We start from the raw sequence: 55,998 nt of genomic DNA on the forward strand, positions 1-55,998 counted from the left end.
TGATTCTGGACATGGTGGGTGGCGACTATATTCCGCGCAACGTGCGTGCGCTCGCGGATGATGGCCGCATGGTCCACATCGCGTTTCTGTCGGGTCCGAAGGTGGAGTTGAACTTTGCTCAGATCATGGCGCGGCGGTTGACGCTGACCGGTTCAACCCTGCGCCCGCAGAGCGATCTGGCCAAAGCGCAGATTGCCCAGGATCTGCGCGAAGTCGTCTGGCCACTTATCGAGGCGGGGAAGTTTGCGCCGGTGATGGACCAGACCTTTGCCCTGGAAGAGGCGGCGGCGGCCCATGCACGGATGGAAAGCTCCGCTCATATCGGCAAGATTGTTCTGGAGGTTGGCGGCGAGGGGTAGGCACCGCCGCGCGGGCTGATCGTGCCGGCGCGGTTGTCGCTGGCACGTGTCATGCAACGGCACGACGATAGAGATGCCAGGTGGCGTGTCCCAAGACCGGAACGACCACGATCATGCCCGCAAACATCGGCATCGCACCAATAATCAGCAAGGCGGTGACGATGACGCCCCAAAGCAGCGAGACGACAAGATTCTGGCGCACGACTCGCAGGGATATGGCGACTGCGATGGGAAGGCCGACATGGCGGTCCAACAACAGCGGAAAAGACACGAGGCTGACGGCCAGCGCGGCAAACGCGAAGGCGGCGCCCACTGCGCTGCCGATCACCAGCATTGCCCATCCGGGGGCGGTGGTGAAAATATCCTCTATGAAGCGCATTGCCGACTGCGGCGCCTCAGGGCCAAGGGTGCGGTTGTAGATTGCCGCAGCCATCGTCAGCCACAGGATGCAGAGTGCCGCGAGATACAAGCCCAGCATCAGGATCGACAGGAACGCGGGAGACCGCAGCACCGCAAAGGCGTCCATCCAGTGTGGTGTGAACCCGGCCTCGCGGCGCGATGACATTTCATATAGCCCGACAGCGGCCACCGGTCCGATTAGCGCAAAGCCCAGAACCAGCGGGAACACCAATGGCAACAGGTTCATCGACAGGCTGAGAACCACCAGGGCAACGCCAATCAGCGGATAAAGAAAGACGAGCGCCATGGCATCGGAACGGCAGGCGGTGAAATCCTGCCAGCCCGCCCGCAAGGCAGCGCCCAGATCCGCGATGTCCAGTTGCAGCACGCGCGGCATGTCGCCAGTCTTGTCGCTGCCCAGATGATCCACCGATGCAGAGACGTGAGAGCCGGTCAGGCCAAGGGATTTGGCCAGCCAGCTGATGGGATTTCCGATCGTACGTTCCATGATCCTTCCTCTCGGATTAGCGTAGGGCGCACCGAGGGGGCAGGTGGAGGCGGGCGTGACAAGTCCGGATCAGTGACGCCCCAAGCCGGTGCGTATCCGCAGGGTATCACAAAAGCAGCGCAAAACGGGTCACTATGGCGCGAGGGGCATCCGGGACTGGTCGGTGGGCCGAGGCTGTCGCCAGGTGCCGGGGGTGATCTTTACCGGATCGGCTCAAATACTGCATTTTTCTGCGTGCAATCACGGATCACGTCGCGGCCACAGGGGACCGGTTTCAGGTCGCGGGACAAACAGACACGCGCCTCCTGAATGTGACCGTCGCGGCAGGTGATGGTCAGCGTGTTGGGGGCCAAGTCAGGATTGTCCTGCAAAAAAGCCTGCTCGACCAAACTGGCAGGCAGGGTCACCGACTGCTGCAGTTTACGGAAGGCGACGGGACGTTTGATCTGCGCATAGGCCTGCCGGGAGAGTGCGAAATATGCCTGCGCGGAGAGGCCAGAGCAGGTGCCGTGTTTTTTCCACTGGTGCCAAGCGAGGCCGGCGCTGCCCATAATGTCCGTCATTTCCCGGCTCATGGCCCGGCTGGGTGGGGCCTCGGCGGTGCGGCAGTAGCTCGGCCAGCCGCGGTGGAACTGAGGCCACAGACCATGCAATGTCCAGCCGTGATCATGTCGGGCGTCGCATTGCTCGGACCGTTTGGCATCCCCCTCCAGCACGCACCAGTTTGGCGACCAGCTGAGGCTGAGCACATAGTAGTCGAATTCACCTGCAATCTCGCCTTCGGCACGGACCTTGCCCGGTAGGGCCACGCCGACGCCCGTTACTGCAATAAGGGCCGCCATCAGGGCCTGTCTGATCCCGCGCATTCGCCTCTTTCCTTATAGAAACATCGCGACTATATAGAATTGAAGTTCCCCGACAACGGAAACCGCCCCAAATCGGGGAAGCCTCTTTCAGGCGACGGGAAAGATGTATCTGGGACAACCGTGTTATTAAGGAGATGAGCGCATGGCAAAACCGTTGATGGCCAAGGCGACCGCCGTGTGGCTGGTGGACAATACCACGATCAGCTTCAAACAGATCGCCGATTTTGTCGGCATGCACGAGCTGGAAATCCAGGGCATTGCAGATGGCGATGTGGCTGCGGGCGTCAAGGGGTTCGACCCGGTCGCCAATAACCAGCTGACGCAGGAAGAGGTCGATAAGGCCGAGAAAAATCCGCTGCATAAGCTGAAGCTGAAGTTCAATCCGGCTGCTGCTGGTGAAGAAAAACGCCGTGGCCCGCGCTATACCCCGCTGTCGAAGCGCCAGGACCGCCCGGCCTCGATCTACTGGCTGGTGAAGTTTCACCCTGAGTTGTCGGACGGTCAGGTGTCGAAACTGGTGGGCACCACCAAACCGACCATTCAGGCGATCCGTGAGCGGACCCATTGGAATATTGCCAATATCCAGCCGATTGACCCGGTTGCTCTGGGCCTCTGCAAACAGTCCGAGCTGGATGCCGCCGTCCAGAAAGCTGCTGCCAAGAAGGCTGCCGAAGGTGGCGTGATGAGCGATGATGAGCGTCGCAAGCTGGTGTCGACTGAACAATCGCTGGAAATGGACGCGGAGCCACGCATGCCGTCTGCGATCGAAGGTCTCGAAACCTTCACCCTGGGTGGCAACGACAAGCCCGAAGCGGCCGAGGAAGAGACTGTTGTGGATGCCGACAGCTTCTTCAACCTGCCTGCCGGTGGTGACGATGAGGATGATGACGAGGATAACATCGATCCCCGTTTCTAAGATCCACAGGCCGCCGGAGTGGCGGCATGTCAGATAGCAAAGACCACGGTGCGTGCTGCGTTCCGTGGTCTTTTTGCGTCTGGAAGTCACAGAAGTCGGCGATGCTGCCCCGGTGACTTTACGAGGCAGGATGAGGTGCGGGGAGGTCTATTAATTGACCGTCACAAAAAATTCGCCTTTCGATGCCGATCCCTGCATTTTTCTGACTTTTCCGCCTTGACGTGCGGGCGTGGCTGGCGTACCTCGCACCCCGACGGCGCGGTAGCTCAGTTGGTTAGAGCGAACGACTCATAATCGTTAGGTCGGGAGTTCGAGTCTCCCCCACGCCACCATTCTTCTCTTGAAAATATAGACTCGACCACTGGCGGATTGCCGGGAAAACTGCTGCCCGAACATCTGAATTTCTGTGCGCTATCGATGCTGCAACAGGGCTTTGTTCAGGCCTGATATTGCCTGTTTGTTGGGTGCTGTGGAGAAGGCCGAGCAGACCTTGCCTCTACCAGATGTCGTGACAGTCAGATGTCCTTGCGGGCACGCAGGGCGGCTGTGATGGTGCCCTCGTCGAGGTAGTCGAGCTCTCCGCCAATAGGCACCCCCTGCGCCAGCGACGTCAGGCGGACTTGTCCGCTGAGCTGATCCGCGATGTAATGTGCCGTCGTCTGGCCGTCGATTGTGGCGTTGAGCGCCAGTATGACCTCGCTGACCTGTTCGGCCTGCACCCGGTCCACCAGACGGGGAATGCGCAGATCCTCCGGACCGACCGCGTCCAAGGCGGAGAGCGTTCCGCCCAACACGTGGTAGCGCCCCTTGAAGACGGCCGCACGTTCCATGGCCCAGAGGTCGGAAACATCCTCCACCACGCAGAGTTCGCCGTTCGCACGGGTCATATCCTCGCAGATGGTGCAGAGATCACCGGTGCCGACATTGCCACAGTTAAGGCATTCCCGCGCGGTGGCGGCTACCTCGCTCATGGTCTCGGCTAATGGGGTCAGCAGCAGGGCGCGTTTGCGGATCAGGTGCAGCACCGCCCGGCGGGCAGAGCGCGGCCCCAGCCCCGGCAGTTTGGCCATCAGGGCAATCAGGTCTTCGATATCGGTGGTTGAGTTCTTGATCATGCCTAAAACGCCCTTCTTTGCTCCGCTATATAGGCTGATTGCGACCTCCGAGTACAAGGGGGGCAGGGCAGCTGTTCAGGTTTTGTTTTACACCGCAGCTGGGCACGAGATGGGTAAAAGAAAAGGCGGCACCGAGGCCGCCTTATCCTGTCCGTGAGGCCGGGCGTATCAGAACGGCAGTTTAATGTCCTTGGGCAGGCCCATGCTTTCGGTCAGGCTGGCCATTTCTTCCTGCGCCTTTTCGGCGGCTTTGGCCTGGGCATCCTTGATCGCGGCGAGGATCAGATCTTCGACCACTTCCTTGTCGTCGCCGTTGAAGATCGACGGGTCGATATCCAGCGCCTTCAGATCGCCCTTGGCCGAGGCGGTTGCCTTCACCAGACCTGCGCCTGCTTCGCCGGTGACCATGACATTGTGCAGGTCTTCCTGCATCTGCGCCATCTTGGTTTGCAGTTCCTGTGCCGATTTCATCATCTTGGCCATATCGCCAAGACCGCCGAGGCCTTTGAGCATCTGTTTTCTCCTAAGTGCGAGGGCGCAGGGCGCCGTAAGTCATCACTGCACATATCGCAACTGCGAGGCCGATGAACAAGTGGGGTGGTCCCAGACAGCCTTCAGCAAGGGCGTAGGCTTCCACATAATCAAGCGCGTTTTCGTATCGGTCAACCGAAACGACAAAGGCGATCCCGGCCCAGAGTACGGCGGCGATTGCGAAGGTCGCGCGGTTTCTTGTGGTCAGAGCGATGCCCGCAAGGGCAAGCAACGCGAGGGACACGGGCAGGGTGGAGAGGCCAATCAACTCATCCCAGGCGGTGGCCGGACCATCACCCGGTTTCCAAAAAGTTTGTTCCTTATCACAGACTTCTGCAATTGCTGCGGCGGGAAACAGCGTCATGAAACCTGCAAAGCAAGTCACTCTTCTTCGAAGGGATCCCATTCGTCCTCGACCTCTGGCAGGGCTTCCGCCTCGACTTCGGCGGCGAGATCTTCTGCTGTACGGATGTGTCTGATCTTTGCCTTGGGGAAGCTCTCAAGGACCGCCTGTACCATCGGGTGGGTGCTGGCTTCCGCTCGCAGGGCGTTCTCTGCGGCGTTTTCACGCTCAGTGATGGTTTCGCCGCCGCCCTCATTGGCGAGGGAAATCACCCAACGGGCATGGGTCCAGGTCTGCAACTGCTGGCCCAGACGGGCAGCGAGATCCTTGGGCGCGTCATCCGTTGGCTGGATGGTGATTCGGCCCGGCTGATAGGACACCAGGCGCAGATAGGTTTTTACATATTCCAGCAGCAGACCGTCGCGTTTTACCCGGATCAGTTCAATTACATGCTCAAAGCTGGGATAGCGCGCAAGCGCGCTGTCCGCCTGCGGGGCGAGGGCGGTGGCCTGTCCATTGCCTGCTGACATCGTTGGCCCGCCTTGGGGACCGCCCGGCATGCCGCCCTGTGGCCCGGCCTGCTGAGGGACGTAACCGCCTGCGCTGCCGGGGCCAGATGGTCCGCCAGAGCTCCCCATCGGCGCATTCATATGCCCGCCAGGTGGCGGAGGCGGAGGTGTATCCTGCAGGGTGCGCATCAGTTGTTCCGGCGTCGGCAGGTCGGCCACATGTGTCAGACGGATCACCGCCATCTCGGCCGCCATCATAGCGTTGGGCGCGGCGGCGACCTCTTCCAACGCTTTCAGCAGCATCTGCCACATCCGCGTCAGCACCCGCATCGGCAATGCCTCGGCCATCTGGCTGCCACGGGCGCGCTCATCGGGGCTGACGGTGGGGTCTTCGGCGGCATCGGGGGTAATCTTCACCACCGACACCCAATGGGTGATTTCAGCAAGATCGCGTAGCACTGCCAGCGGATCGGCGCCCTCGGCATATTGCGCGCTGAGTTCGGTCAGCGCCGAAGCCGCGTCGCCACGCAGAATCATGTCGATGAGATCAAGGACCCGCCCGCGATCCGCCAGTCCCAACATGGCGCGGACCTGATCAGCTGTTGTTTCGCCTGCGCCATGAGAAATCGCCTGATCTAGGAGCGAGGTGGCATCACGGGCCGACCCCTCGGCGGCGCGGGTGATGAGGGCCAGCGCATCCTCGGCGATTTGGGCATTCTCAGCGCCTGCGATCTTTTGCAACAGGGCAATCATTACCTCCGGCTCAATCCGGCGCAAATCGAACCGCTGGCAGCGCGACAGCACCGTCACTGGTACCTTGCGGATCTCCGTGGTGGCGAAGATGAATTTCACATGTGCGGGCGGTTCCTCCAGCGTCTTCAGCAGCGCGTTGAAGGCGGAGGTCGACAGCATGTGGACCTCATCGATGATGTAGATCTTGTAGCGGGCAGAGGCGGCGCGGTACTGCACCGAATCGATGATTTCGCGGATGTCACCCACCCCGGTGCGCGAGGCGGCGTCCATCTCCATTACATCGACATGCCGACCTTCCATGATCGCCGTGCAATGTTCGCATTTGCCGCAGGGCTCGGTAGTCGGGCCACCCTGACCATCCTCACCGATGCAGTTCATGCCCTTGGCGATGATCCGTGCGGTGGTCGTCTTACCGGTGCCGCGAATGCCGGTCATGATGAAGGCCTGTGCAATCCGATCGGCGGCAAAGGCGTTTTTCAGCGTCCGCACCATGGCGTCCTGACCCACCAGATCGGCGAAAGTTTCAGGCCGGTATTTGCGGGCCAGAACCTGATATTGGCCAGACCCTTGGTCCGGTGCTTGGCCTGCTGTGTCGCCTGCTGTGTCGCTCATGATGTCTCGTGCCAGATTCGGGGGTCGGTCGTTTGTATTCGGGTAAAGTAGGCAAGCGCGCGCGTGGCGTCCACCGCTGATGCAGATCCAAGCGGAGCAGGTGTTCATCACCGGTGTGGATCAAGAAACCATTAGGTGCCCGGCGGGCGGACCGCTACATTGAAGGATGTGATCATCCGGGGGGATCGTAACGCAGGATTTGCGACGCACTTGGCAGTGGGGGCTGACAATGGAGCATGTATCTGAGGGTGGCGATACCAAAAGTGCGGAAAAAGGCGGACCGCTGGTGTTGCACGCGCTGTCGGTGGCGGATGGCATTTTGGCGCTGTGTCCGCTGCCGGGGGCAAGCGGGGATTACTACGCCGACATAGAGCATATTCGGGAGTGGCAGCCCGGACTGGTGATCTCCATGACCACGGATGAGGAACACGCCGCCGTTGGCGCAGAGAGCCTCGGCAGCGATCTGCAGAGCCTTGGCAGCCGATGGATCCACCTGCCGGTTCCTGATTTCAGCACGCCGCCTCCGGACATTCTGAGCCGCTGGCCTGAGGCGAGCCATATGGCCCGCAAGGCGCTTGTCGGAGGTGGTCGGGTACTGGTGCATTGTCGAGGCGGCTGTGGCCGGTCGGGAATGGTTGTGCTGCGACTGATGACGGAATGTGGTGAGCGGCCGGATCTGGCGCTGGCGCGACTGCGCGCGGTGCGGCCCTGTGCCATTGAAACCGACGCCCAGATGATTTGGGCCTACGGCCCGAGACGGATTCCCGGCAACGCACGCTGAATTAATGCAGCTGCGGAACGCGCCACAGCAAGTTGCCAACCGTCGTCTGTGCCGCTTCATCGTGATGCGGCGCCGCGCAAGCGCGGCGCTTAAGGCAATTTCGACAGGTTGCTTGTGCCTGTCAGGCAGGTACGGATTGCAGCGGCGTTGGCGCGGGCCCGGGCTGCGGTCTCAGGGGTAGAGCCTGAGCCAAGCCACAGGGGTATTCCGGCAGACGGGTGATGGGGCGGCTGTCCGCACCCTGGCAAAAAAGCGCGTCCGCGAATTGATCAAGACTGCCCTGATCTGCCTCCGGAGAGATGCCGCAGTAGATGCGGATACGATCGTGGCTGGCCGAAAACCGTGCTTGGCAGGGTCGGTCACAGGCCGTCAGTTCACAATTGCCCGCTATTTCAAAATCATCAGTTGTGACCGTACGGGCCTGTCCCAAAGCAGTGGTCAGGCGTGACAGCATACGTTCTGCCGCAGGGCAGGGGCGCCCCAGATACTGGCAGTTGCTGAGTGAGTAGCGGTGTGTTGTATCAGTCCAGTTCATTGCGCCCTCCGCGCGAAGGAGGGGATGAATGGTCAGTGCTGGCAGGCCAATTGGCAGACATGCAAACGCTGCCAGAACACCCCGCCTGGTTTCGAGTTTCTCATCAGATGGCAGGTCTCCTGACTTGCGGGTCGTCACATCCCCGGGGCCTTCCCAATGCGGCATGGTCCGTGTGGACGCTGGCATCAGTGGCATAATCCGAGGTTGCTCGCCGCTTACAGTTGCGGGGGCAGTCGCGGCATTGATCTGGCTGGTCTGCCATCTCGCACCGTGTTCCCTTTTCATCCTGACCACCCAAGGGCGATACAGGAACCATCTGTCGAAGAGCTAGCGGTGGCAGGGGCGAGTCGTCAAGCGTTTCGTCCGGATGTACCCGGAATTATTGATCCATGATGGCGCTATATCTGGCGCTACCGGTCGAGCCGCGTCTATATATTGTGTAGCGTGACCATTTCTTAGTCGGGCGTGATGCTCTGCGCTCACGGCCACGAACCAGTCATCTTGTAAAAGAAAGAAAGGTGAGAGGTTGGACATCGACCCAAGCGGGGCTCGTTGTGGCTGCTTCCTTCCGGATCTGACCAGGTTGGCGAGGCGCTTGCCCGCGCCAACCTCTCGACCCCGATATAGGAGTGCAGGCGGGGAATGGCAAGCCCGTGCGATGCGCAATATGAAAGGAGCAGAGAGGCTGGTCTCGCGCTCTGATCTCACAATTTGACGCCAATCCTTAGAAACCCGTCGGGGGTGGTGCCATGGAGGCTGTGGCGGGACGGATCAAGATCGGTGAGATAGGCGCGGGCTCCGGGCCCGGTAAAGATCTCAACCTCTGTGGAGGGATGGCTGAACAGGCGCCAGGGAGGAGGAGCGTGTTCCAATGGGTCACGATCAAGACGCCCGGCCACGTAGTCGCGGATCGCGTCTCTCACCCGCAACGGGGGAATCGGCAGCGGCGTGGCGGCCTGGGCCATGGCGAAGTTACCGCCGCCACCGATGCGATAGCTGCTGACCGCTACCGCGAAATGCTGACTGTCGCGCACCGGCGCCCCTTTCCAGCGGAGGTTGCGGATCCGGTAGCTATCCGGATTTGCGAGTTCTCCATCGCTGGCAAACCGGGCTGGTGCGGAGACATCGATATCGTATTGGACACCGAAAATGACATCGAAATTATGGCCGGCCCGATCGTCGTCCAACAATGGGGAGCCAAAGGTGCCGGGCGCGATCTGATTGAACAACCCGGCCGACATTTCCAGCCAATCGCGCAGCTGGGCGCCATCCAGAACCACGGTGCGCAACTCGTTTGGGAAAGGCTGTATATCGACGACATGGCGCATATACATCTGCCCGATCGGTACATCCGTGTAATTTGAGGGGCCGGAGCGTGCGCCAAATTTGCCGGGGGCCGTCGCTGAGAGCAGGGGCAGGTTGCTGGCCACGGTATCTGTCAGGGCCGGACGCACTGCAGCCGCCTGGGCCCAAGCCACCAGCGCAAGAGCCTGATCGCGGCCGAGAAAAGTGAAATAGGAATGCAGCGGTTGGCTGGTGCGTCCCACAGGTTGCGCCATGCGGGTCCGTGTTTCGGCATGATCTTCCGCGAGCGCCGCGACCATTGCGGGATCTTCGTCCACCAGAGGCGTCAGTACGCCGCCAGCGCCGCCGATGGTTCTGCGTCGGGCGATGGGGCGGAGCGTACAGGTGGCCTTGGTCACAGCCCAGCGATCAGAGTTCCACGTCATCCGCAAGTCGATTACGCCAAGATGTGAGCCATGGGCCCCGGGCATCACGACCGGCGCGGAAACCGGGTGGCGTGGATCGGGCAGCGTCAGATGGGTGTGGCCGCCAACTATCGCGTCCAGCACGCCAAGATTGGCCAGCTGATGGAGAGCGTTTTCAATACCGTAGGTTGCGTGTCCTTCGCCGATCCCGGTATGAGCGAGCGCCACGATGACGTCACAGCCCTGTTCGCGTAAGGCAGCGGCATGATCGCGTGCGGATTGCACCATGTCGTCGATCGTGACTTTGCCTTGAAGTTGATGGGCCGCCCATTTGAGTGTCTGCATCGGCAGAACTGAGATCAGGCCAATGCGCAGCGGCGGTGTGCCTGAGGTATCCGGGAGTGCGCGTTCGAGCACGGTGGATTGGCAGAACGGAAGGGACAGCTGCGGGTCCAGCGCCCGCATATTTGAGCAGAGTACCGGGCAGCTGATCCGCAATAGTGCCTGCCGCAACTGATCCAACCCGAAATCGAAGTCGTGATTTCCAAGGCCGATGGCGTCATAGCTGAGCAGATCAAACGCACGCGCAACCGGCGCAGGGCGGATATCGCTAAGCTCCAGCGGGCGCTCCGCAATCGGGGTTCCGAAAATGCTGTCGCCATTGTCTAAAAGCAGAGTGACAGCACCGTTGTCTGCGGCTTCGTGGCGCGCCTGAGCGATCAGCGTGGCCACGCGTGACAGACCCTGCGCAGGATCAGGTTTATCGGAATAGTAATCGTGACTGAGCAGGTTTGCGTGAAGATCCGTGGTCGCCAGAATGCGCAGGGATCCGACCTTACTGTCCTCGGCTTGGTCCGATCCTGTCATGTGGCGTTTCTTAGAGGTCGCACGGTAATTCCCGAGGTGGCGTTGATTGCCAATTTATTAACAAGCCTGATTGCCTCTTTGAAGCAATCAAATGTGACACTCGAAAGCCGCTTATTGCTTAGAATTCATTTCAATCGCGTTGCTTTCCTCTTGAGATGCTATGGATTTACGGCTTTCACCTACGGCGAGTGGTCAGGATATTTCTAGGCCACTGTGGCGCAGAGGAAACAACTTTTCACCTTAAGGTTGCACGTCTCTGACGGATTCAGGTGCTGTGGCACATCTGTGTGCAGACGAAAGAGCGGGGCGGGCGATGCGACAGGCAGAACATGTGACATTTGGTGGCAGTGGTTTGGACCGGGCCGCGCATCTGCGGGATGATCCCGCGGCTTTGGCTGCGCTCTGGAGTGGCGGGGACTGTCGTATCCTGTTGATCTGGCGCGGAAAGCCATTGTGCTCTCTGCCTTCAGAGGTCGCCGTTGCATCGGATAAGGGGATTCTACCGGTGGCTTTGGCCTGGGTCCGGTCCGATCATCCCGTGGCGAAGGACGCGGCGGTGGCTGCTGTCTTCCTCGGGATCTGTACGGCAGGGCGGGCAAGGTTCTCAGTTGATATCAGTGATTGGCAGCCTGACAACCTTGACGATACGGCGTTGCGCGCCTTTGTGGATAACAGTGAACAGCGGCATCCGGATCTGCCGCAGGAGACCGGTTTTGTTGAGCTGCGACGCATCATGGCCCAGCTCAGCCGCGAGGAGGCAGAACTGGCGGCGACTGCACGGGCGGTGTTTGGCTGGCATCACTCGCATGGGTATTGCGCCTGCTGTGGCGCCAAAAGCGATATGGCACAGGGGGGGTGGCAGCGGGTCTGCCCCAGCTGTGGAGCGGCGCATTTTCCACGCACTGATCCGGTTGTCATCATGCTCATTACGCATGGGGATGCGGTGCTGGTCGGGCGGTCGCCTGGGTGGCCCGATGGGATGTACTCCCTCCTCGCCGGTTTTGTAGAGCCTGGGGAAACACTGGAGGCCGCTGTGCGACGTGAGACTGCGGAAGAAACCGGTGTGAAGGTCGGTGCCGTCAGCTATCTGTCCAGTCAGCCCTGGCCGTTTCCGATGTCGCTGATGTTCGGTTGCGCGGGTGAGGCATTGGGACGTGAGATCACCATCGATCCTAAAGAGATCGAAGATGCGATCTGGGTCTCGCGTCAGGATATGATGGCGATATTCGAAGGCACGCACCCTGATATTCGCCAGCCTCGTAAGGGCGCAATTGCACATTTTCTGCTACAGAACTGGCTTGCAGATACACTGGATTGAGACGAATAGTAGCAGTCAGTACAAGATCGCCATCGGATTTTCCGATCCGCTGTAACAACAGGACGCCCATGGATTTTTCCAGCAAAGAAGACATCGACGCACCAATTGCAGAAGTCTTTCGATCGATTTCGGACTTCGAAAACATGGAGCGTATGGCGCTGCGTCGGGGTGTCGATGTGCAGCGGATGGGGGATGTTCATCACCCTGAAAACGGGCTGGCCTGGGAGATTGAGTTCCAGTTTCGCGGCAAAAAACGCAATCTGCATCTCTCGCTCAGCACCTATGAGCCGGTGACGCAAATGGTGCTGACTGGCACAGGCAGCGGCCTGGATGGCGCGATGGATGTCGAGCTGCTGGCCCTGTCGCCGCAGCGCACCCGCTTGTCGGTAACCCTATCTCTGACACCCAAGACGCTGTCGGGTCGTTTGATGGTCCAGTCCTTGAAACTGGCGCGCAGCAAGTTGAACCGCGGCTTCAAGAAACGCGTCTCCGAATTTGCCAAACAGACCGAAGACCGGGTCGGTCGCTCCGCCTGACGTCGGCTACAGCTCAGAAACGATCATCATTCGCCGGGTAAACGCCCAGGATTTCGATGTTGGTGGTGAAATAGGCCAGTTCATCCATGGCGAGGCGGACGTTCGGATCGTCCGGATGGCCATCAATATCAGCGTAGAACTGAGTCGCGGTGAAGGACCCATCGACCATGTAACTCTCGAGTTTGGTCATGTTGATGCCGTTGGTCGCAAAGCCACCCATCGCCTTGTAAAGTGCGGCGGGTATGTTGCGGACCTGGAACACGAAGCTGGTGATCATGCCATGGTTTCCACGGCGCTCCGTATTCGGGTCGCGCGACATGGTCAGAAAGCGGGTGGTGTTATTGCCATGATCCTCGATATGGCGGGCTAGCACCTCCAGGCCGTAGATCTCGCCCGCCAGTTCACTGGCCAGCGCGGCGTGGCTCTTGTCGCCTTGTTCAGCCACGTCACGGGCGGCGCGGGCATTGTCGGGGCTGACACGCCCGTGGATGTTATTTTCGCTCAGAAAACGGGCGCATTGCGGCAGCAGTACCAGATGCGAATGCGCTTCTTTGATGTCTTCAAGCTGGGCGCCAGGAACGCCTAGAAGATTGATGTGAACCCGCACAAAGGCTTCGTCGATGATGTGAAGGCCGCTGTGCGGCAACAGGCGGTGAATATCGGCAACGCGCCCATAGGTGGAATTCTCCACCGGAAGCATGGCCAGTTCAGCCGCACCGCTGCGTACAGCGTTAATGGCGTCCTCGAAATTGCGGCAAGGCAGCACGTCCATGTCCGGACGTTCCTTGCGGCAGGCTTCGTGGCTGTAGGAGCCAAGCTCCCCCTGAATGGCAATTCTCTGGGTCATAACTGCGACATCCGTGCAAAACTTCAAAAAACGGGCGTTTCGTCGCGCTGTCTATACCTTGCCACTTGAGAGGGGAAGCCTTAGACACCCTCCCAGACAGCTGAAATGGACTCGCGATCATGTTTGACACGATGACCCTTACCAAAGCGACCGCAGGCGTTTGCGGCGCGTTCCTCGTGTTCCTCTTGGGCAAATGGGCCGCAGAGGAACTCTATCATACTGAAAGCCACGGCGAGGCTTCTTATGTGATTGAAGTGGAAGAGGCAGGTGCGGAAGAAGTTGCTGAAGTCGTAGACTTCGGCGAACTGATGGCCGCAGCAGATGTTGGCAAAGGTGCCAAGGTCTTCAAGAAATGCTCCGCCTGCCACAAACTCGAAGCCGGTGAAAACGCCACCGGTCCATATCTATATGGGGTGGTTGATCGCCCGATCGCCGCTGCGGATGGCTTTGGATACTCTGCCACCCTGGCCGGTCTTGGCGGCGAATGGACCGCAGAAGAGTTGGATGCCTTCCTGACCAAACCGTCACAATATGCGCCTGGTACCACCATGAGCTTTAGCGGGCTGAAGAAGCAGAAGGACCGGGTGAACCTGATCGCCTATCTCGATAGCCTCGACGATTGATTTTGTCGCCTTATGACAGAACGAAGAGACCGCGCTATTCAGCGCGGTCTTTTTCGTTCTGAGGCGTGGGCGGCGCAGAAGTGATCAGGTTTGAACGCGAGTCGGCGGGTTCATGCCCTCCTGTTTCTTGACACACGGGAAATTCAGCCAATCTGAACTTGAATGTTAGGGGGGCAGCCGCTTAGCTTTGAGTCAGACAATGATCCTGGCAGCGAACGCCGGACAATGGAGGTATTGGCAGATGAAGACGCCCACCGCACCGCGCCGCGCCATTTCGGCCCGAGTGGTTGATCCGCAACCATTTTTTCGCATCGTGATGACAGGGTTTGCCGCGCTCATCATATGCGCGCTGACGGTCTCGCTGGCATTTGCTGAGGAGCGGGTGATCAAAAGCCACGGCTTCACTGAATTCGGAGAGTTGAAATATCCCGAAGGCTTTACCCATTTTGACTACGTCAATCCGGAGGCCCCGAAAGGCGGCGAGCTGTCTCTCTCGGCGGTGGGCACCTTTGACAGTATGAACCCCTACACCCGAAAGGGGCGTGGAGGCGCCATGTCGGCCGATCATTTTGAATCGCTGATGATTGGATCCTATGACGAGCCGGGATCTTACTATGGGCTGCTGGCCGAGAGCCTCGAATATCCGGAGAGTCAGGACTGGGTGATTTTCAACATGCGCCCTGAGGCACGGTTTTCCGATGGCACGCCGGTGACGGCAGAGGATGTTGTCTTCTCGCATAACCTGCTGTTGGAGCAGGGGCTGAAGTCCTATGCTGAGGCCGTTAAAAAACGCATTCCCAAGGCCGAAGTGTTGGGGCCGCATCGGGTGAAATTCTATTTCTCACCGGACTTTCCGCGCCGGGCGATGATCACGCAGGTGGCAGGGACCTCTGTGTTTTCCAAGTCATGGTTTGAGGCAGACCCGGAGAACCGTCGTCTGGATGAGCCGCGGTTGGACCCTGGGATCGGGTCTGGCCCGTATGTGCTCGAAAGCGCGGACGTGAACCAGCGCATCGTCTACAAACGCAATCCCGATTACTGGGGTAATGACGTGAATGTAAATGTCGGGCGCCACAACTACGATCGGATTCGCATCGAGTATTTCGGCGACAGTGTTGCCGCGATGGAAGGATTCAAGGCCGGGGTCTATACCATGCGCCCGGAAAACAGCTCTAAGAGCTGGGCCACCGCCTATGGGTTCGACGCGGTCAAAGAGGGCGATGTAGTGAAGGGGGAGTTCCCCGACGGCAATGTTCCGGCAGCCAGCGGGTTTGTGATGAACCTCTTGCGCCCCAAATTTCAGGATCCCCGCGTGCGTGAGGCGATCCAGCTTGCCTATAATTTTGAATGGACCAATGACAGCCTGCAATATGGGCTGTTCGCGCAGCGCCATTCGTTCTGGCAGGATTCGGCTCTTGAAGCGAAGGGGCTGCCAGAGGGACGCGAATTGGAGGTGCTGCAGGATCTGGGTGACCAGATTGATCCGGCGCTGCTGACAAGCGAACCGGTGATGGCGCATAGCTCAAAACCTGCGCGGCCAGCGGATCGGCGCAACCTTCGCCGGGCGATGAAACTGCTGGATGAGGCCGACTGGGCTGTTGGCGATGACGGGCTGCGCCGCAACGCCAAGGGTGAGGTGCTGAAACTGGAATTCCTGATCGATTCGCCCACGATTGAGCGGATCGTCCAGCCCTATATCGCCAATCTGCGGCAGATGGGGGTAGATGCCATCTCTAATCGGGTCGATTTCGCGCAATATACCAGCCGTCGCCGTGAAAAAGACTTTGATATGATCACCTACGCCTATCCAAAGTACCTGCAGCCCTCGACCGGGCTTTATCAGCAGTTTGGGTCTGACGCGCATGAGTTCTCAGTGTTCAACCCGGCGGGGATGGCCGATCCTGCGGTTGATACGCTGATCGGTGCCATCGTGAAGGCGGAAGACCAAGAAGAGCTTTATGCCAATGTGCGTGCGTTGGACCGCGTTCTGCGGGCCAAGCGGTTTATGGTTCCAACCTGGTATCTGGATGTGAATTGGGTGGCCTATTGGAACTTTTATGAGCAGCCAGAGACCTTGCCGCTGTTTGATCTTGGATTGCGCGATGTCTGGTGGGTCAACGCCGAGAAAGAAGCGGCATTGAAATCCTCCGGCGCGTTGCGGTAAGCGCCTGACATGGCAGCCTATATCCTTAGACGTTTCCTCCTGGTGATCCCGACGCTGTTCGGGATCCTCGTTATCAATTTCGCACTGGTGCAATTTGTACCGGGCGGACCGGTCGAGCAGATGATCGCGCAGCTGGAAGGCGGCGGCGACGTGTTCGAAGGATTTGCCGGCGGCGGTGGTGACGCCGGCGGAGAGGCCGTCGCAGCCAATGACAATTACGCAGGCCGACAAGGGCTGCCGCCTGAGTTGATCGCGGAGCTGGAGCAGCAATATGGTCTGGATAAACCGCCGTTGGAGCGGTTCTTCCTCATGCTCGGCAATTACATGCGCTTTGACTTTGGTGAGAGTTATTTCCGCAAGATCGATGTGATGGATCTGGTTTTGGAGAAAATGCCGGTGTCGATCTCACTCGGGCTGTGGTCGACATTGATCGCCTATCTGATCTCCATCCCGCTGGGTATTCGCAAGGCGCTCCGGGACGGTAGCCGATTTGATACATGGACCAGTGGTCTGATTATCGCGGCCTATGCAATCCCCGGCTTCCTGTTTGCGATTCTGCTTTTAGTGCTGTTTGCCGGTGGGTCCTATTGGCAGATTTTCCCGCTGAGGGGGCTGACCTCTGACAACTGGGAGAGCCTGAGCCTTTTTGGTAAGATCGTCGACTATTTCTGGCACATCACGCTGCCGGTTGTGGCTTCGACCATTTCGGCCTTTGCTACGCTGACACTTCTGACCAAAAATTCGTTTCTGGATGAGATCAAGAAGCAATATGTGATGACCGCCCGAGCCAAGGGGCTGAGCGAGCGGAAGGTGCTATATGGTCATGTATTCCGCAACGCGATGCTGATCGTGATCGCGGGCTTTCCGGCCGTCTTTATCGGGGTGTTCTTTTCCGGCAGCCTGATCATCGAGACGATCTTCTCGCTTGATGGTCTGGGGCGTCTGGGGTTTGAGGCTGCGGTGGCGCGTGATTATCCGGTGATCTTTGGCACGTTGTTTATTTTCGGACTGATGAGCCTTGTGGTCGGGATTATCTCCGACATCATGTATGTGATTGTCGATCCGCGTATCGACTTTGAAAAGAGAGAGGGCTGACAGATGGCATTGTCCCCGCTCAACCAGCGCCGCTGGAGCAATTTCTGCCGCAATCGCAGGGCTTTCTGGTCGCTTTGGATTTTTTCCGTTCTGTTCGGGATTTCGCTGTTTGCTGAGTTTGTTGCCAATGACAAACCGATGTTGGTGAGTTACCGGGGAGAATATTTTACGCCAGTATTCAACTTCTACCCGGAGACGGCTTTTGGCGGGGATTTCCAGACAGAGGCGGCCTACCGTGATCCGGAGGTGCAATGCCTGATTGCCTCTGGCGGTGTTGAGGACTGCTTTGATGATCCCGAAGGTATTCTGGAAGAGATCAAAACCGGCACGTTTGCGGCGGATAGGTTTGTGGAAGGGTGGGCGATTTGGCCGCCGATCCCCTATTCTTTCAACACCACGGTCGACCGCCCCGGCGCGGCACCTCTGCCACCTAATAGGCAAAACTTGTTGGGGACGGATGATACCAAGCGCGACGTGTTGGCGCGTGTCATTCACGGGTTTCGCCTGTCGATCCTGTTCACCCTGATGGTCACCGGAGCCGCCACCCTGGTGGGCATTGCGGCGGGCGCGGTTCAGGGGTTCTTCGGTGGCTGGCTAGATTTGATTTTCCAGAGGGTGATTGAGATCTGGGGCTCCATCCCGCAGCTCTATGTCATCATCATCATGTTCGCCATTCTGGGGCGTAGCTTCTGGCTGCTGGTTGTACTGATGATCCTGTTCAGTTGGACCGCTTTGGTCAGTGTGGTCCGGGCAGAGTTCCTGCGCGCGCGAAATCTGGAATATGTGCGTGCGGCCAAGGCATTGGGGGTTGGCAATATGACCATCATGTTCCGCCATATGTTGCCGAATGCAATGGTTGCGACCCTGACATTTCTGCCGTTTATCGTGACCGGCACCATTGGAACGCTTGCGGGGCTGGATTTCCTCGGGTTTGGCTTGCCATCCTCCGCGCCGTCGCTGGGTGAGCTGACATTGCAGGCCAAGCAGAATCTGGAGGCGCCCTGGCTGGCGTTCACCGCCTTCTTTACCTTTGCCATTATGCTGTCGCTGCTGGTCTTCATCTTTGAGGGGGTGCGCGATGCATTCGATCCGAGAAAGACATTTTCGTGATCAGATCAGGCCCTAACATGCACAACAGAGACGAATGGATGATCTGTTTTGTGCCGAGATGCAGTGCAACAGACAGATGTTCTAACCTATGGGCAATTCGATGACCGTAACTCAAAAACCTACCCCGTTGCTGAGTGTCCGGGATCTCCATGTCTCCTTTCGCCAGGATGGCAAGGTGACGGAGGCGGTGCGCGGTGTCTCTTTTTCCGTGGGTCGTGGGGAAACGGTCGCGTTGGTGGGGGAGAGCGGCTCAGGCAAATCGGTTTCGGCGCTGTCGACGGTCTCACTGCTGGGCGATAGCGCCACAGTGAGCGGTTCCGTTACCTATGATGGTACCGAGATGGTCGGCGCCAGTGAGCGCCATCTGCGGCAGGTGCGAGGCAACGATATCAGCTTTATCTTTCAAGAGCCGATGACCTCTCTCAACCCGCTGCATACGATTGAGAAACAGTTGGCGGAGTCCCTTGCCTTGCATCAGGGGCTGGGCGGTGCAGCGGCACGGGAGCGGATTGTGGATCTGCTGAACCGGGTTGGTATCCGGGACGCGGAGACCCGTCTCGACGCGTATCCGCATCAGCTTTCCGGCGGGCAGCGACAGCGGGTGATGATTGCCATGGCCCTTGCCAACAAACCCGATATCCTGATCGCTGATGAGCCGACAACCGCCCTTGATGTCACTATTCAGGTGCAGATCCTCGACCTGCTTGCGGATCTGAAAGCCAGCGAGGGTATGGGGTTGCTGTTCATCACCCATGATCTGAGCATTGTGCGCCGGATCGCGGATCGCGTCTGCGTTATGCAGGCCGGTGAGATCGTTGAAAGCGGCCCAACGGCTGAGATTTTTGCCAATCCGCAGCATCCCTATACGCGCAAGCTGCTGGACGCGGAGCCGACCGGCCAGCCTCAACCGGTGTCAAAGGACGCGAAGGAGCTGATCCGGACTGAGGATCTGAAGGTCTGGTTTCCCATTCAAAAGGGTTTTCTGAAACGCACCGTCGGCCATGTGAAGGCGGTGAATCCGACGTCTCTGTCAGTCCGCGCGGGTGAAACGTTGGGCATTGTTGGCGAAAGCGGCAGCGGCAAAACCACGTTGGCGTTGGCCATTATGCGTCTCATCGCCTCGGAGGGGCGAGTTGAGTTTCAGGGACAGGATCTGCGGCAATGGTCGACCCGTGATTTACGCCGGTTGCGGGCAGATATGCAGATCGTGTTCCAGGACCCCTTTGGGGCGCTCAGCCCGCGGATGACCTGTGCTCAGATTATTGCCGAAGGGTTGGCTATTCACAACGTCGATCAGGACCGTGATCCGCGGGATCTGGTTGCTGAGGTGATGAGTGAGGTGGGGCTGGATCCGGCATTTATGGACCGCTATCCGCATGAATTCTCAGGTGGTCAGCGGCAGCGGATTGCGATTGCGCGGGCGATGGTGCTGCGACCTAAACTGGTGGTTCTGGATGAACCGACCTCGGCACTGGACATGACGGTGCAGGTTCAGATCGTCAATCTGTTGCGCGACCTGCAGGAGCGGTATGGGCTTGCGTATCTTTTCATCTCACATGATCTGAATGTAGTGCGGGCCATGTCGCACAAGATGATCGTGATGAAGCAAGGTGATGTGGTTGAGGCGGGCTCAGCGGCTGAGCTGTTCAACAATCCATCGGATCCTTACACGCAGCAACTTCTTGCTGCGGCCGGATAACGGCGGTTCGCGCAAAATCATCTCGCGGTTTCGCAGATCGGCGGCTTGGGTCGTCGCGACAGTATGGCACATCCGATCAGGGAGCCACGGCCCATGGCCCTGCGAAGCGGATAAGCCCCTGTCATTGTTAAGAGGGGGGCTGCGATCGCTGTAGGCGACGACGGATACATGCCCTCTGCGTTGCCCCAACAAACGCCGCGTTGCCAATTGTGATTTACGCGACGGATGTATAAATTGTCACCGGAAGGTGAGCATTAGCCTTAGTGCAGATCAAATCGGACCTCTCATGAACGCTCCTACCATTCAGAACGTCAATTGCGGCGATTGCCCTATTCGTCATCGTGCCGTTTGTGCGCGCTGTGATGCGGACGAATTGGAGGTGCTGGATTCTATCAAGTACTACCGCACCTATGACGCCGGCCAACCCATCACCTGGTCCGGCGACCGGATGGATTTTGTCGGCTCCGTCGTTTCGGGGATCGCAACCCTGACGCAGACCATGGAGGACGGGCGGACCCAGATGGTCGGTCTGCTGCTGCCCAGCGATTTTGTTGGCCGACCCGGGCGCGATACGGCTGCCTATAATGTGGTGGCAACCTCAACCGTGGTCATGTGCTGTTTTCGCAAGAAACCATTTGAGGAGATGATGGCCAAAACTCCGCATGTTGCGCATCGTCTGCTTGAGATGACATTGGATGAGCTGGACGCTGCCCGGGAATGGATGCTGGTTCTGGGACGTAAAACAGCGCGCGAGAAGATTGCAAGCTTGTTGTCCATCCTGGCGCGGCGTGATGCTTCCTTACAGCTCCACAAGGATAGCAACCGACGCGTTTTTGATCTGCCACTAACCCGCGAGGCCATGGCAGACTATCTGGGGCTGACGCTGGAAACAGTCAGTCGACAGGTCTCCGCCTTGCGTAAGGACGGTGTGATCGAACTGGAGGGCAAGCGCCATGTGACCGTGCCTGACATGGGGCGCCTTATGGAGGAGGCAGGAGATGACAGCGACGGCGGTTGCCTGATCTGACCACCTCTCTAGGAGGCGAAGGGGGCGAATGTGTCGCCCCCTCTGTACCTGCGTCCCTGCCTTAATGGGCCATCATAACCGGCACTTTTGCCTTCTCCAGCATGTTGCGGGTTGCGCCGCCCAGGATCGCCTCGCGGAAACGGGAATGCCCGTAGGCCCCCATCACGATCAGATCTGCAGCTGTATCGACCGCATGCCGGTTCAGCACATCTGAGACACGTGTCATCGTCTTGCTGAGCACATCAATCTCGCATTTGACCCCATGGCGCGACAGCATCTGACACAGCAGCCCGCCTGGATCTGAGCGTTCCGGCCCGTGCTGCGGCGGGTCGATGACAACGACGCGGACCACATCCGCTGCCTGTAGCATTGGCAGCGCCTTGCGAATGGCGGTCATTGCTTCGATGCTTTCGTTCCAGGCGACCAATACGGTTTTTGGCTGCGCTGGCAGAGGCGCATCATCCGGCACCACAAGCACAGGCGCACGGCCTTCAAAGAGGGCAGCTTCGACGATGGCCTCAGCCTCGGCGGGGCGATCCTTGCCATAGGGTTGTCCCAGCACCACAAGATCACAAAACCGCGCCAACCGCGCAACGTGGCGTCCGATATCAGCCATCTGTGCGACGCCTGTCTCAACGTTGAAGCCGACCGCGGATTGCGCCAACCGCTTCGTCGCTGTTGCTTCGATAGCGTTAACCTCTTCTTTGGCGCGGGCGAGGGTTTCCTGCAGCACCATCGCGTTGGCACCCGCATAATAATACCCCGTCTGCGTGCGATCTACACCGAGGCAGAGCGCGTCGACATGGCCATCGGCCAGCCGGGCCAGCGAGATCGACTGCTCCAGCTGCGTTTCGGTGTTTGCGGGGGTGGTCAGGACAGTCAGCAGTGTCTTGTAGGACATATTAACCTCGCATGTGTATGGGCGACTGCAACGAACTTGTGGTTGTGCCGCGAGTTGCGTCATTATGAAGGTGCATCTCACATTCTGCGGCAAACTGTCTTGATACAGATCAAGGCGTTGTTCTGCGCAGTTTTGCATTTAAGGCTCAGAAAAAACTGTCTGACGCGAGCCAGAGAATCGTGTCGGGCAAGGAAAAGGGACGCAAGATGTCTAATTATATCAAGCTAATCGTGCTTGGTTTGGTCACGCTCTTTGCGATGATCGCGACCAATTACGCGCGGGATTTGGCCTATCAGGTTCATGCGATCATCATCATGATCGTGGCTGGCGGGCTGTTTCTATACACCCTTCGACACACCGATGAGCCTGTGATTGCAACGGGATCGCTGCAGGGCGAGTACTTTGACAGTGTGGTGCGCGCCGGTGTGGTGGCAACCGCGTTCTGGGGCGTGGTCGGGTTTCTGGTGGGTGTCTTCATCGCCTTTCAGTTGGCCTTCCCGGTCCTGAACTTCGAGTGGGCGCAAGGCCTGGCCAACTTCGGGCGGCTGCGGCCTCTGCATACTTCGGCGGTGATTTTTGCCTTTGGTGGTAATGCGCTGATCGCGACCTCATTCTACGTGGTGCAGCGCACCTCGGCCGCCCGTCTCTGGGGGGGTAATCTGGCATGGTTCGTGTTCTGGGGCTATCAGCTGTTCATCGTGCTGGCGGCGACCGGCTATCTGTTCGGGTCGACCCAGTCCAAGGAATATGCAGAACCGGAATGGCATGTTGATCTCTGGTTGACCATCGTCTGGGTGGCCTATCTGGCGGTGTTCCTGGGCACCGTGATCAAGCGTAAGGAGCCGCATATCTATGTGGCAAACTGGTTCTACCTTGCGTTCATCGTGACCGTCGCCATGCTGCATCTGGTCAACAACATGACGATACCCGTCAGCATTTGGGGCTCCAAATCGGTGATCATGTGGTCAGGCGTACAGGATGCGATGGTCCAATGGTGGTATGGCCACAACGCTGTGGGCTTCTTCCTGACTGCGGGGTTCCTTGGCATGATGTACTACTTCGTGCCGAAGCAGGCTGAGCGTCCGGTTTTCTCATACAAGCTGTCGATCATCCACTTCTGGGCGTTGATCTTCCTCTACATCTGGGCCGGTCCGCACCACCTGCATTACACCGCTCTGCCGGATTGGGCCTCGACCCTTGGTATGGTGTTCTCGATCGTGCTCTGGATGCCCAGCTGGGGTGGCATGATCAACGGCCTGATGACGCTGTCCGGCGCTTGGGACAAGCTGCGCACCGACCCGGTGATCCGGATGATGGTGATTTCGATCGGCTTTTACGGCATGTCCACCTTTGAAGGCCCGATGATGTCGATCCGCGCGGTGAATTCGCTGTCGCATTACACCGACTGGACCATTGGTCACGTTCACTCCGGCGCGCTTGGCTGGAACGGCATGATCACTTTTGGTGCGCTGTACTTCCTGGTGCCGGTTTTGTGGAAACGTGAGCGTCTCTACAGCCTCAGCCTGGTGTCCTGGCATTTCTGGTTGGCCACCATTGGCATCATTCTCTACGCGGCATCCATGTGGGTGACCGGCATCATGGAAGGCCTGATGTGGCGTGAAGTTGATGCCAACGGGTTCCTCGTGAACTCCTTTGCAGACACCGTGGCTGCGAAATTCCCGATGTACGTGGTGCGCGCTCTGGGTGGGGTCATGTTCCTCGCTGGTGCCCTGATCATGTGCTACAACCTGTGGATGACTGTACGGCGTGCGCCGGCCAAAGAGGCCAGCCTGACCGTCGCAGTCCCTGCTGAATAAGGAGGGCCCGAGCAATGGGAATTCTCGACAAACACAAAATCCTCGAGACCAACGCGACCCTCCTGCTGGTGTGCAGCTTCCTGGTTGTGACCATCGGTGGTCTGGTCCAGATCGCACCGCTGTTCTGGCTGGAAAACACCATCGAAGAGGTGGAAGGCATGCGTCCCTACACCCCGCTGGAGCTGGCCGGGCGTGATATCTACATCCGCGAAGGGTGCTACGTCTGCCACAGTCAGATGATCCGTCCCATGCGCGATGAGGTCGAACGTTACGGACCATATTCGCTGGCCGCAGAGTCAATGTATGACCACCCGTTCCAGTGGGGGTCAAAGCGGACCGGTCCGGATCTGGCCCGTGTGGGCGGTCGCTACTCGGACGAATGGCACGTCGATCACCTGCGCGATCCGCAGTCGGTGGTGCCGGAATCCGTGATGCCGAAGTACGGCTTCCTTGAGAACAACCGGATTGATGGCGAATACATCGGTGATGTGATGGCGGCGAATGCATTTGTCGGGGTGCCGTATTCCGACGGGATGTTGGAGAACGCACAGGCAGACTTTCGTGCGCAAAGCAATCCTGATGCCGACTATGACGGCCTGCTGGAGCGCTATGGCGAGAAGGTCAGCGTCCGGAACTTCGACGGTCAGCCCGGGATCTCCGAAGCTGACGCTTTGATCGCCTATCTGCAGATGCTGGGGACCTTGGTTGATTTCTCGACCTTTACCCCCGTCGCCAACCGCTGATTGGAGGCAGACATGGACATTTATACTCTGCTTCGGGAATTCGCCGACAGTTGGATGCTACTCTTCCTGTTTGTATTCTTCCTGGCCGTGGTGGTCTGGGCGTTTCGCCCGGGCAGCTCCAAGGTCTACAAGGATACTGCCAACATCCCCTTCCGGCACGAAGACAAACCCGCCCCAGAAATGGGTAAAGCCAAGGAGGCGCGGTCATGAGCAAGAAAGTGAAGAAGTTCGAGGACGATCCGAATACCACCGGCCACAGCTGGGACGGGATCGAGGAATTCGACAATCCGATGCCGCGGTGGTGGCTCTGGACCTTCTATGCGACCATTATCTGGGCCATCGGCTATACCGTTGCCTATCCCGCCTGGCCGGGGATCCAATCGGCGACGGCTGGTGTGCTGGGCTGGAATTCCAGAGCGCTGGTCGCTGAAGAAATCGCAGCCGTGAATGAGGCCAACGCCCCAATCAACAGCCGTTTGGAGGAGATTGAGCTGGCGTCTATTACCACCGATCCCGAGCTGAACGGCTATGCGGTCTCGGCCGGCTCTGCGGTGTTCAAGACCTGGTGCGCCCAGTGTCACGGCGCTGGCGCGGCTGGGGCGAAAGGCTACCCGAACCTGCTGGATGATGACTGGCTTTGGGGCGGGTCGATGGAGGATATCCATGCCACCATTGCCCATGGTATCCGCAACGAAGAGAGCGACGATGCGCGCTACTCGGAGATGCCAGCCTTTGGCCGGGATGAGTTGCTGGAGAAGGAAGAGATTGATCAGGTTGTGAACTATGTGATGTCTCTTTCGGGTGAGCCTCAGGATGCCGACAAGGTCGCGCCGGGGGCAGTGATCTTCGCGGATAATTGTGCCTCTTGCCACATGGAAGATGGCACCGGTGACCGCTCTCAGGGCGCGCCGAACCTTGCAGATGCCATTTGGCTCTATGGTGGGGATCACGCGACACTGACCGAAACCGTTTACAACTCGCGTTACGGGGTCATGCCAAACTGGAACGCGCGGCTGACAGAAGCCCAGATCCGTGCGGTGACCGCCTACGTGCACCAATTGGGTGGCGGTGAGTAAGGCTGCGCCCTTCCATATATCATCAGCATCAAGCGGGGCTGCCTTCGGGCGGCCCCGTTTCGTTTCAATATGTCGGCACATGGTTCATTTTCTGCTTGAAGCTACAGCTGCTGTAGAGTGCAGTAAGGGTGGGCAGCTAAATAGGTGACTTCATGCCCGATACCCGTTTCCTTGACATAACTCCGATGCTCGACAGCAAGGCGCCAGCGATAACAGCGTTGATCTCAGAACGTGGCTGGCAGCGGTTGTCACCTCATGACCGGATCGGCGCAGCCTATGACTACGTCCGTGATGAGATCCTGTTTGGCTACAATGTCGCGGACACGCGCCAAGCCTCTCTGGTTCTTGCGGATGGCTATGGTCAGTGCAACACAAAAGCGACATTGCTGATGGCAGTGCTGCGCGCACTTGGTATCCCATGCCGACTGCACGGGTTCACCATAGACAAGAGCCTACAACGCGGAATAGTGCCTGAGCTGGTTTATTGGATGGCGCCACGCAGCATCCTGCATTCATGGGTCGAGGTTCGTCTGGACGCCCAGTGGATCAATCTTGAGGGGTTCATCCTTGATCAGCAGGTCTTGGGTTCGTTGCAAGCGGCGTTTCCGGGCCGGACATCGTTATGTGCCTATGGGGCGGGGACCGATTGCCTGCAAGCGCCAATGATCACGTGGCAGGGACGGGATACTTATATTCAGAGAGCCGGGATCAATGCCGATCTTGGTATTTTCGACAGTCCGGATGCGTTCTTTGGCCAGCATCAGCAGGATCTCACGGGGGTGCGGGGTCGGCTCTATCGAAACATCATTCGCCATTGGATGAACCGTCGGGTGGCAGCGATCCGGCGCGGGGTTGTGCCGACCTTGCCTGGCGGTGACAAGGGGCTGAAGCCGGATGTTCCGGATCGGGTGTTCATGGATAGCTAAAATCGGGGTGCCCTATTTTACGGGTCTTTGATCCCTGTCAAATACCCAAGCAGCGTAACCGGGTAATATCCCTTCTTGAGACAATGCCATCGGTTCGCCCTTTCCAGCGCTGATGGCTGTCCAGTTCGCTCTCCTGCTTTGCAGGGGCGGACCCGGCGTCGGCTTTTCGATCTGTTCGCGCGTTTCCTGAAAAGCCGACGCCCTGATCCTCCCAGATGGCTGACAGGGCCGATGTGTTCTGGCGAACGTCGCGCTACCCAGCGCGCAGCGATCGCGCTACACTCTTCTATAGCGAGAAGGTGGTCTGTAAATAAGCCTGCGCTCTGGTGTCACATCTGCGACGCGGCGACGCGGGGGTGCTCGTCGCAACAATGTGTAAACGACTGTATTATATGTGTTTATGGCGTGTATTGCGTTTCGGGACAGAATGCCGCGCCCGGTTGACGGCGTCCGAGTAGGGGCAAAGATGCGTTCTGTATATGCGTTTGATCCACGTCAAGGTTCGTCCGTGGCGCATCTGGGACAACCGCTGCAACAAAGCAAGATTTGGAGTGAGTCCGTGAGCGATTCCGATCCCGCCCCCAGCCTGTATGCCGCCCGTGAGCCGATATTCCCTCGCCGTGTGTCCGGGCCGTTTCGAAACCTGAAATGGTATATCATGGCGGTGACGCTGGGGATCTACTACCTGACGCCCTGGATCCGCTGGGACCGGGGGCCGACACTACCGGATCAGGCGGTTTTACTGGATCTGGCCAACCGGCGATTTTATTTCTTCTGGATCGAAATCTGGCCACATGAATTCTACTTCGTCGCCGGCCTGCTGATCATGGCCGGGCTGGGGTTGTTTCTATTCACCTCGGCGCTTGGCCGTGTCTGGTGTGGCTACACCTGTCCGCAGACTGTCTGGACCGACCTTTTCATTCTGGTGGAACGCTGGATTGAAGGGGATCGAAATGCGCGATTGCGCCTGCACCGCCAGAAAAATCTGGATTTCAGAAAGGCGCGCCTGCGGATTACCAAATGGGTGGTCTGGCTCCTGATCGGGTTGGCGACCGGGGGCGCATGGGTGTTCTACTTCGCAGATGCACCGACCCTTCTGCGTGATCTGCTGACCGGTCAGGCCCACCCTGTTGCCTATACCACGATGGCTATTCTGACTGGCACGACCTTTCTCTTTGGTGGCTTTGCCCGAGAACAGATCTGTATCTATGCCTGCCCCTGGCCGCGTATTCAGGCCGCGATGATGGATGAGGATACCCTGACCGTTGGCTATCGTGAATGGCGCGGAGAGCCGCGTGGCAAGCCTCGCAAGACCGATGAGCCTGGTCTGGTGCATGGCGACTGCATTGATTGCATGGCCTGCGTCAATGTCTGCCCGATGGGGATCGACATTCGCGATGGGCAACAGATGGAGTGTATTACCTGCGCACTCTGTATCGATGCCTGTGATGACGTGATGGAACGGATCGGAAAGCCGCGCGGATTGATCGACTACATGGCGCTGAGCGATGAGGCGAATGAGCGGGCAGGCCACCCGCCCAAGAACATCTGGAAACACGTCCTGCGGCCGCGGACCATCATGTATACGGCCCTGTGGGGGAGCGTCGGTCTGGCGCTGTTGTTTGCCCTGTTTATCCGCTCTGACATCGAATTGACTGTTGCTCCGGTGCGCAACCCGACCTTTGTGACCCTCTCCGACGGATCAATCCGCAACACCTACGATGTGCGATTGCGCAACAAGACCGGCGAACCTCGCCCGTTTGAGCTGTCAATCAAGGGGGAGCCTGCGATGCAGCTCGATCTTGAGGGGATTGATGGCACGGTCGTCACCGTACCTGCGGATACAAGCTTCCTTCAGCGGGTCTATATCGTGGCCCCAAAAACCGCCAACGCTGCATCTGCACGCAGCACGCCGGTACGGATTTGGGTCGCCGACCTCGACAATGGAGAGCGCGCGTATAAGGATACCAGCTATAACGGGCGGGGAAGCGGGCAATGATTGAAGGTAAAACACCACGGCAATTCACCGGCTGGCACATGCTCATGGTTTTTGGAAGCGCGTTCACTGTGATCATCGGCGTCAATATTGCGCTGGCGGTCAATGCGGTTCGCACCTTTCCGGGGCTTGAAGTGAAGAACAGCTATGTCGCCAGTCAGAGCTTTGATGCCCGCCGCGATGCGCAGCAGGCACTGGGCTGGTCCGTCTATGCTTCGGCTGTTGGCGATCAGGTGAAACTGGAAATCACCGATGCTGATGGCGCGCCGGTTGAGGTGGCAGCGTTGCACGCGACCCTTGGTCGTGCGACCCATGTGAAGGACGATCAGACGCCTGATTTTCGGTTCGACGGCACGGCTTATGTCGCCCCCGCAGAGTTGAGCGCTGGAAACTGGAACATTCGCATGGTGGCCCGGGCGGAAGACGGTACCGAGTTCACGCAGCGTGTCATTCTGCATGTGGCGCGGTAAACAGCCATGAGCACCGCCGTCCGCCCCCAACTTGCTGCCTGTCCGGGCTGCGTTGCTGCACCAAATGGCACAGTAGAGCAGGCGCCGACGGAGGCACGCTTGGCGCTGTCATTGCCCAGCATCCATTGTCAGGCCTGTATCTCTACCGTTGAGCGTGGACTGAATGCGGTGCCGGGCGTGCGGAGCGCGCGGGTGAATCTTACACTTAAACGCGCGCTGATTGAGGCCGACCCGGAGGTCCGCGCCTTGGATCTCGTACCAGTCTTGGAGCGTTTGGGTTTTGAGGCGCATGAGTTGGACCTCGCCGCGCTGAGTGCAACCCAGACAGATCAGGCCGGTCGTGACCTGCTGATGCGGTTGGCGGTTGCTTTCTTTGCCTCTATGAACGTGATGCTGCTGTCGATTTCGGTCTGGTCCGGGGCGAGCGACGCAACCCGCGATATGTTCCATTGGATCTCTGCGGCGATCACCTTTCCGGCGATCCTGTTTGCGGGGCAGCCGTTCTTCCGCAATGCATGGCAGGCCCTGCGAGTGGGGCGGCTGAATATGGACGTGCCGATTGTTCTGGCAATTGTTCTGGCCCTGCTGACATCGCTGTGGGAGACCTCCCTTTCCGGAGAACATGCGTATTTCGATGCGGCGCTGACATTAACATTCTTCCTGCTGGCCGGGCGGTATCTGGACCATCGCACCCGCGCGGTCGCCCGGTCTGCTGCGGAGGAGCTGGCCGCCCTGGAAGTGCCGCGTGCGCTGCGTCTGGATTCGGCTGGGCAACCGGTGGAGGTGGCTGTCGCGGATCTGTCCATCGATGACCATATTCTTGTGCGTCCGGGTGGGCGAATGCCCGTGGATGGCGTCGTGCTGGAGGGGCAATCTGAACTGGACCGATCCTTGCTGACGGGCGAAACGCTGCCGGTTTTTGCCGAAGTCGGAAGCTCGGTTTCGGCAGGGGAGGTTAATCTGACCGGTCCCTTGGTAATCCGTGCCACAGCTGTCGGAAATGAGAGCTCTCTTCATCAGCTGGCGGATCTTGTCGCCATCGCGGAGTCCGGACGCTCGCGCTATACCTCACTGGCGGATCGTGCGGCGAAGCTTTATGCGCCGGGGGTTCACATCCTGTCGGGACTGGCCTTCCTCGGCTGGTATTTCTTCACCTTCGACATGCGGGTCGCGCTGAATATCGCGGCAGCTGTATTGATCATAACTTGCCCCTGTGCGCTGGGGCTGGCGGTACCTGCGGTGACCACGGCAGCCTCTGGCCGATTGTTCAAGAAAGGCATGTTGATCAAACATGCAACCGCGCTGGAACGTCTGGCAGAGGTGGATACCGTCGTTTTCGACAAGACCGGTACGCTGACCAATGGGCAGCCACGCTGTGACGATTTTGACCACTTGTCGCTGTCGGACCAGAGGCTGGCCTTTGCATTGGCGCAGGGGTCGGACCACCCGCTATCGGTTGCAATCTGCTGCGCGGCCGAGCAGGCGGGGATGGAGGCCGTCGCAGTGACCGCACAGGAAGAAGTTCCCGGATATGGCAGTGAAGCCCTGTATGAGGGGCAACGGGTGCGCCTTGGCCGCGCGGCCTGGGTCGGAGCCGAGCCGGGACAAAAGACTGCGGCCTATCTTGATCGGGGCGCAGGCGCACCACGGGCTCTGACGTTTTCCGACAATCTTCGGCCTGGGGCTGCTGACGCCGTTGAGGCGCTTTTGAAGGTGGGCAAAGATGTTCGGCTGATCTCCGGCGACACAGAGGGGGCGGTTCGTGATCTCGCGATGCGTCTTGGGATCAAGACCTGGATCGCCTCAGCCTTGCCGCAGGACAAATGCGATCAGGTATCGTTGTTGTCGCAGCAGGGACATCGGGTGCTGATGGTGGGCGACGGTCTTAACGACACGGCAGCGTTGGCTGCGGCCCATGTCTCCATCTCACCTGCCTCAGCGCTGGATGCCGCGCGGGTGGCTTCCGATATTGTTCTGCTGGGGCAGGATCTGTCACCGATCGCCGAGGCTTGCAGCGTCGCACAGAAGGCAACTCGCCGCATTCGTGAGAATTTCCGCATTGCAACGCTTTATAATGTGATTGCAGTCCCCCTCGCCGTCGCCGGTTTGGCGACCCCGTTGGTGGCTGCCTTGGCGATGTCGACCTCGTCGATTACAGTGTCCCTGAACGCGCTGCGTCTGCGGTAATGAACTGCGCGCACGACTGCGGCCCCAGATCAAGAGAGTTCTGATGAGTGTATTGACCTATTTGATTCCGATATCCCTGTTTTTGGGGGGCATTGGCCTTGTCGGGTTTCTCTATACCGTGCGTTCGAATCAATATGATGACCCCGAAGGGGACGCGCGCCGTATCCTGAACGATGAGTGGGACGACCACCCAAAACCCTGAGAATGCCTTTCCAACCGGGAGCTGTCGGTCAAAAGAAAAGGCGCCTCATGGGCGCCTTCTCCTGTTGGCTCTGCGATCCCGCGCTCAGGAGGGACCGACCGTTTCGCAAGTGATATTGCGGGCAGAGAGGCGGCGGCAGGCGAGGGCCGCACTCTCTTTTGTCATGCCAAGGAAATTGGCATCAAAGCCACGAGGTGTTCTGACAACTTTGCGCAGGCTGCCGTCCAGGGTGGCCATTTCGGCCAGGGCTGTACGCAGCAGCACCTTTTCGGCCTGATAGCGGCTGCCGTAGCGCCCGACATTGATTCCCCAGTACCGTCCGCCTGATGTGGACAGGCGGGTGACAACCACGGGTTCCGGCTCTGCGGTTGTCTGGTTTTCAGCCAGCCGCGCGGGGCGCGCCATCGGACGCAGCCCGACAAAGGGGCGCGGTTTGGCGATCGGGGCTGAGGCTTGCTCGGCCACGGCAGCGATGACTTCTGCTTCGGCAATCGCTGCGGTGATGCTGGCCTGCAGCACATCACGATCCAGTTTTGGTGCAGCTTCGCTTGCGGCGGTTGGTGTTTCGATGGTTGGCGCATCGACGGTTGCGGTGTCTGTTTGCGCCTCCGCCAGTAGCGTTGGAACCTCAGGCGCGGTGGAGGCTGGACGGCCCTTGGGACGCAGGCTGGTCTTTACCAGACCCGAAACCCGGATGGTTTTTCCTGCCGCACCGTTTGGTGTGCTGTCGCCAGCGCTGGCCAGCTGTGTTCCGAGACCCCGATTGCCCTGATATGGCGGGCGGGCCGGGCGGCGGAGTTTGGCGCGGCTGGGCGCCCGGCGAAAGCCGAGGTCCAGCAGTTCGGCCACCTTAGCGTTGCGGGAGGTGGAGGATTTGCCACCAAAAACCGTGGCGATGACCCGTTCATTCCCACGTTCGGCAGAGGCGACGAGGTTGAAACCTGCCGCACGGGTGTAGCCAGTCTTGATCCCGTCAGCGCCACGGTAGGCCGCCAGCAAGCGGCGATTGGTGTTTGGCACCTTGCGCACGCCTGCATCCGTCGAGCGGCGCGAGAAGAGGTTGTAGTATTCGGGATAGTCATAGAGCAGATGCCGCCCCAGCGTTGTCATGTCGCGGGCGGTGGACATATGCCCCTTCTGGGTTAGGCCGTGGGCGTTTTTAAAAGTGGTTCGCGACATGCCAAGCGCCTTGGCCGTGCGGGTCATGCGCCGGGCGAAAGCGGCCTCGGATCCAGCCAGCGTCTCGCCGATGGCGGTGGCGGCGTCATTGGCGGATTTCACCGCAGCGGCGCGGATCAGGTAACGGAAAGCAATGCGCTGACCGGTTTTCAGGCCCAGTTTGGAGGGTTGTTCGGAAGCGGCGTTACGGCTAATTTTTACCTTGGTATCAAGGCTGATCTCGCCGTTGCGGACTGCCTCAAACGCGATGTAGAGCGTCATCATCTTGGTCAGGGAGGCGGGGTGCAGCCGGGTATCGGCGTTGCGCGAGTGCAGGACCTCTCCGGTCCGAGCGTCAATCACCATTGCAGCATATGGCGCAGCCATCGCGTCGGGTGGCGCAGTTGCGACCATCGATAGGAAAATAACCAGTCCCAAGACCCAACGCCCCAGACGGGAACACGCCCGCGGTGCGCGGATCAGCGGAGTCCGCTTGACCTGCACGATATCTGCCATTTTTGCCTCTTGCCGCCGGTTTTCCGACTGACGTTTTTGCCTGTATTAAAAAAGCGTAACACAGGGCCACTTCGGAATAAACAGTGAGGTTTTTAAGGGAAAATCGCGATCTGGTCCGAGGATCCGATATCTAGTGGAATGCCCGGAAGGTACCCACTAGATCGGCGGTTGGTTAAGGAAGTGTTGGCAAAAAAAGTCGCAAAGGATGTGACCTTCGGCGGTTGTGCGCTGCCGTCTGGTGCAGGGATGCAACAAGGGCGAGTGAAGGCACTGTCTGTTGGCTCTTCTCCGCTCTGCCGACTGGCTTGCCGCGCCGTTGGCAGGGCTCATCCTCAGGGCTGATGCTGGCCGGTAATATAGAAGGGACCTGTATAGGCCAGCTCCAGAGAAAACGCACAGGGGGCAGAGATTCGCGCCGTGATTGCCGCCCGTAGTGCCGCAAGTAACGTGCTGGAAAAATTTGCATCGCGATGCGGCTTCACCAGCACGAAGACTTTCACCGCAACATGGGTGTGGTGATAGGCATCGGTCGGGTAACCGCGCCCCTTACAATCGCCGGCACCGTCGTCGTGGGACAGGATGACCTGTTCGATCTCAGCTAGGATCGCGGGGATATCAAGATCGAGATCGCTGCTGTATTTGATTTCGGCATGAGGCATTGGTGTGTCCATTGGGTTGGGCCGTGGGGCGTTTGGTGAGGCTGGGGCGTCTTAACTGATCCGCGCCACCAGCGTGGGCAAGGCGCTGAGATCGGCAATTTCGGTATATCGCGGGCTGTGAACCGGAGCAGGGGCATATTCCACCTCCCAGACCAAGCCATGCGGAACGTAGGTGCCCCAGCCGCCCGCCTCAATGATGGGCACTACATCGGATCGCATGGAGTTCCCCACCATCATTGCGTGTTCGGGGCCATCACCGTGTCGGGCGAAAATCTCGGAATAGATCTGTGGTGTTTTTTCCGAAACGATTTCGACCCCGTCGAAAAGATCCCCCAAGCCGGATTGCGCCAGTTTGCGCTCCTGATCCAGAAGATCGCCCTTAGTAACCAGAACCACCCGGTGGCTGTCGGCCAGGGCCTCCACTGCGCTTTGCGCATTGGGCAGCAATTCAATCGGATAGGACAGCATCATCTGGCCGGCGACAATCAATTCCTGAATCACGAAGGCCGGCACGCGGGCATCCGTCACCTCAATGGCGGTTTCGATCATCGACAGCGTGAAGCCTTTCACGCCATAGCCATAGCGGCCAAGGTTTTGCTTCTCCGCGGCTAAGAGACGGTCGCCGAGAGCTTGCGAATCGAGCTCCTGCGGAACGTGGTCCATCAGCAACTCGGCAAAGCGATCCTGAGTAATGCGGAAAAATCGTTCATTATGCCAAAGGGTATCATCAGCATCGAAGCCAATTGTTGTCAATTTTCGGGTCAATCCGACACGCTCAATCCCTTTTCCTCTTCGTCAGAAAGGCTATATAAGCGGGACACCAAAATCCATCCACGATCGGAAGTCTGTGCCAATGCTGCCTACGCCAGTTATGATGTCGGATCATTCAGATGACGATACCGATCTCGGTGTCCTCACCAAGACCCGACCCAAAACGCAGCGTCCGCCGCGCTATAAGGTGCTGTTGCTGAATGACGACTATACCCCGATGGAATTCGTGGTCATGGTGTTGGAGCGCTTCTTCAACATGACACATGCCGAGGCGTTTGAAGTGATGCTGACCGTGCATAAAAAAGGCGTCGCTGTGGTTGGTGTGTTCAGCCATGAAATCGCCGAAACCAAGGTGGGACAAGTCATGGATTTTGCCCACCGTCATCAGCATCCGTTGCAATGCACGATGGAAAAAGAAGAATAAAAAGAGGCTCCTAGATGTCTGTTCGCCTGTCCTTGGCCGTCGAGACGGGTGGATTTCCCGTGCCCGAAACCGGTCGTGTAGCGGTGTTTCACCCCGCCTCTGATGTAGACCTGTCGGCGCTGCCGAAAGAGCGGGTGCTGATCGTCCAGCCCTTTGCGCCGGATCATGCCGCCCTTGCGGCGCGGGGCTATGACTGCGTGCCTGAGCTGCCTGCTGATGTGCGGTTCGCGGCATCGGTTGTGTTCCTTTCGCGTGCCAAGGCGCTGACGCGTGGCCTTTTGGCGCAGGCGGCAGAGCTCAGCGACGGTCCTGTTCTGGTCGATGGCGGCAAGACGGACGGTGTCGATTCGGTGCTGAAAGCACTGCGCGCCCGTTGTGACGTCTCGGCACCCATCTCAAAGGCTCACGGTAAGGCGTTTTGGTTCGATGCGACAGGCACCGACCTGAGCGACTGGCAGGTTGCAACCACGCAGATTGACGGAGGGTTTCAGACCGCTCCGGGGGTGTTTTCCGCAGATGGTGTCGATCCGGCCTCGGCCCTGCTTGTCGCCGCACTGCCCGCAAAGCTCGGCCGCAATGTGGTCGATCTTGGCGCTGGCTGGGGGTATCTGTCCTCAGCGGTTCTTCAACGAGAGACCGTGCAGGCGCTGCATCTCGTTGAAGCCGACCACAGCGCACTCAGCTGCGCCCGGCAGAATATCAACGATCCCCGTGCCCAGTTTCACTGGGCGGATGCCCGCAGCTGGCAGACAACCGAGCGGGTCGATTGTGTCATCTCCAACCCACCGTTCCACACCAGTCGCGCGGCGGAACCATCGCTGGGGCAGGCCTTCATCACAGCAGCCTCCGGGATGCTGGCGCCCGCCGGGGCCTTCTGGCTGGTTGCCAACCGGCATCTTCCCTATGAGGCCACGCTTGCGGAACAGTTTGCTACGGTATCGGAGGTCGCAGGTGATAATCGATTTAAAGTGCTGCAGGCCAGCCGCCCACGCCGTCATCGCCGCTGACGCAGACGGACGACAAAGGGTGGTTCCCTTGTTTCTGTCCGCAGTCTAGGTTGCAGAAAAGAGGCTGGCCACTGGTCCATTCTCTCGGTCCTGACGGAGGTCATTTATGTCTTTTTCCATTTCCGGCAAAACGGCCATCGTCACCGGCTCTGCCAGTGGCATCGGCTTGGCCATCGGCAAGCAATTTGCTGCGGCTGGCGCCAATGTGATGTTTGCCGATACCGATGAAAAGGCCCTGCTGAGTGAGTTGGGCGCCCAAGCGGATGAGAGCAACATCCGCTATTTTGCCGGGGATCTGCGAGAACGGCTGACCATTGCCAATCTCCTGTCGGCAACCATTGATGCCTTTGATGAGGTCGATATTCTGGTCAACGGCGCCCGGCAGGTGGTGCCGACCGATCCACTGGACCCGGAAGATGAGTCGATGGAACTGCTGCTCAATGAAACTCTGCTGCCGACCATGCGGCTGTCACAACAGGTGGCGCGACGCATGATCAAACAGGGTGAGCAGCGCGACAGCAGCGGACCCAATGGCGCGATCATCAACCTGTCCTCCATAGCGGCGCGCCGGTCCCATCCGGAGCTCATGGCCTATTGCGTGGCATCAGCCGCACTCGATCAGCTGACGCGTTCCCTGTCGGTCTCGCTTGCGCCGCATCGGATTCGCGTCAATTCCATCGCCTTTGGCTCGGTTATGAGCGCGTCGATGCAGGCAACGCTCAAGGACAATCGCGCTTACCGGCAGGATATCGAACGGCATACGCCGTTGGGCCGGATTGCCTCTCCCAGTGAACTGACCGAGGCGGCGCAGTTCCTTGCCTCCGACGCGGCGGCCTTCATGACCGGACAGATTGTCACATTGGACGGTGGACGCACGTTGCTGGACACGGTTGCAGTACCGGTTCATTAAACCATTTTACCCCTTTCCTGCGGACATAGGCGACCAGATGAGCACCGATATGATCGACCAAAAGGCCCGCGCTGCGGCTTGGTTCAAATCTTTGCGCGATGATATTGTCGCGGCCTTTGAAGCGCTGGAAGACAGCCACGACACTGGCCCCTTCAGTGATCAGACGGCGGGCCGTTTCGAGATCAGCGAGACAAAGCGCACAGCCGAGGATGGCAGCGATGCCGGCGGCGGCCTGATGAGTGTGATGCGCGGTGGCCGGGTGTTTGAGAAGGTTGGCGTCAATATCTCCGAGGTCTACGGCACCCTGGGGGCTCGCGCACAATCCGCCATGGCGGCCCGCAAGGGGATCCCAGGTATGCAGGACGATCCGCGGTTCTGGGCCTCTGGTATCTCCCTTGTCGCCCATATGCAGAACCCCCATGCGCCCGCAGTCCACATGAACACGCGGATGTTCTGGACCCCACACGCCTGGTGGTTCGGAGGCGGCTCGGATCTCAACCCTTGTATTGAGTATGACGAGGACACCGCCCATTTCCACCGCACCCAGGAGCAGCATCTGGCACCGCATGGGGACACGCTCTATGGGCAGCTGAAAGAATGGGCGGATGAGTATTTCTACATTCCCCACCGCAACCGGGCACGAGGCGTTGGCGGCATCTTCATGGATGATCGCAACAGTGGTGATTGGGAGGCTGACTTTGCCCTGACGCAGGATATTGGTCGCGCGTTTCTTCCCGCCTACCTGCCATTGGTTGAAAAACGCAGGCCGATGGTGTTCGGCGCAGCGGAAAAGGACATCCAGCTGGTCCATCGCGGTCTCTATGCAGAATATAATCTTGTCTATGACCGCGGGACTAAATTCGGGCTGGAGACCGGTCATGATGCCAATGCGGTGCTGATGAGCCTGCCACCAATGGCCAAATGGATCTGACGTCGCGGTGTTTTGCTGATCGCGGCAGGGGGACGCCTTGATCATTGCTCTGACTGGCTGGTCGCGCTTTACTGAGGCAAAGCGTGGTATCACACGCAGATCCGGGACAAATCAGGGCAGGTCCGTATGAGCAGAATTTGGCTGTTGATTGCAGCAGTGTTGACGCTGGCCGCCTGCGGGTCACGCACAGCATCTGTTGCGCCGCCTTCACCGCCGATCGGTCAGCCGGTTCAACCTGGTGAGACCGCTGCCAGCCTCGCACAGGCGCGCGCGCGGTTGATCACCCATCCCAAATTTGGCGACAGTGATCCACACCCGTGGAAGGGCCGCACGCCCTGGTCCTATCCGATCCACGGGATCGATGTCTCTCGCTGGCAGGGCGACATCAACTGGCGCCGGGCGAAGGCGGCAGGTATCAGCTTTGCCTATCTCAAGGCGACCGAAGGCGGCGATCTGGCGGATCCAAAATTCCGCGATCACTGGCGCGGTGCCCGGCAGGCCGGTGTGAAACGCGGGGCTTATCACTATTTTTATTTCTGCCGCCCTGCTGCGGAGCAGGCGCGCTGGTTCATCCGCCATGTCCCGCGCGACAGCGCCGCCTTGCCTCACGTGTTGGATATGGAATGGACCCCCCATTCGCGCACCTGCACAATACGCCCTTCCGGCAGCAAAGTCCGTGCTGAGGCGGATCGGTTTCTCGATATTCTTGAGGCGCATTACGGACGCCGCCCAGTGCTCTACACCACCGTTGATTTCTACCGTGATACTGGCATCGGTCGCCTGAAGGGCACCGAATTCTGGCTGCGCTCCGTTGCGGATCACCCTCATGTCACCTATCCCGGCGCGCTTTGGCGGTTCTGGCAATACACCGGCACCGGACGGGTGCCGGGGATTGACGGGAACGTCGATTTGAATGTCTTTGGCGGTGGACCAGAGCGTTGGTTGCGCTGGTCAGGGCAGATCTGAGGCTCCACATCTGACATAAATCTTCTGGCTTCAAATACCTCGGAGTGCGAGGCAGAACCTAGCCCCCCCTTGGCCAGCCCTTAGCGCTTCCAATCGAAGAAGCCCGCTCCCGCCTGTGCCAGCAGCTTTGCCGCCATTTCACGACCCAGTTCTGCGCCATCCTCAACCGGGCAGGTCTGCTCATCGCTGATCGCCTCAGAACCGTCAGGACGCAGAACTTCGCCGCGCAATCGCAGCGTCCGACCTTCTAGGGTTGCCAGCCCGGCAATCGGGGTCTCGCAGGAGCCATCAAGGGCGGCCAGAAACGCGCGCTCTGCCGCCAGCCGCTCTCCGGTTTCGCGGTCGTGAAGGGCTGCCAGCATATCGCCGGTGCGGCTGTCATCCGCGCGCCGCTCAATCCCGATGGCGCCCTGGGCGACGGCGGGCAGCATGTCTTCGGGCGGAATGGGTGTTGCGGGCACCTGGTCGGCGCCGAGGCGATTCAGACCGGCCATTGCCAAGAAAGTGCATTCTGCGACACCGTCGCGCAGCTTGGTCAGGCGGGTCTGAACGTTGCCGCGAAATTCCACCACCTGCAGGTCGGGGCGACGATGCAGCAGCTGGGCACGCCGCCGCAGGGAGGAGGTGCCGACAACGGCCCCCGCGCGCAGATCGGTGATGGCGGTCACATCTGGCGAGACAAAGGCATCACGTACGTCTTCGCGGGGCAGATAGGTATCCAGCAGCAATCCGGCAGGCTGCGCCACAGGCATATCCTTCATCGAATGCACTGCGATATCGATGGCGCCGGACAACAGATCCTCTTCGATTTCCTTGGTGAACAGACCTTTGCCACCCAGTTCCTTCAACGGTTTGTCCGCTGCGATCAGCGCCTGATTGTCACCGCTGGTTTTGATCACCACGATCTCAAAGGCGTTCTGTGGCAGATCGAAGGCCGCAACCAGCCGGGCGCGTGTTTCATGAGCCTGGGCCAGCGCCAGAGGCGAACCGCGGGTGCCGATTTTTAGGGGCGAAGCGGGGGAGGGCAGATCGGTCTGTGTCATGCATTGACCCTTAATCGCGACATAATGCCATGACAAGCACCGGTCCTGCTGCCCTTGACAATTTGCCGCTAAGGCTAGACCTCAGATGCAACACAGATATGAGGGTGACCATGGCCGAACAGAAGAAACTGCTGCGTGCATTGGCGGGCGAGACACAGGATGTGCCGCCGATCTGGATGATGCGTCAGGCCGGTCGCTATCTGCCGGAATATCGCGCCACACGGGCCGAGGCGGGCGATTTTCTGTCGCTTTGCTATAATCCGGAGCTGGCAACGGAGGTCACCCTGCAGCCCATCCGTCGCTATGGGTTTGATGCGGCGATTCTGTTTGCCGATATCCTGCTGGTGCCGCAGGCGTTGGGAGCGGATCTGTGGTTTGTGACCGGCGAGGGGCCGCGGCTTTCGACAATCACCACCGAGGCGGATTTCGCCAAGCTGGGCCCGGTCAGCGATATTCATGAAACGCTGAATCCCATCTATGAGACGGTGCGCTTGCTTTCTTCCGCGCTGCCTGCAGAAACAACGCTGATCGGCTTTGCCGGTGCGCCCTGGACTGTCGCGACCTATATGATTGCCGGGCGTGGCACCCCAGATCAGGGGCCTGCGCATCTGCTGCGTCAGGAGAATAACGCGCTGTTTGAGGCCTTGCTGGCCCGTATCACAGAGGCGACGATTGAATATTTGTCGATGCAGATTAAAGCAGGCGCCGAGGTGGTTAAGATCTTCGACAGTTGGGCAGGCTCGTTGAGTGGCGAGGCGTTTGAGAAATATGCGCTGGAGCCTTGCCGCCAGATCACCGAGGCGCTGAAACAGCGCCACCCGAGTATCCCGGTCATTGGGTTCCCGCGTGAGGCAGGTGACAAATACGTCGGGTTTGCCAAGGCAACTGGGGTGGATTGTGTCGCGCTTGATAACTCAGTGGATCCTGAATGGGCCGCAGCCCATGTTCAGGTGGACGGCTGTGTGCAGGGCAATCTCGCGTCTCGTCATATGGTCACCGGCGGTCAGGAGCTGGTGGATGACACACGCCGCATTGTCAAAGCCTTTGGTAACGGGCCGCATATCTTCAACCTTGGTCATGGTATCACGCCTGATGCGGACCCGGATAATGTGCAGCGCATGATTGATGCTGTGCGGGACGGCTGATCCGTCTGCACTCCATAATGTAATGCTTACGATAATCTTGCGCGCTGAGGCCAATTGCGGCATCAGCGCCTTTTGCGATCACGCCGAAAGGGCAAGTCGATGGACTACAAGAAATCTGGCGCCCCCAGAAAGGGCAAGAACAGCCCGCGCCACCAAGAACACAACGCCAAAGGGTCCGACAAAAACCCCTACGGCGGCCGCGAAACAAAAGCGGACCTGCTCGCGCGGATGAAGGCGGCAGCTGAGAAAGCCAAGAAAGCCGATTAATCTAGCGTTGGCGCTGCATCAGGTCGGCCAGTATCTGGGCCGTATGCTCACCGCGTTCTGGCGCTGGGGGGGCGGTCCAATCCCTCTGACCTGAGAAACGCGGCGCGGGTGCAGCCTGAAGGCCATTGTCTGCCATGATCCAGGTCCTGCGCGTGTTCATCGGGTGGGTTACTGCTTCTTCCGGCGACAGAACTGGGGCCACGCAGGCGTCGCTGCCGTCGAACAGATCAGCCCAATAATCGCGCGGCTGGGTGGCAAAGATCCCGGTCAGCCGCGCGGCCAGCACCGGCCACAGCCCTTTGTCATGCTGCTGGGCGAATTGTGCATCCTCGCCCAGATCCAGACGTGACAGAAACTCTGCATAGAATTGCGGTTCCAGACACTGCACGCTGATATGGCCGCCGTCAGCGCAGAGGTAGCAACGGCTCCAATGGGGCCCATCAAGCAGGCTCGCCCCGCGCATCGTCGCAAACTGTCCGGCCTGCTGCAATGTCATCAGCAGGTTCATCATATGGGCCGAGCCGTCGTAGATCGCAGCGTCGACCACACATCCGGCGGGGCTGCTATCATGGGCGTTTCCGCGCCTAACAAGGGCTGCGAGAATACCTGCGACCAGATAAAGTGCACCTCCGCCAATATCGCCTAGCAGCGTCGCGGGCGGCTGCGGCGGCGTTCTTGGGGTCGCGTCATACCAAAGCGCGCCGGAGAGCGCAGTATAGTTCAGATCATGGCCTGCAGTTTGGGCCAATGGGCTGTCCTGCCCCCAACCGGTCATGCGGCCATAGATGAGACTAGGGTTACGGGCATGGCAGGCAGCAGGCCCAAGGCCCAGACGTTCCATCACGCCGGGTCGAAACCCCTCAATCAACACATCGGCGCTTTCGACCAGTTGCAGCAGTGTCTCCACATCGGCGTCAGACTTCAGATCCAGCGTGATAGAGCGTTTGCCCCGGTCGATGATCGGATGCGGTGGCATCAGACCTGTGTTGTCGCCCTTGCGGTGGACGCAAATGACGTCAGCCCCAAGATCCGCCAACATCATCGCAGCAAAGGGTGCAGGCCCCAGTCCTTCAATCTCAATCACACGAATTCCCTGCAGCACTGCGGCGCCTCCTTGGTCGTGATGCTGGCGGATCGGCCAGGCTTTATCGGTAGCTTAGCGGCTTTCTGCCCTTTCCCAATAAAGCCGTTGCGGCACGTCCTGTGCAGAGCTGAGTTTGGACCGGTTTTTCAAAAGAAATGTCTTGAAGCTCTAGTTGCTGTAGCAACTACATAGTGCGCTGACAGGATATGAGAGCAGGAAAGGTGGCGTTGGGATGGCCAGGGATACGGGTGAGCAACTGGAGTGGCGGGTAACAGGAATGGACTGTGGGTCCTGCGCGACCAAACTGCGCGGCGCGGTTGAGCGATTGCCGGGTGTCAGCGGGGTTGAGGTCGCGATGATGGCCGAACGGCTGCGTCTGGATCTGGACCCGCAAGAGGGATCGGTTATCGCCGTAGAAAAGGCTGTGCGTAAATTGGGGTTTGATCTGATGGCCCGTGGTGATGGCGCAGGGGTCGACCGGAACCCCTGCTGCGACACCCCGCCGGCCGGCGCATCCACCGCAACCGAGGCACCTGCATGGTATCGTAGTGGTAAGGGGCAACTGCTGCTGGGAACCGGTTTGCTGCTGGCGCTGGCCTGGGGAATTAAACTCTTGGCGTCCCCTACGGTGGGTCTCTGGGCGTTTATGCTGGCAACCCTGATTGGCGTGGCTCCCATCGCACGCCGCGCCTTCGCGATGCTCCGGGCGGGAATGCCCTTCACCATCGAAATGCTGATGTCGATTGCGGCGATTGGTGCCTTGTTTATTGGTGCCGCAGAAGAGGCCGCGCTGGTGGTGTTTCTCTTTGCTGTGGGCGAAATGCTTGAAGGATTGGCCTCGAACAAAGCGCGAGACGGGATTCGCGCGTTGGCCGATCTCGTGCCCAAGACGGCGCTGGTGGAGCGTGGTGATGTATTAGAGGATGTTGCGGCAGACAGTCTGCGCGAAGGTCAGATCGTTGTGGTTCGTCCCGGTGACCGGGTGCCCGCCGACGGCGCGGTTATAGATGGGGTCTCTGGCGTCGACGAAAGCCCGGTGACAGGTGAAAGCGTCCCGCGCCTGAAAGAGCCCGGATCCGAGGTTTTTGCCGGATCGATCAACGCGGAGGCCGTCCTGCGGGTGCGCGTGACCCGTGCGGCGGCAGATAACACGATCTCTCGGATCATTCGCTTGGTTGAAGAGGCCGAGAGTGCCCGTGCGCCAACTGAGCGATTTATCGACCGTTTCAGCCGTGTGTATATGCCCATCATCGTCGGGGTCGCCCTGTTGGTGGCACTGGTGCCACCGCTTGGGTTTGGTCTGGATTGGAATACATGGATTTATCGCGCGCTTGCGCTGCTGCTGATTGGTTGCCCCTGCGCACTGGTAATCAGTGTTCCGGCGGCCATTGCTTCTGCTTTGTCAGCCGGGGCGCGCCACGGTCTGTTGCTGAAGGGCGGCGCGGTCATTGAGGCCGCAGCGGGCACCACTCATGTGGCTTTTGATAAGACCGGGACATTGACCCGTGGGCGGCCTCAGGTCACGGATATCGTCGTCCATCATGGCAGCGAGGATAAGCTGCTGGAACTGGCCGCCGCTGTTGAGCGCGAGTCGAGCCATCCGCTGGCAGAAGCGATCTGCGCGCGGGCGGCAGACAGCGGCGTGGATAGTCCATTGGTACAGGAGGCCCGTGCAGTGCCCGGCAAAGGCGCCTCCGCCAAAGTCGGATCCCTTGTGATCACTGTCGGATCCCCGCGTTTTGCCTCAGAAACCGGCGTCATGACAGAGGCCGCCATAGCGCAGACGGCAAAGCTGGAAACGCAGGGCAAGACGGTTGTCGTCCTGTTCAGCGACGAGGTGCTCTATGGTTTGATCGCGCTACGTGATGAACCCCGCGAAGATGCGGCTGATGCGGTGCAAAAGCTGAAGCGGATGGGGATCAATGCGACCATGCTGACCGGGGATAATGCCCGCACGGCAGAAGCGATTGCCGGGCAATTGGGCTTGGATCATCGGGCGGAGCTGATGCCGGAGGATAAGGTCACGGCGCTGCAGGATCTCACCCGGAGCGCTCAGGTCATGATGGTTGGCGACGGAATCAACGATGCGCCGGCGCTGGCGACGGCTCAGGTCGGGGTCGCAATGGGGTCCGGCACCGATGTCGCGCTAGAGACCGCAGATGCGGCGATCCTGCGCAACCGTGTCAGCGACGTGGTTGGCGTGATCCGGCTGTCCCGTGCGACGCTGACCAATATTCGCCAGAACGTTGCCGTTGCGCTGGGGCTGAAGGGTGTCTTCCTCGTCACGTCGGTCCTTGGTATGACCGGCCTGTGGATCGCCATTCTGGCTGACACTGGCGCCACGGTGCTGGTGACACTCAATGCGTTGCGTCTGCTATCGTTCAAACCGTCGCTGACGAGCAGCGATAACTGATGGGTAGTGCCGTCAGTCGTCGCAGCGGATCAGTAGTGCGGCGGACGTTCGTCACCGATGACAACGCCGCCGCCACCGTCCTGTTCACGGACAGCTTCGCGCTGATACAGCATGGCGACGCGATGGGTCAGCCGGTCGATCTCTGATTGCTGCCGATTGATCACCTCGCTCAGCTCATCGACGGTGCGCGTCAGGTGGGCGATCTGCTCTTCGAGATGTTGCATTGCTGTCTCCTTAGGTCTGACGCTCTCATATGCGCTGGCGGCGGGCGCGTCCATGCTGTCACAAGTCTGAAACACAGTGCCTGCATGTGAGGCAGCGCAGAGACGCCTTGCCGGGTGTGCACCTCTGCCGCCTTGCTGTCAGCCCGCCCTTGGGCTAGACCGCCGGGCGAGTATCTGACCCATTTGACACCCCGAGGAGGCCAAGATGGCCAAAGTCAAGAAACAGCCCCGCCCCAAGGCGATCACGCCCAAGGGCTTCCGTGACTATTTCGGCGAAGAGGTGAGCCAGCGCAGCGAGATGCTGCAGGCCATTGCGGGGGTTTATCATCGCTACGGGTTTGATGCGTTGGAATCTTCTGCGGTGGAAACCGTTGAGGCGCTGGGCAAATTCCTGCCCGATGTCGATCGTCCCAATGAGGGCGTCTTCGCCTGGCAGGAATACGACGAAGGCGGCAATGGTGACTGGATGGCGCTGCGCTATGACCTGACCGCCCCTCTGGCCCGGGTCTATGCCCAGCATCGCAACGATCTGCCGACGCCATATCGCCGCTACGCGATGGGGCCGGTCTGGCGCAATGAGAAGCCAGGGCCGGGGCGCTATCGCCAGTTTTATCAATGTGACGCCGATACCGTTGGCACCGCTTCTATGGCGGCGGACGCTGAGATTTGTGCGATGCTCTCTGATACGCTGGAAACCGTCGGCATTCCGCGCGGTGACTATCTGGTACGGGTGAACAACCGCAAGGTCCTGAATGGCGTGCTGGAGGCGATGGGGCTTGAGGCGGGCGACGCCAAACGTGACGATGTTCTGCGCACCATCGATAAGTTTGATAAGGTGGGCGAGGCTGGCGTACGCGAATTGCTAACCAAGGGGCGTCTGGATGCCTCTGGTGCCTTTATTGACGGTGTTGGTCTTTCCGATGATCAGGCTGCGCCCGTGCTGGCATTCCTGACCTCCAAGGGGGCGGACGCGGCCAAGACCCTTGCCAACCTCAGCGAGGCGGTTGGTAGCAGTTCCATTGGCGCTGAGGGCGTCGGCGAATTGGAGCAGATCGGTGATCTTCTGGCCGCAGGCGGCTACGGTGCTGACCGCATCGACATTGATCCCTCGGTGGTGCGCGGTCTTGGCTACTACACCGGGCCTGTCTATGAGGCAGAGCTGACCTTTGAGATCCTTGACGAGAAAGGCCGCAAGCGGCAATTCGGTTCGGTCTCTGGCGGTGGACGTTATGATGATCTGGTGAAGCGGTTCACCGGTCAGGAGGTTCCTGCAACCGGCGTGTCCATTGGTGTGGATCGCCTGTTGGCGGCGCTGCGTGAAAAGGGACGGATCAAGGCGGAAGCCACTGGCCCCGTCGTGGTTACCGTTATGGATAAGGCCCGCATGGCGGATTATCAGACCATGGTGGCCGAGCTGCGCAATGCAGGCATCCGTGCAGAGGTCTATCTGGGCAACCCCAAGAATTTTGGCAACCAGCTGAAATATGCGGACAAGCGCAATTCGCCCATCGCGGTGATCGAAGGTGGTGAGGAAAAAGATCGCGGCGTGGTGCAGATCAAGGATTTGATCCTTGGCGCACAGATTGCCGAGAATGCCACACTCGAAGAGTGGAAAGAGCGCCCGAGCCAGTTTGAAGTGCCACGCGGTGATCTGGTCGCCAAGGTGCGCGAAATCCTTGCAGGGCAGGGCTGAACGATGGGTGATCGTCTGAGTGCTCTGTCGCTCGCGGCGCGGCTACGCATGAGCTTTGAGGCTGCTGGCGCACGGGTGGTGGAACCGCCGTTTCTACAGCCTGCCGAAACGCTGCTGGATCTCTACGGCGAGGATATCCGCGCCCGTGCTTATGTAACCTCCGATGCGTTGCGCGGGGAACAGATGCTGCGTCCTGATTTCACTGTGCCGGTGGTCGAGATGCACATGCGCGACGGTGCAGAGCCTGCGCGTTACACCTATGCGGGCGATGTATTCCGCCGTCAGGAACATGACGAGGACCGCGCCAACGAATATCTTCAGGTGGGGTATGAGGTTTTTGAACGCCATGACCCGGCGGGATCAGACGCTGAGGTTTTCGCGCTGATTGCGCTACAACTGCGCGATCTGCCAGTGCGCGCCGCAACCGGTGATATCGGTATCCTTATGGCGGCGGTTGAGGGGCTTAACACCACTTCACTGCGCAAGGCGGCCCTGATGCGTCATATCTGGCGGCCGCGCCGGTTCCGGGCGATGCTCGACCAGTTTGCCGGGCGCAGCCCGGTGGCGGGAAGCCGTCGCAAGCTGCTGTCTACCGAAGGGGTGCTGACCGGGCAGGTGCCCGCCATTGGCAAGCGTCGTCCGGCGGAGGTGGATGCCCGCGTTGAGGCTCTGCGCGCCGATGCGGCGGCCCCGCCAATCGCTGAGAATGAGCTGACCGCGCTGGAGGCGTTGATGGCGGTGCGCGAGACCATTCCCTATGCGTCGGAACAGCTGCGCGACATCGCTGTAGACCTGCCTGCGATCAACCCGGCGCTGGACCGGCTCGATGCGCGTACTGCGGCGATGAAGGCGCGGGGCATTGATGTCGACAACCTTGATTTCGAAGCCTCCTACGGACGCACGTCAATGGAATACTACGATGGCTTCGTTTTCGGATTTTACGCTGATAGCCGTCCAGATCTGCCGGTGATTGCCAGCGGCGGTCGCTATGACGCGCTGACGCGGCAGCTTGGACAGGGGGCGGAAATCCCCGCCGTCGGCGGTGTGGTTCGTCCCGATCTGATGCTGTTGCTGGAAGGGGTGAAATCATGAGCCTGAAGCTTGGGGTGCCGTCCAAGGGGCGGCTGATGGAAAAGACCTTCGAGTGGTTTGCAAAACGCGGGATCACCCTGTCGCGGACCGGATCGGACCGTGAATATGCCGGCGCAGTCGCAGGGATCGACGGGATCGATCTGGTGCTGCTGTCCGCCGGGGAGATGCCACGCGAACTGGCCGCCGGACGCATCCATCTCGGGGTGACCGGAACCGATCTGGTACAGGAAAAACTACCCCTCTGGGAGCAGCAGGTCGAAGAAATCGCAGGCCTCGGCTTTGGTCATGCCGATCTCATTCTGGCGGTGCCGCAAATTTGGGTCGACGTGGAAACCATCGACGATCTGGATGCGGTCGCCGCCGCTTTCCGGGCGAAACACGGCCACCGGCTGCGGATCGCGACGAAGTATCACCGTCTTGTGCGTGAGTACCTGATGGATGCGGGTGTTGCGGACTATCAGCTGGTCGATAGCCAGGGCGCGACCGAGGGGACCGTCAAGAATGAGACTGCTGAAATGGTTGCCGATATCACCTCGACCGGGGAAACCCTGCGGGCCAACCACCTGAAGTTGATGTCGGACGGTCTGATCCTGCGCTCGCAGGCCACGTTGTGGCGCAGCCGGGTGGCGAAATACAGCGCTGAGGAAAAGGCCACATTGGGCGACCTACTGGAACGCCTGCACGGCTAATCCGGGCACGAGATCCGAGCCTAATTGGCGAAACAGAGTCAAATTAGAAGCGCAGGAATGAAGGCCGCACCGGGATCTCTTGGTGCGGCCTTTTTCGGTTACGGCGCTCACCCGTGGCAAGCATGCTTAGTCCTTGTTTGAAAACCTCCTGTTGGCCTCTACCTAAAGATTGGCAGGCGCATGCGCGCGCAGGCGGGAGCAGTACTATGGTTTCTGCCAACATGCGCTCAGGCGTTCGCTCCGATACAACAAGGGAGACCAGAAAGATGACAGTGACCAAAGCCGCGACGAAAGCCGCGCTGATCGCTATTCCGCTGCTCTTGAGCGCCGGTGGGGCTGCGCTTGCTCAGGACACCAGCATGAGTTTTTTCGTGACCAGCATTGGCTCGGGAAAGGGCGGTGATCTCGGTGGGCTCGAGGGTGCTGACGCGCATTGTGCCAACCTAGCCGAAGCTGCCGGTGTCAACGGCAAAACCTGGCGCGCCTATCTCAGCACGCAGGAAGAGGGCAAGCGCGGGATTTCAGCGCGTGATCGGATTAGCAGTGGTCCTTGGCATAATGCCAAGGGCGTGCAGATCGCGGGCAATCTGGATGAGCTACATCTTAGCCCCAATATCGTCAAATCCACTGGGCTGGATGAGAATGGTAATCTGGTGAATGGACGGGGCGATCGCCCGAATGTCCATGATCTGCTGACCGGGACCATGGCGGATGGCACCGCTTACTTCCCTTGGATGGAGGGCGATAAGACCTGTAGCAACTGGACCAGTTCCGGCGAGGGTAGCGCCACGGTTGGGCATCATGACCGCCATGGCGGCGGCAACACATCCTGGAATGCGGCCCATGACACGCGTGGCTGTTCGATGGAGGCCCTTGCCATGACAGGTGGCGCCGGGCTGTTCATGTGCTTTGCCACAAACGGCGGCTAACGGCGAAGCAATGGACTAAGAAAACAAAAGGCGCCCAAGGGCGCCTTTGCATATTTGGTCGGAGCGAGAGGATTCGAACCTCCGGCCCCTGCCTCCCGAAGGCGAGTGACGGGGGCAAAGATCAGCAAAATAAGGGGTTCTGGTGCCGGTCACTGAGCTTCAGTGGTAGTTGGTGCCGGAATAACTTTGCGGTTTCATTGCGAACAAATCCCGCCACAAATCCCCATACACGTCATCGCTATAATGAAGAATAGAAACTCGATCTACATCCAATCGGAGAGGATAGTGATGACCAAAAAACCGCACGAAGATACACCGTTGGCGAAATACGTGGAACGCCGGGTGCTCGAACTGAAAGGTCAGAAGAGCCAGTCAGAAATCGCCGCCGAAGCCGGATATGTCAACCAGAACATGATCACGATGATCAAGCAGGGGAGCTCCAAGGTCGCTCTGGATCGCGTCCCGGCCTTGGCGCGCGCACTGGAGGCAGATCCGGCCTTCGTGATGCGGCTCGCTTTAGAACAAGCGATCGGCAAGACGGCGGCTGAGGCAGTCGTGGAGGTGTTCGGCGAACCCGTCACCGCGAACGAAGTTGGTTGGCTGCAGGCGATCCGTGAGGCCTCGAACAACACGGATCCCCGGCTTACCAGCAGATCGCAGGCGGCGATCAAGTCGATCTTCGGGAGGTAGGTAACATGTGCCGCCAGGAAGACGATCTGACCCCCAACGAACGCGCCTGGCTGCGCTTCCTGCGCGAGGTGAGCAATGACAGTGACCCTCGGCCCACCTTGCGTCGGGTGCAGCTCCTGCGGCGTCTCTGCGCGCCTCGATCTGAATGAGTTGGACTTATGCTGGGACCACGGTGAGGAACGGCTCGATCGTTGCGCTTCGCCGGGTCCCGAATACGTCCGCAGCAACAAGCGATAGGGTTGTCATGGGGTTTACATGGGCTGACATCCGACAACCTCAGCGCCGGTTCACGTAAACCCCGAACCCTCGAAAACACCGCAAAATCAGCCTTCAGGGTTTACCTAAGATTTACATAAAGTTGACGAATTGAAGCCGAAAACGGCGTTTTTCACGAGAAATGTAAACCTCTGTCGGTGAGGAAGCCAAGGAAACAAGGGGCTTCGGTGTCAGTCCAGCACTGTAGAAGAGCGCGTAGAACATCGATAGCGTGCGTGCAGCATACGAAACGCATCAGAACATGGACCGCGCTCAGCGACGCACACAGCGTGCCTGAGAACACACTATGTCAGTGTCGCAGTTACCGCCCGGATCGAGCAGAGTGTGTCCAGAGTGATGGTGCCGCGTGATAGACCGTCCGGCACGTTAATCATGGATTGGGTGGAACAAAGTGCGCCAGATCGTCCAGAGGAGCTTAAGGACGCGCCATCGCAACCACATCCTGTCCGTTAGCCGTGGATAGAAAGCTCCCATGCCTCACTTTCAGACGCGGTCGATAGATCAGATCACGGAAACATTTGGACATTGAAGCCCTTCTCGCCGTGCCAAGTAATGGCTCGACATCCCGGTAGGTCCCGTCGGTGCCAGACATGTGAAGCGAAGTCCTAGGTTTTTTAGATGGAGACTAGGGGGATGCATTCTGGCGCCGCGAGCAACCTTGAAACGGAAGCTCCCATGCCAGTTGGCTACTTGCCTGAGCTTCTCAACAGCTTCAGGGCTGCGCATCGCAGGCTGCCTGCTACATGACGACGCTGATAGTCTAAGTGCCGGCCAGAGAGCGCCCCAGCCATCCTGGTGGGCTTTTCGGATTCAAGGGTAGTGCACCGACCTCCAGAAGCTGGTAATAATTTTTAGCCCATTTTGCGCGTCCCGTGAACGCGGTTGCTATAGTGCCCAGTGGACCGTAAATCACCGAAGGAACCGGACACATGAAGGACTGGGCAGGAAAGGGAGCGATTGGCAGAGGAGGGCGCTGTGCTCTGCACCAGCGCATGCGCCAGGAGCTGCGCACCAAGCTGCTTGACTACGATTTCACGCACTTCATTACGCTGGCATCGAACCACCAGCCATTGGGTTATCTGCGTATGCGCGCTTTGCTGAAAGAGTGGGATGCACGTGTGAACCGTGAGATCAACGGGCCGAAGTGGGGTAAGCGGCCGGACGAGCGCTTGGTCTGGTTCGCCTTCCCAGAGAAAATGGACGTGAATCCGCATTGGCACATGATTATGCAGGTGGATCCGGACATCGAATCTTCCACACGAGCCGAGCGCACCGAGCGCCTGTTCGAGATCGGGCACATGCACTGGCTCAGCTTGGTGCGGCAGGGATCTTTTGACTGCCAGGGCGTTGAATCTGCTGGGGTTATCCAATATATTACAAAGATGAGTGCCGAGGAGACACATTTCAATAAGTTCGTTGTCTTCCGAGAGTTCATGAACATCTAGGTGACCGCCAGGGGCCTGTCTGCAACGCTGCAGGTGACCAGCAATTTCCTTTACAGTCGACTTCTTATGCGGCCTACTTTTGGGCGGTAATGGTGTTATGGTGTTCTATGGTTTCTGGACCTGTCGCGGTTTGATGCCGCTCCTTTGATAGCATTTACTGCACCAAAGGAGATGAACTATGGGACTAAAACGGACGGACGAATTTCGCCAAGATGCGGTGCGGATTGCGTTAACCAGCGGGCTAACGCGTAAGCAGGTGGCGGATGATCTTGGCGTCGGTATGTCGACGCTGAACAAATGGATCACCGCGCACAGAGATACAGACGTGGTGTCGAAAGAAGATTTGAGCCTTGCTCAAGAGAATGACCGGCTTAGGCGTGAGAACCGCATTCTCAAGGAGGAGCGGGACATCCTAAAAAAAGCAACGCAGTTCTTCGCGAGCCAAAAGCCATGAGGTTTAGGTTCATCGAAGAACACCGGGATGCGTTTCCGGCAGCGCGCCTGTGTCAGGTTATGGATGTCAGCCTGCGCGGTTTGCGTGCGTTCCGCAGTCGGCCAGCCAGCCGCAGACAGCGATCTGACCTGGTCACGCTGGCGCATATCAAAGAACAGTCGCGTCTCAGTTTAGGCAGTTATGGCAGGCCGCGTATGACCGAAGAGCTGAAGGAGATCGGCTTGGATGTTGGCCATCGCCGTGTGGGCAGATTGATGCGTCAGAACGGCATATCTGTTGTTCGGACCCGCAAACACAAGGTGACCACTGACAGCGATCATAAGCTCAATATAGCACCCAACCTGCTGGATCGTGACTTCAACGCTGATAAACAAAACCAGAAATGGGCGGGTGACATCAGCTATGTCTGGACGCGCGAAGGCTGGTTGTATTTGGCTGTTATCCTGGACCTACATTCCAGGCGGGTAATCGGTTGGGCCGTTAGCAACCGCATGAAACGCGACTTGGCAATCCGAGCGTTGAACATGGCCATCGCGTTCCGGCAACCGCCCAAGGACTGCATCCACCACACCGATCGCGGATCGCAATATTGTTCTCATGATTATCAGAAGATCCTGCGCCAGCACGGCTTTAAGGTGTCCATGAGCGGCAAGGGTAATTGTTACGACAATGCTGCCGTCGAAACCTTCTTTAAGACGATCAAGGCGGAGCTGATCTGGCGGCATCCTTGGGAGACACGGCGGAAGGCTGAGATGGCAATCTTCGAATACATCAACGGGTTCTACAATCCACGACGCCGTCACTCAGCACTGGGCTGGATAAGCCCGGTCGCTTTCGAACGGAAGGTGGCTTAAACGAGCACTTGGAGCGGCACGAAAGCGTGACAAGACCAAGCGCCAACGAAATCGACATAGCCATATTTTATTCCTGTCTCTCCAAAAACATGAGCCATGTCAGCTTTTTGCTCATCAGTCAGTTTTCCTTTCCCAAGATACGGCGGGTTGCCCGCAATGAAGACCTCTTCCCCTTCGCTGGGCGGCGGGCAGATATCTTCCCAATCCACCCGCAGAGCATTGCCGCAGACGATATGGGCGCTCTCGCGCAGTGGCAGGCTGGCCGGGCCCTGGCCAAAGACCTCTTTGAACACCGCGTTGGCCTGATACTCGGCGATGAACAGTGCCAGCTTGGCGGTTTCAGCGGCGAAATCGGTGATCTCGATCCCGTGGAAATTGGCGATCTTCACGGCCGAGAACATCTCCTTGGTGCTCTCCCCCGTCAGCTCCTCCAGCCGTTCCAGGATCCGCATCTCGCGTTCGCGTAGCTGACGGTAGGACACGACCAGGAAGTTGCCCGACCCACAGGCGGGGTCAAAAACCCGGATCCCCTCGATCCGCGTCAGCGCCCTGCGCAGGCCACCCGCCCGGTCCCAGGCCTTCTCGATCTCGGCATCAAGATCATCCAGGAACAGCGGCCCGATCACCTTCATGATGTTCGGCACCGAGGTGTAGTGCATCCCCAGTTCGCTGCGCTGTTTTGGATCAGCCACCGACTGGATCATCGACCCGAAAATATCCGGATTGATCTCGCGCCAATCCTCACCGCAGGCATCGCGCAGATAGCGATAGGCGGTCACGTCAAAGACAGGTGCGTCAATGGATCCCGCAAAGAGCCCGCCGTTCACATATTCCAGGTCACCCGCCCAGGCAGGAAGATCGCCGCGCTTGTCCTTGGGCCGGTTCATGGCGGTGAAGGCGGCGATAATCACCTCGCGGGCTTCCTCGCCCTTGTTGCCAGCATGATTGAACAGAATCTGACTGAATTGGTTGTCAGGGAAGATGCCCACATCCTCGGCAAACATGCAGAAGATCAGCCGCATCATCAGCTGGTTCATCTCATGCCGGCGCTCTTCAGTGGCCCAATCCGGATTCTTGCGAACCAGTGCGTCATAGAGCTTGGCCAGCTTGGCGGTGACCTTGACGTCGATCGGGTTTTCTTCGGCTGCCTCATAGCGTTCCTTGCCCGCAGCAGGCAGGAAGAAGCCGAATTTGTCCCCGATCTCGTCAAAACGGCAATGCAGGGTCTCTCCGCTGACCCGCTGCTGGGCAGCCACCATTTCGCCATCGGTGGCGATCAGGATCGCCGGTTTGGCGGTGGCGGTCTTCTTGGAGTTTCGCAGAGCCTCCAGGGTTACATCGGCCATTCCTGCCATAGCTGGCGCAAAGTGGAACTTCTTGTTGACCAGGACACCACCGGGCTGATCCGATTTGTTGGTCGTGCCATTGCGCAGCTTGGCGATCGCCGCTTGGGCGACATCGATGGCTTGGGCAAACTCGAAGGGAAATTCGTCAGCGTCGAACGGCTTGTCAGAGATCTGTTCCAGAGCTTCGAAGATCTCGGTGGGGTTCATGGAAAGTCCGTTCTTGATAGTTCTGTCTTGGCGAAGCCAAAATTGACTCCGTGGGAAATTTCTAAGTGCGGATAGTGGCTTGCGCAACCTATTGTTGATTTCATCGACCGTGTTTCGGAAGCACGTAGCCGCTAAGACTTCCCAGCTTCTGAAACATTTCCTGGAACACCTATGCTCTAATTTTGTTCATTAATATCATATATTTAATATTTTCCTTTGGAACTCGGCGCGCATCCGAAATCGCAGTTGCTATAGAGTATTCTGTTAACATGAAAACAGGAGTTGTTCTCTCAATGAGCAAAAGCATCCAGCATGAGGCCCGCAAGAAACGATCCTTTACCATCAGCATGTTCTGCAACACCCTGCCGATGTTCTTGCCGACCCAGGCAGGCCAGCATGAGAGCTGACGAAGCGTTTTTGACTGTTGAAGATTTTGCAGCAGCTTTGCACCGCACCATTTCGTCCAGAACGGTTAGGACGATGATCCACCATGGACAAATTAACGCGACCAAGATTGGGCAGCGTTTTTACATGACACGTGAAGAATTGGAGAGGTTCGTTTCCACATGCCACGCAAACGCAAACCGGCCCGACTCTTCCAGCGCAAAGACGATGGCGCTTGGGTCATCCTCGACGGAGGACAGCAGATCCGGACAGGTTTTGGTGACGGATTTCATAAGGAAGCAGAAGAAGTCCTGAGCGATTACATCGCACGGAAGAGACGACAGGATGATCATGTTTACGAGCCGGGTGAGATCACCGTCGGCGAAGTCCTGGTGCACTACGGTGAAGCCAAGATGAAGACGGTGCGCGACAAGGATCGTTTACTATACACAATTCAGGCTCTGTCGCCTTACTGGGGTGACCTGAAAGTGTCGGAAATCGACATCGATAGGTGTCGTGGTTACACGGCCTGGAGAAAATGTGCAGCTTGGACCGTTCGGCGCGAGATGACGACGCTGAATGCCGCGGTTAAATACGCCTTGGCGACGCGCAGGATCAGTTATGCTCCGATTGTGACCTTGCCGGAAAAGGGGGTTGCGAATGACCGCTGGCTGACTGAGGAAGAAGTGCAGCGTCTGTTGGGCGCTTCCGCACCGCACGTCCAGAGGTTCATCAAGATTGCGCTCTATACTGGGCGCCGCAAGACGGCGATCACGCGACTGAAGTGGATGCCTTCCCTGGATAGTGGTTGGGTCGACCTTGACACTGGTGTGATCCATTTTCTCGGCAAGGCCGAGGCTGAAACCAAGAAGCGCAAAGGC

General features: G+C 58.9%; 53 protein-coding genes, 1 tRNA gene, 1 other RNA gene, 1 pseudogene and 1 riboswitch (2 of these 57 running past the window's edge). Of the genes and pseudogenes, 38 read left to right on the forward strand and 18 right to left on the reverse strand.

Annotated features, from left to right (window positions below):
* Positions 1-359, forward strand: partial view of an NAD(P)H-quinone oxidoreductase gene (locus tag INHI_RS0119175; protein ID WP_027248610.1) — the final stretch only. 634 nt of this gene lie to the left of the window's left edge; 359 of the gene's 993 nt are visible here — the last part of the coding sequence; its start codon lies beyond the left edge, outside the window; it ends in the stop codon at positions 357-359.
* A gap of 49 nt (positions 360-408) precedes the next feature.
* Here INHI_RS0119175 and INHI_RS0119180 read toward each other — a convergent pair whose 3' ends face one another.
* Together INHI_RS0119180 and INHI_RS0119185 are read right to left on the reverse strand one after the other, a co-directional pair.
* The gene (locus tag INHI_RS0119180) at positions 409-1,266 is read right to left on the reverse strand and encodes a DUF2189 domain-containing protein (protein WP_027248611.1); all 858 of its coding nucleotides are present in this window, start codon (positions 1,264-1,266) and stop codon (positions 409-411) included.
* Between the two features lie 200 nt (positions 1,267-1,466).
* Positions 1,467-2,132 (reverse strand): ribonuclease T2 family protein, encoded by a 666-nt coding sequence (locus INHI_RS0119185; RefSeq protein WP_014875911.1) that lies wholly within the window; start codon positions 2,130-2,132, stop codon positions 1,467-1,469.
* A 142-nt stretch (positions 2,133-2,274) separates the two neighbouring features.
* On the opposite strand from INHI_RS0119185, the gene INHI_RS0119190 reads away from it, so the two are divergent.
* Together INHI_RS0119190 and INHI_RS0119195 are read left to right on the forward strand one after the other, a co-directional pair.
* The gene (locus INHI_RS0119190) at positions 2,275-3,048 is read left to right on the forward strand and encodes a DUF1013 domain-containing protein (protein WP_014875910.1); all 774 of its coding nucleotides are present in this window, start codon (positions 2,275-2,277) and stop codon (positions 3,046-3,048) included.
* Positions 3,049-3,303: 255 nt separating this feature from the next.
* A tRNA-Met gene (locus tag INHI_RS0119195) sits at positions 3,304-3,380 on the forward strand.
* 183 nt (positions 3,381-3,563) lie between these two features.
* Here the strand turns inward: INHI_RS0119195 and recR are convergent.
* The 4 genes from recR to INHI_RS0119215 all read right to left on the reverse strand — a co-directional run bounded on the left by recR (position 3,564) and on the right by INHI_RS0119215 (position 6,911).
* Positions 3,564-4,163 carry a recombination mediator RecR gene (recR, locus tag INHI_RS0119200; RefSeq protein ID WP_014875909.1) on the reverse strand — a complete coding sequence of 200 codons (600 nt, stop codon included), beginning with the start codon at positions 4,161-4,163 and terminating at the stop codon, positions 3,564-3,566.
* A gap of 168 nt (positions 4,164-4,331) precedes the next feature.
* Positions 4,332-4,676 (reverse strand): YbaB/EbfC family nucleoid-associated protein, encoded by a 345-nt coding sequence (locus INHI_RS0119205; RefSeq protein ID WP_027248612.1) that lies wholly within the window; start codon positions 4,674-4,676, stop codon positions 4,332-4,334.
* 10 nt (positions 4,677-4,686) lie between these two features.
* A complete protein-coding gene (locus tag INHI_RS0119210; RefSeq protein WP_036767198.1) occupies positions 4,687-5,058 on the reverse strand; it encodes a hypothetical protein in 372 nt (123 codons plus the stop codon).
* Between the two features lie 17 nt (positions 5,059-5,075).
* On the reverse strand, positions 5,076-6,911 hold the full coding sequence (locus tag INHI_RS0119215) for a DNA polymerase III subunit gamma/tau (RefSeq protein WP_014875906.1): 1,836 nt from the start codon (positions 6,909-6,911) through the stop codon (positions 5,076-5,078).
* Between the two features lie 229 nt (positions 6,912-7,140).
* Between INHI_RS0119215 and INHI_RS0119220 the strand changes: the two genes are divergently transcribed.
* On the forward strand, positions 7,141-7,692 hold the full coding sequence (locus tag INHI_RS0119220; RefSeq protein ID WP_027248614.1) for a protein-tyrosine phosphatase family protein: 552 nt from the start codon (positions 7,141-7,143) through the stop codon (positions 7,690-7,692).
* 121 nt (positions 7,693-7,813) lie between these two features.
* Here INHI_RS0119220 and INHI_RS20995 read toward each other — a convergent pair whose 3' ends face one another.
* The 3 genes from INHI_RS20995 to INHI_RS0119230 all read right to left on the reverse strand — a co-directional run bounded on the left by INHI_RS20995 (position 7,814) and on the right by INHI_RS0119230 (position 10,803).
* Positions 7,814-8,227, reverse strand: a complete 414-nt coding sequence (locus tag INHI_RS20995; RefSeq protein WP_061049827.1) for a hypothetical protein — start codon at positions 8,225-8,227, stop codon at positions 7,814-7,816.
* Positions 8,228-8,319: 92 nt separating this feature from the next.
* Positions 8,320-8,559, reverse strand: a riboswitch (cobalamin riboswitch).
* 184 nt (positions 8,560-8,743) lie between these two features.
* An RNA gene (gene ffs, locus INHI_RS21000) (signal recognition particle sRNA small type) lies at positions 8,744-8,842 on the reverse strand.
* An 89-nt stretch (positions 8,843-8,931) separates the two neighbouring features.
* Entirely contained in the window at positions 8,932-10,803 is a 1,872-nt protein-coding gene (locus INHI_RS0119230) for a 5'-nucleotidase C-terminal domain-containing protein (protein WP_014875903.1), read from the reverse strand.
* A 313-nt stretch (positions 10,804-11,116) separates the two neighbouring features.
* Here INHI_RS0119230 and nudC point away from each other — a divergent pair, with 313 nt between their 5' ends.
* Together nudC and INHI_RS0119240 are read left to right on the forward strand one after the other, a co-directional pair.
* On the forward strand, positions 11,117-12,121 hold the full coding sequence (gene nudC / locus INHI_RS0119235; RefSeq protein WP_027248616.1) for an NAD(+) diphosphatase: 1,005 nt from the start codon (positions 11,117-11,119) through the stop codon (positions 12,119-12,121).
* Between the two features lie 68 nt (positions 12,122-12,189).
* On the forward strand, positions 12,190-12,657 hold the full coding sequence (locus INHI_RS0119240) for an SRPBCC family protein (RefSeq protein WP_027248617.1): 468 nt from the start codon (positions 12,190-12,192) through the stop codon (positions 12,655-12,657).
* A 13-nt stretch (positions 12,658-12,670) separates the two neighbouring features.
* Here the strand turns inward: INHI_RS0119240 and INHI_RS0119245 are convergent, their stop codons facing one another.
* On the reverse strand, positions 12,671-13,504 hold the full coding sequence (locus INHI_RS0119245) for a prephenate dehydratase (RefSeq protein WP_014881159.1): 834 nt from the start codon (positions 13,502-13,504) through the stop codon (positions 12,671-12,673).
* Between the two features lie 119 nt (positions 13,505-13,623).
* Between INHI_RS0119245 and INHI_RS0119250 the strand changes: the two genes are divergently transcribed.
* The 6 genes from INHI_RS0119250 to fnrL all read left to right on the forward strand — a co-directional run bounded on the left by INHI_RS0119250 (position 13,624) and on the right by fnrL (position 21,222).
* On the forward strand, positions 13,624-14,127 hold the full coding sequence (locus INHI_RS0119250; protein ID WP_014875899.1) for a c-type cytochrome: 504 nt from the start codon (positions 13,624-13,626) through the stop codon (positions 14,125-14,127).
* A gap of 241 nt (positions 14,128-14,368) precedes the next feature.
* Positions 14,369-16,291, forward strand: a complete 1,923-nt coding sequence (locus INHI_RS0119255; RefSeq protein ID WP_027248618.1) for an extracellular solute-binding protein — start codon at positions 14,369-14,371, stop codon at positions 16,289-16,291.
* Between the two features lie 9 nt (positions 16,292-16,300).
* On the forward strand, positions 16,301-17,386 hold the full coding sequence (locus INHI_RS0119260; RefSeq protein WP_027248619.1) for a microcin C ABC transporter permease YejB: 1,086 nt from the start codon (positions 16,301-16,303) through the stop codon (positions 17,384-17,386).
* A gap of 3 nt (positions 17,387-17,389) precedes the next feature.
* Entirely contained in the window at positions 17,390-18,496 is a 1,107-nt protein-coding gene (locus tag INHI_RS0119265) for an ABC transporter permease (RefSeq protein WP_027248620.1), read from the forward strand.
* A gap of 88 nt (positions 18,497-18,584) precedes the next feature.
* On the forward strand, positions 18,585-20,195 hold the full coding sequence (locus INHI_RS0119270; RefSeq protein WP_051338978.1) for an ABC transporter ATP-binding protein: 1,611 nt from the start codon (positions 18,585-18,587) through the stop codon (positions 20,193-20,195).
* A gap of 286 nt (positions 20,196-20,481) precedes the next feature.
* The gene (fnrL, locus tag INHI_RS0119275; RefSeq protein ID WP_014875894.1) at positions 20,482-21,222 is read left to right on the forward strand and encodes a transcriptional regulator FnrL; all 741 of its coding nucleotides are present in this window, start codon (positions 20,482-20,484) and stop codon (positions 21,220-21,222) included.
* A gap of 61 nt (positions 21,223-21,283) precedes the next feature.
* On the opposite strand, the gene INHI_RS0119280 is transcribed toward fnrL, so the two are convergent.
* Positions 21,284-22,123, reverse strand: coding sequence for a universal stress protein (locus INHI_RS0119280; protein ID WP_027248622.1), 840 nt, complete (start codon positions 22,121-22,123; stop codon positions 21,284-21,286).
* Between the two features lie 206 nt (positions 22,124-22,329).
* Here INHI_RS0119280 and ccoN point away from each other — a divergent pair, with 206 nt between their 5' ends.
* From ccoN to ccoS, 9 genes are all read left to right on the forward strand, one after another.
* Positions 22,330-23,940, forward strand: a complete 1,611-nt coding sequence (gene ccoN, locus INHI_RS0119285; protein ID WP_014875892.1) for a cytochrome-c oxidase, cbb3-type subunit I — start codon at positions 22,330-22,332, stop codon at positions 23,938-23,940.
* Positions 23,941-23,954: 14 nt separating this feature from the next.
* The gene (gene ccoO, locus INHI_RS0119290; protein ID WP_027248623.1) at positions 23,955-24,683 is read left to right on the forward strand and encodes a cytochrome-c oxidase, cbb3-type subunit II; all 729 of its coding nucleotides are present in this window, start codon (positions 23,955-23,957) and stop codon (positions 24,681-24,683) included.
* A 12-nt stretch (positions 24,684-24,695) separates the two neighbouring features.
* On the forward strand, positions 24,696-24,893 hold the full coding sequence (locus tag INHI_RS0119295) for a CcoQ/FixQ family Cbb3-type cytochrome c oxidase assembly chaperone (protein ID WP_014875890.1): 198 nt from the start codon (positions 24,696-24,698) through the stop codon (positions 24,891-24,893).
* Positions 24,890-25,759, forward strand: coding sequence for a cytochrome-c oxidase, cbb3-type subunit III (gene ccoP, locus INHI_RS0119300; RefSeq protein ID WP_027248624.1), 870 nt, complete (start codon positions 24,890-24,892; stop codon positions 25,757-25,759). Before INHI_RS0119295 ends, ccoP begins: the two co-directional genes overlap by 4 nt.
* Before the next feature lie 152 nt (positions 25,760-25,911).
* Complete coding sequence (locus tag INHI_RS0119305) at positions 25,912-26,685, forward strand: transglutaminase-like domain-containing protein (protein WP_027248625.1); 774 nt, start codon at positions 25,912-25,914, stop codon at positions 26,683-26,685.
* A 559-nt stretch (positions 26,686-27,244) separates the two neighbouring features.
* The gene (gene ccoG, locus INHI_RS0119310; protein WP_036767390.1) at positions 27,245-28,684 is read left to right on the forward strand and encodes a cytochrome c oxidase accessory protein CcoG; all 1,440 of its coding nucleotides are present in this window, start codon (positions 27,245-27,247) and stop codon (positions 28,682-28,684) included.
* On the forward strand, positions 28,681-29,151 hold the full coding sequence (locus INHI_RS0119315; RefSeq protein ID WP_027248627.1) for a FixH family protein: 471 nt from the start codon (positions 28,681-28,683) through the stop codon (positions 29,149-29,151). Before ccoG ends, INHI_RS0119315 begins: the two co-directional genes overlap by 4 nt.
* Before the next feature lie 6 nt (positions 29,152-29,157).
* A complete protein-coding gene (locus INHI_RS0119320) occupies positions 29,158-31,338 on the forward strand; it encodes a heavy metal translocating P-type ATPase (RefSeq protein WP_027248628.1) in 2,181 nt (726 codons plus the stop codon).
* A gap of 43 nt (positions 31,339-31,381) precedes the next feature.
* Complete coding sequence (ccoS, locus tag INHI_RS0119325) at positions 31,382-31,540, forward strand: cbb3-type cytochrome oxidase assembly protein CcoS (protein ID WP_014875884.1); 159 nt, start codon at positions 31,382-31,384, stop codon at positions 31,538-31,540.
* Positions 31,541-31,624: 84 nt separating this feature from the next.
* On the opposite strand, the gene INHI_RS0119330 is transcribed toward ccoS, so the two are convergent.
* From INHI_RS0119330 to INHI_RS0119340, 3 genes are all read right to left on the reverse strand, one after another.
* A complete protein-coding gene (locus tag INHI_RS0119330) occupies positions 31,625-33,214 on the reverse strand; it encodes a D-alanyl-D-alanine carboxypeptidase family protein (RefSeq protein ID WP_027248629.1) in 1,590 nt (529 codons plus the stop codon).
* A 332-nt stretch (positions 33,215-33,546) separates the two neighbouring features.
* On the reverse strand, positions 33,547-33,885 hold the full coding sequence (locus INHI_RS0119335) for a hypothetical protein (protein WP_027248630.1): 339 nt from the start codon (positions 33,883-33,885) through the stop codon (positions 33,547-33,549).
* 39 nt (positions 33,886-33,924) lie between these two features.
* A complete protein-coding gene (locus tag INHI_RS0119340) occupies positions 33,925-34,638 on the reverse strand; it encodes an HAD family hydrolase (protein WP_027248631.1) in 714 nt (237 codons plus the stop codon).
* Between the two features lie 88 nt (positions 34,639-34,726).
* On the opposite strand from INHI_RS0119340, the gene clpS reads away from it, so the two are divergent.
* The 5 genes from clpS to INHI_RS0119365 all read left to right on the forward strand — a co-directional run bounded on the left by clpS (position 34,727) and on the right by INHI_RS0119365 (position 38,882).
* Positions 34,727-35,068 (forward strand): ATP-dependent Clp protease adapter ClpS, encoded by a 342-nt coding sequence (clpS, locus tag INHI_RS0119345; RefSeq protein WP_014875880.1) that lies wholly within the window; start codon positions 34,727-34,729, stop codon positions 35,066-35,068.
* Positions 35,069-35,082: 14 nt separating this feature from the next.
* Positions 35,083-36,075, forward strand: a complete 993-nt coding sequence (locus INHI_RS0119350) for a class I SAM-dependent methyltransferase (RefSeq protein WP_027248632.1) — start codon at positions 35,083-35,085, stop codon at positions 36,073-36,075.
* 106 nt (positions 36,076-36,181) lie between these two features.
* On the forward strand, positions 36,182-36,985 hold the full coding sequence (locus INHI_RS0119355; protein ID WP_014875878.1) for an SDR family NAD(P)-dependent oxidoreductase: 804 nt from the start codon (positions 36,182-36,184) through the stop codon (positions 36,983-36,985).
* 37 nt (positions 36,986-37,022) lie between these two features.
* Complete coding sequence (hemF, locus tag INHI_RS0119360; protein WP_014881146.1) at positions 37,023-37,916, forward strand: oxygen-dependent coproporphyrinogen oxidase; 894 nt, start codon at positions 37,023-37,025, stop codon at positions 37,914-37,916.
* A gap of 126 nt (positions 37,917-38,042) precedes the next feature.
* Positions 38,043-38,882 carry a glycoside hydrolase family 25 protein gene (locus INHI_RS0119365; RefSeq protein WP_027248633.1) on the forward strand — a complete coding sequence of 280 codons (840 nt, stop codon included), beginning with the start codon at positions 38,043-38,045 and terminating at the stop codon, positions 38,880-38,882.
* Between the two features lie 80 nt (positions 38,883-38,962).
* Here the strand turns inward: INHI_RS0119365 and hemC are convergent, their stop codons facing one another.
* Complete coding sequence (hemC, locus tag INHI_RS0119370) at positions 38,963-39,925, reverse strand: hydroxymethylbilane synthase (protein ID WP_027248634.1); 963 nt, start codon at positions 39,923-39,925, stop codon at positions 38,963-38,965.
* Positions 39,926-40,035: 110 nt separating this feature from the next.
* On the opposite strand from hemC, the gene hemE reads away from it, so the two are divergent.
* A complete protein-coding gene (gene hemE, locus INHI_RS0119375) occupies positions 40,036-41,070 on the forward strand; it encodes a uroporphyrinogen decarboxylase (RefSeq protein WP_027248635.1) in 1,035 nt (344 codons plus the stop codon).
* 99 nt (positions 41,071-41,169) lie between these two features.
* Positions 41,170-41,337 (forward strand): hypothetical protein, encoded by a 168-nt coding sequence (locus INHI_RS21230; protein WP_014875873.1) that lies wholly within the window; start codon positions 41,170-41,172, stop codon positions 41,335-41,337.
* A 1-nt stretch (position 41,338) separates the two neighbouring features.
* Here the strand turns inward: INHI_RS21230 and INHI_RS0119385 are convergent, their stop codons facing one another.
* On the reverse strand, positions 41,339-42,439 hold the full coding sequence (locus INHI_RS0119385; RefSeq protein WP_027248636.1) for a CaiB/BaiF CoA transferase family protein: 1,101 nt from the start codon (positions 42,437-42,439) through the stop codon (positions 41,339-41,341).
* Positions 42,440-42,653: 214 nt separating this feature from the next.
* On the opposite strand from INHI_RS0119385, the gene INHI_RS0119390 reads away from it, so the two are divergent.
* Positions 42,654-44,834: a heavy metal translocating P-type ATPase gene (locus INHI_RS0119390; RefSeq protein WP_027248637.1), complete on the forward strand. Its 2,181-nt coding sequence runs from the start codon at positions 42,654-42,656 to the stop codon at positions 44,832-44,834.
* Between the two features lie 29 nt (positions 44,835-44,863).
* Here INHI_RS0119390 and INHI_RS0119395 read toward each other — a convergent pair whose 3' ends face one another.
* The gene (locus INHI_RS0119395; RefSeq protein WP_014881140.1) at positions 44,864-45,058 is read right to left on the reverse strand and encodes a SlyX family protein; all 195 of its coding nucleotides are present in this window, start codon (positions 45,056-45,058) and stop codon (positions 44,864-44,866) included.
* Positions 45,059-45,263: 205 nt separating this feature from the next.
* Here INHI_RS0119395 and hisS point away from each other — a divergent pair, with 205 nt between their 5' ends.
* The 7 genes from hisS (at position 45,264) to INHI_RS0119440 (ending at position 53,180) form a co-directional block, all read left to right on the forward strand.
* Positions 45,264-46,751, forward strand: coding sequence for a histidine--tRNA ligase (gene hisS, locus INHI_RS0119400; RefSeq protein ID WP_014875869.1), 1,488 nt, complete (start codon positions 45,264-45,266; stop codon positions 46,749-46,751).
* A gap of 3 nt (positions 46,752-46,754) precedes the next feature.
* Positions 46,755-47,843, forward strand: a complete 1,089-nt coding sequence (locus INHI_RS0119405; protein ID WP_014881138.1) for an ATP phosphoribosyltransferase regulatory subunit — start codon at positions 46,755-46,757, stop codon at positions 47,841-47,843.
* The gene (gene hisG / locus INHI_RS0119410) at positions 47,840-48,532 is read left to right on the forward strand and encodes an ATP phosphoribosyltransferase (RefSeq protein ID WP_014875867.1); all 693 of its coding nucleotides are present in this window, start codon (positions 47,840-47,842) and stop codon (positions 48,530-48,532) included. The genes INHI_RS0119405 and hisG overlap by 4 nt, the downstream gene beginning before the upstream one ends.
* Before the next feature lie 266 nt (positions 48,533-48,798).
* Positions 48,799-49,461 (forward strand): hypothetical protein, encoded by a 663-nt coding sequence (locus INHI_RS0119415; protein WP_027248638.1) that lies wholly within the window; start codon positions 48,799-48,801, stop codon positions 49,459-49,461.
* Positions 49,462-49,749: 288 nt separating this feature from the next.
* Positions 49,750-50,151, forward strand: a complete 402-nt coding sequence (locus INHI_RS0119420) for a helix-turn-helix domain-containing protein (RefSeq protein ID WP_027248639.1) — start codon at positions 49,750-49,752, stop codon at positions 50,149-50,151.
* Positions 50,152-51,356: 1,205 nt separating this feature from the next.
* Positions 51,357-51,872 carry a hypothetical protein gene (locus INHI_RS0119430; RefSeq protein WP_155805622.1) on the forward strand — a complete coding sequence of 172 codons (516 nt, stop codon included), beginning with the start codon at positions 51,357-51,359 and terminating at the stop codon, positions 51,870-51,872.
* Between the two features lie 178 nt (positions 51,873-52,050).
* Positions 52,051-53,180, forward strand: a protein-coding gene (locus INHI_RS0119440) for an IS3 family transposase (RefSeq protein ID WP_155805531.1) whose coding sequence is annotated in 2 segments (ribosomal slippage) — positions 52,051-52,285 and positions 52,285-53,180 — 1,131 coding nt in all. Because the reading frame shifts where the segments join, the coding sequence is not laid out codon by codon here.
* On the opposite strand, the gene INHI_RS20630 is transcribed toward INHI_RS0119440, so the two are convergent.
* Complete coding sequence (locus tag INHI_RS20630; RefSeq protein WP_051338979.1) at positions 53,177-54,733, reverse strand: DNA methyltransferase; 1,557 nt, start codon at positions 54,731-54,733, stop codon at positions 53,177-53,179. The genes INHI_RS0119440 and INHI_RS20630 overlap by 4 nt on opposite strands.
* 396 nt (positions 54,734-55,129) lie before the next feature.
* Here INHI_RS20630 and INHI_RS21430 point away from each other — a divergent pair.
* A pseudogene (locus INHI_RS21430) lies at positions 55,130-55,240 on the forward strand (hypothetical protein); the annotation flags it as partial.
* Between the two features lie 59 nt (positions 55,241-55,299).
* On the forward strand, positions 55,300-55,998 hold the 5' portion of the coding sequence (locus INHI_RS20635) for a tyrosine-type recombinase/integrase (RefSeq protein WP_051338980.1). 321 nt of this gene lie beyond the right edge of the window; 699 of the gene's 1,020 nt are visible here — the first part of the coding sequence; its start codon is at positions 55,300-55,302; its stop codon lies off the right edge, out of view.

Origin of the sequence: Phaeobacter inhibens DSM 16374 (assembly GCF_000473105.1) — a bacterium.
Classification (GTDB): Bacteria; Pseudomonadota; Alphaproteobacteria; order Rhodobacterales; family Rhodobacteraceae; genus Phaeobacter; species Phaeobacter inhibens.

What these genes read in the sequence shown, in the direction of transcription:
- INHI_RS0119280 (WP_027248622.1), bottom strand. Translation starts at nt 22,123, where the DNA reads ATGTCCTACAAGACACTGCTGACTGTCCTGACCACCCCCGCAAACACC.
- INHI_RS0119255 (WP_027248618.1), top strand. Translation starts at nt 14,369, where the DNA reads ATGAAGACGCCCACCGCACCGCGCCGCGCCATTTCGGCCCGAGTGGTT.
- INHI_RS0119305 (WP_027248625.1), top strand. Translation starts at nt 25,912, where the DNA reads ATGCCCGATACCCGTTTCCTTGACATAACTCCGATGCTCGACAGCAAG.
- INHI_RS0119405 (WP_014881138.1), top strand. Translation starts at nt 46,755, where the DNA reads ATGGGTGATCGTCTGAGTGCTCTGTCGCTCGCGGCGCGGCTACGCATG.
- INHI_RS0119230 (WP_014875903.1), bottom strand. Translation starts at nt 10,803, where the DNA reads ATGACAGGATCGGACCAAGCCGAGGACAGTAAGGTCGGATCCCTGCGC.
- INHI_RS0119250 (WP_014875899.1), top strand. Translation starts at nt 13,624, where the DNA reads ATGTTTGACACGATGACCCTTACCAAAGCGACCGCAGGCGTTTGCGGC.
- INHI_RS0119205 (WP_027248612.1), bottom strand. Translation starts at nt 4,676, where the DNA reads ATGCTCAAAGGCCTCGGCGGTCTTGGCGATATGGCCAAGATGATGAAA.
- INHI_RS0119260 (WP_027248619.1), top strand. Translation starts at nt 16,301, where the DNA reads ATGGCAGCCTATATCCTTAGACGTTTCCTCCTGGTGATCCCGACGCTG.
- INHI_RS0119295 (WP_014875890.1), top strand. Translation starts at nt 24,696, where the DNA reads ATGGACATTTATACTCTGCTTCGGGAATTCGCCGACAGTTGGATGCTA.
- INHI_RS20995 (WP_061049827.1), bottom strand. Translation starts at nt 8,227, where the DNA reads ATGAACTGGACTGATACAACACACCGCTACTCACTCAGCAACTGCCAG.
- INHI_RS0119330 (WP_027248629.1), bottom strand. Translation starts at nt 33,214, where the DNA reads ATGGCAGATATCGTGCAGGTCAAGCGGACTCCGCTGATCCGCGCACCG.
- INHI_RS0119220 (WP_027248614.1), top strand. Translation starts at nt 7,141, where the DNA reads ATGGAGCATGTATCTGAGGGTGGCGATACCAAAAGTGCGGAAAAAGGC.
- hemF (WP_014881146.1), top strand. Translation starts at nt 37,023, where the DNA reads ATGAGCACCGATATGATCGACCAAAAGGCCCGCGCTGCGGCTTGGTTC.
- INHI_RS0119185 (WP_014875911.1), bottom strand. Translation starts at nt 2,132, where the DNA reads ATGCGCGGGATCAGACAGGCCCTGATGGCGGCCCTTATTGCAGTAACG.
- INHI_RS0119415 (WP_027248638.1), top strand. Translation starts at nt 48,799, where the DNA reads ATGACAGTGACCAAAGCCGCGACGAAAGCCGCGCTGATCGCTATTCCG.
- ccoN (WP_014875892.1), top strand. Translation starts at nt 22,330, where the DNA reads ATGTCTAATTATATCAAGCTAATCGTGCTTGGTTTGGTCACGCTCTTT.
- INHI_RS0119190 (WP_014875910.1), top strand. Translation starts at nt 2,275, where the DNA reads ATGGCAAAACCGTTGATGGCCAAGGCGACCGCCGTGTGGCTGGTGGAC.
- INHI_RS21230 (WP_014875873.1), top strand. Translation starts at nt 41,170, where the DNA reads ATGGACTACAAGAAATCTGGCGCCCCCAGAAAGGGCAAGAACAGCCCG.
- INHI_RS0119430 (WP_155805622.1), top strand. Translation starts at nt 51,357, where the DNA reads ATGAAGGACTGGGCAGGAAAGGGAGCGATTGGCAGAGGAGGGCGCTGT.
- INHI_RS0119350 (WP_027248632.1), top strand. Translation starts at nt 35,083, where the DNA reads ATGTCTGTTCGCCTGTCCTTGGCCGTCGAGACGGGTGGATTTCCCGTG.
- hisS (WP_014875869.1), top strand. Translation starts at nt 45,264, where the DNA reads ATGGCCAAAGTCAAGAAACAGCCCCGCCCCAAGGCGATCACGCCCAAG.
- INHI_RS0119215 (WP_014875906.1), bottom strand. Translation starts at nt 6,911, where the DNA reads ATGAGCGACACAGCAGGCGACACAGCAGGCCAAGCACCGGACCAAGGG.
- INHI_RS0119180 (WP_027248611.1), bottom strand. Translation starts at nt 1,266, where the DNA reads ATGGAACGTACGATCGGAAATCCCATCAGCTGGCTGGCCAAATCCCTT.
- INHI_RS0119245 (WP_014881159.1), bottom strand. Translation starts at nt 13,504, where the DNA reads ATGACCCAGAGAATTGCCATTCAGGGGGAGCTTGGCTCCTACAGCCAC.
- INHI_RS0119395 (WP_014881140.1), bottom strand. Translation starts at nt 45,058, where the DNA reads ATGCAACATCTCGAAGAGCAGATCGCCCACCTGACGCGCACCGTCGAT.
- INHI_RS0119210 (WP_036767198.1), bottom strand. Translation starts at nt 5,058, where the DNA reads ATGACGCTGTTTCCCGCCGCAGCAATTGCAGAAGTCTGTGATAAGGAA.
- INHI_RS0119320 (WP_027248628.1), top strand. Translation starts at nt 29,158, where the DNA reads ATGAGCACCGCCGTCCGCCCCCAACTTGCTGCCTGTCCGGGCTGCGTT.
- ccoO (WP_027248623.1), top strand. Translation starts at nt 23,955, where the DNA reads ATGGGAATTCTCGACAAACACAAAATCCTCGAGACCAACGCGACCCTC.
- INHI_RS0119355 (WP_014875878.1), top strand. Translation starts at nt 36,182, where the DNA reads ATGTCTTTTTCCATTTCCGGCAAAACGGCCATCGTCACCGGCTCTGCC.
- INHI_RS0119265 (WP_027248620.1), top strand. Translation starts at nt 17,390, where the DNA reads ATGGCATTGTCCCCGCTCAACCAGCGCCGCTGGAGCAATTTCTGCCGC.
- INHI_RS20630 (WP_051338979.1), bottom strand. Translation starts at nt 54,733, where the DNA reads ATGAACCCCACCGAGATCTTCGAAGCTCTGGAACAGATCTCTGACAAG.
- recR (WP_014875909.1), bottom strand. Translation starts at nt 4,163, where the DNA reads ATGATCAAGAACTCAACCACCGATATCGAAGACCTGATTGCCCTGATG.
- INHI_RS0119420 (WP_027248639.1), top strand. Translation starts at nt 49,750, where the DNA reads ATGACCAAAAAACCGCACGAAGATACACCGTTGGCGAAATACGTGGAA.
- INHI_RS0119315 (WP_027248627.1), top strand. Translation starts at nt 28,681, where the DNA reads ATGATTGAAGGTAAAACACCACGGCAATTCACCGGCTGGCACATGCTC.
- INHI_RS0119390 (WP_027248637.1), top strand. Translation starts at nt 42,654, where the DNA reads ATGGCCAGGGATACGGGTGAGCAACTGGAGTGGCGGGTAACAGGAATG.
- hemE (WP_027248635.1), top strand. Translation starts at nt 40,036, where the DNA reads ATGGCCGAACAGAAGAAACTGCTGCGTGCATTGGCGGGCGAGACACAG.
- ccoP (WP_027248624.1), top strand. Translation starts at nt 24,890, where the DNA reads ATGAGCAAGAAAGTGAAGAAGTTCGAGGACGATCCGAATACCACCGGC.
- clpS (WP_014875880.1), top strand. Translation starts at nt 34,727, where the DNA reads ATGCTGCCTACGCCAGTTATGATGTCGGATCATTCAGATGACGATACC.
- fnrL (WP_014875894.1), top strand. Translation starts at nt 20,482, where the DNA reads ATGAACGCTCCTACCATTCAGAACGTCAATTGCGGCGATTGCCCTATT.
- hisG (WP_014875867.1), top strand. Translation starts at nt 47,840, where the DNA reads ATGAGCCTGAAGCTTGGGGTGCCGTCCAAGGGGCGGCTGATGGAAAAG.
- hemC (WP_027248634.1), bottom strand. Translation starts at nt 39,925, where the DNA reads ATGACACAGACCGATCTGCCCTCCCCCGCTTCGCCCCTAAAAATCGGC.
- nudC (WP_027248616.1), top strand. Translation starts at nt 11,117, where the DNA reads ATGCGACAGGCAGAACATGTGACATTTGGTGGCAGTGGTTTGGACCGG.
- INHI_RS0119335 (WP_027248630.1), bottom strand. Translation starts at nt 33,885, where the DNA reads ATGGACACACCAATGCCTCATGCCGAAATCAAATACAGCAGCGATCTC.
- INHI_RS0119240 (WP_027248617.1), top strand. Translation starts at nt 12,190, where the DNA reads ATGGATTTTTCCAGCAAAGAAGACATCGACGCACCAATTGCAGAAGTC.
- INHI_RS0119365 (WP_027248633.1), top strand. Translation starts at nt 38,043, where the DNA reads ATGAGCAGAATTTGGCTGTTGATTGCAGCAGTGTTGACGCTGGCCGCC.
- ccoS (WP_014875884.1), top strand. Translation starts at nt 31,382, where the DNA reads ATGAGTGTATTGACCTATTTGATTCCGATATCCCTGTTTTTGGGGGGC.
- INHI_RS0119270 (WP_051338978.1), top strand. Translation starts at nt 18,585, where the DNA reads ATGGGCAATTCGATGACCGTAACTCAAAAACCTACCCCGTTGCTGAGT.